46 protein-coding genes are annotated in these 57671 nt (G+C 63.7%); 24 read left to right on the top strand and 22 right to left on the bottom strand.

Going from position 1 to position 57671, the window contains the following annotated elements; genetic code table 11:
* Positions 1-92 precede the first annotated feature (92 nt).
* Positions 93-2033: an acyltransferase family protein gene (locus L0V05_RS20140; RefSeq protein WP_234873292.1), complete on the bottom strand. Its 1941-nt coding sequence runs from the start codon at positions 2031-2033 to the stop codon at positions 93-95.
* 379 nt (positions 2034-2412) lie between these two features.
* Here L0V05_RS20140 and L0V05_RS20135 point away from each other — a divergent pair, with 379 nt between their 5' ends.
* From L0V05_RS20135 to L0V05_RS20120, 4 genes are read left to right on the top strand one after another with little or no spacing between them, the layout of a single operon-like run.
* Positions 2413-3474 carry an NAD-dependent epimerase/dehydratase family protein gene (locus tag L0V05_RS20135; protein WP_234873291.1) on the top strand — a complete coding sequence of 354 codons (1062 nt, stop codon included), beginning with the start codon at positions 2413-2415 and terminating at the stop codon, positions 3472-3474.
* Between the two features lie 25 nt (positions 3475-3499).
* Positions 3500-3958 (top strand): GtrA family protein, encoded by a 459-nt coding sequence (locus L0V05_RS20130; RefSeq protein WP_234873290.1) that lies wholly within the window; start codon positions 3500-3502, stop codon positions 3956-3958.
* Complete coding sequence (locus tag L0V05_RS20715) at positions 3951-5510, top strand: glycosyltransferase (RefSeq protein ID WP_234873289.1); 1560 nt, start codon at positions 3951-3953, stop codon at positions 5508-5510. Before L0V05_RS20130 ends, L0V05_RS20715 begins: the two co-directional genes overlap by 8 nt.
* A complete protein-coding gene (locus L0V05_RS20120; protein WP_234873288.1) occupies positions 5507-6850 on the top strand; it encodes a hypothetical protein in 1344 nt (447 codons plus the stop codon). Before L0V05_RS20715 ends, L0V05_RS20120 begins: the two co-directional genes overlap by 4 nt.
* A 63-nt stretch (positions 6851-6913) precedes the next feature.
* On the opposite strand, the gene L0V05_RS20710 is transcribed toward L0V05_RS20120, so the two are convergent.
* From L0V05_RS20710 to L0V05_RS20095, 3 genes are all read right to left on the bottom strand, one after another.
* Positions 6914-8611: a Pnap_2097 family protein gene (locus L0V05_RS20710; protein ID WP_319937970.1), complete on the bottom strand. Its 1698-nt coding sequence runs from the start codon at positions 8609-8611 to the stop codon at positions 6914-6916.
* Between the two features lie 129 nt (positions 8612-8740).
* The gene (locus L0V05_RS20100) at positions 8741-10345 is read right to left on the bottom strand and encodes a TadE/TadG family type IV pilus assembly protein (protein ID WP_234873287.1); all 1605 of its coding nucleotides are present in this window, start codon (positions 10343-10345) and stop codon (positions 8741-8743) included.
* Complete coding sequence (locus tag L0V05_RS20095) at positions 10345-10761, bottom strand: TadE/TadG family type IV pilus assembly protein (protein ID WP_234873286.1); 417 nt, start codon at positions 10759-10761, stop codon at positions 10345-10347. Before L0V05_RS20095 ends, L0V05_RS20100 begins: the two co-directional genes overlap by 1 nt.
* Before the next feature lie 303 nt (positions 10762-11064).
* On the opposite strand from L0V05_RS20095, the gene L0V05_RS20090 reads away from it, so the two are divergent.
* The 4 genes from L0V05_RS20090 (at position 11065) to xrtD (ending at position 16399) form a co-directional block, all read left to right on the top strand.
* Positions 11065-11658 (top strand): polysaccharide biosynthesis/export family protein, encoded by a 594-nt coding sequence (locus L0V05_RS20090; RefSeq protein ID WP_234873285.1) that lies wholly within the window; start codon positions 11065-11067, stop codon positions 11656-11658.
* A gap of 39 nt (positions 11659-11697) precedes the next feature.
* Positions 11698-13095 (top strand): hypothetical protein, encoded by a 1398-nt coding sequence (locus L0V05_RS20085; RefSeq protein WP_234873284.1) that lies wholly within the window; start codon positions 11698-11700, stop codon positions 13093-13095.
* Between the two features lie 27 nt (positions 13096-13122).
* Positions 13123-14622, top strand: coding sequence for an asparagine synthetase B family protein (locus L0V05_RS20080; RefSeq protein WP_234873283.1), 1500 nt, complete (start codon positions 13123-13125; stop codon positions 14620-14622).
* A gap of 169 nt (positions 14623-14791) precedes the next feature.
* On the top strand, positions 14792-16399 hold the full coding sequence (gene xrtD, locus L0V05_RS20075) for a VPLPA-CTERM-specific exosortase XrtD (protein WP_234873282.1): 1608 nt from the start codon (positions 14792-14794) through the stop codon (positions 16397-16399).
* A gap of 31 nt (positions 16400-16430) precedes the next feature.
* Here the strand turns inward: xrtD and L0V05_RS20070 are convergent, their stop codons facing one another.
* Both L0V05_RS20070 and L0V05_RS20705 read right to left on the bottom strand, forming a co-directional pair.
* Positions 16431-17150, bottom strand: coding sequence for an SGNH/GDSL hydrolase family protein (locus L0V05_RS20070; RefSeq protein ID WP_234873281.1), 720 nt, complete (start codon positions 17148-17150; stop codon positions 16431-16433).
* A gap of 4 nt (positions 17151-17154) precedes the next feature.
* A complete protein-coding gene (locus L0V05_RS20705; RefSeq protein ID WP_319937969.1) occupies positions 17155-17622 on the bottom strand; it encodes an acyltransferase in 468 nt (155 codons plus the stop codon).
* Between the two features lie 140 nt (positions 17623-17762).
* Here L0V05_RS20705 and L0V05_RS20060 point away from each other — a divergent pair, with 140 nt between their 5' ends.
* Positions 17763-18431 carry a rhomboid family intramembrane serine protease gene (locus L0V05_RS20060; RefSeq protein WP_234873280.1) on the top strand — a complete coding sequence of 223 codons (669 nt, stop codon included), beginning with the start codon at positions 17763-17765 and terminating at the stop codon, positions 18429-18431.
* Positions 18432-18439: 8 nt separating this feature from the next.
* Here L0V05_RS20060 and L0V05_RS20055 read toward each other — a convergent pair whose 3' ends face one another.
* The 5 genes from L0V05_RS20055 to L0V05_RS20035 all read right to left on the bottom strand — a co-directional run bounded on the left by L0V05_RS20055 (position 18440) and on the right by L0V05_RS20035 (position 25157).
* Positions 18440-19894, bottom strand: coding sequence for a right-handed parallel beta-helix repeat-containing protein (locus L0V05_RS20055; protein WP_234873279.1), 1455 nt, complete (start codon positions 19892-19894; stop codon positions 18440-18442).
* Between the two features lie 286 nt (positions 19895-20180).
* Positions 20181-21260, bottom strand: a complete 1080-nt coding sequence (locus L0V05_RS20050; RefSeq protein ID WP_234873278.1) for an ATP-grasp domain-containing protein — start codon at positions 21258-21260, stop codon at positions 20181-20183.
* Between the two features lie 38 nt (positions 21261-21298).
* Positions 21299-22522 (bottom strand): glycosyltransferase family 4 protein, encoded by a 1224-nt coding sequence (locus L0V05_RS20045; protein WP_234873277.1) that lies wholly within the window; start codon positions 22520-22522, stop codon positions 21299-21301.
* A gap of 174 nt (positions 22523-22696) precedes the next feature.
* Positions 22697-23710, bottom strand: coding sequence for a ParB N-terminal domain-containing protein (locus L0V05_RS20040; protein ID WP_234873276.1), 1014 nt, complete (start codon positions 23708-23710; stop codon positions 22697-22699).
* Between the two features lie 58 nt (positions 23711-23768).
* A complete protein-coding gene (locus L0V05_RS20035) occupies positions 23769-25157 on the bottom strand; it encodes an AAA family ATPase (RefSeq protein WP_234873275.1) in 1389 nt (462 codons plus the stop codon).
* Positions 25158-25672: 515 nt separating this feature from the next.
* Between L0V05_RS20035 and L0V05_RS20030 the strand changes: the two genes are divergently transcribed.
* On the top strand, positions 25673-26695 hold the full coding sequence (locus tag L0V05_RS20030; protein WP_234873274.1) for a replication initiator protein A: 1023 nt from the start codon (positions 25673-25675) through the stop codon (positions 26693-26695).
* A gap of 22 nt (positions 26696-26717) precedes the next feature.
* Here L0V05_RS20030 and L0V05_RS20025 read toward each other — a convergent pair whose 3' ends face one another.
* The 4 genes from L0V05_RS20025 to L0V05_RS20010 form a co-directional block, all read right to left on the bottom strand.
* Positions 26718-27653: a glycosyltransferase family 2 protein gene (locus tag L0V05_RS20025; protein WP_234873273.1), complete on the bottom strand. Its 936-nt coding sequence runs from the start codon at positions 27651-27653 to the stop codon at positions 26718-26720.
* Positions 27654-27670: 17 nt separating this feature from the next.
* Positions 27671-28621, bottom strand: coding sequence for a glycosyltransferase family 2 protein (locus L0V05_RS20020; protein WP_234873272.1), 951 nt, complete (start codon positions 28619-28621; stop codon positions 27671-27673).
* 147 nt (positions 28622-28768) lie between these two features.
* A complete protein-coding gene (locus tag L0V05_RS20015) occupies positions 28769-28909 on the bottom strand; it encodes a hypothetical protein (RefSeq protein ID WP_234873271.1) in 141 nt (46 codons plus the stop codon).
* Between the two features lie 117 nt (positions 28910-29026).
* Positions 29027-29893, bottom strand: a complete 867-nt coding sequence (locus tag L0V05_RS20010) for a sulfotransferase family protein (RefSeq protein ID WP_234873270.1) — start codon at positions 29891-29893, stop codon at positions 29027-29029.
* Between the two features lie 156 nt (positions 29894-30049).
* On the opposite strand from L0V05_RS20010, the gene L0V05_RS20005 reads away from it, so the two are divergent.
* The 6 genes from L0V05_RS20005 (at position 30050) to L0V05_RS19980 (ending at position 37589) form a co-directional block, all read left to right on the top strand.
* The gene (locus tag L0V05_RS20005) at positions 30050-30949 is read left to right on the top strand and encodes a hypothetical protein (RefSeq protein WP_234873269.1); all 900 of its coding nucleotides are present in this window, start codon (positions 30050-30052) and stop codon (positions 30947-30949) included.
* A gap of 159 nt (positions 30950-31108) precedes the next feature.
* Complete coding sequence (locus tag L0V05_RS20000; RefSeq protein ID WP_234873268.1) at positions 31109-32575, top strand: O-antigen ligase family protein; 1467 nt, start codon at positions 31109-31111, stop codon at positions 32573-32575.
* 145 nt (positions 32576-32720) lie between these two features.
* Complete coding sequence (locus L0V05_RS19995) at positions 32721-34520, top strand: ABC transporter ATP-binding protein (protein ID WP_234873267.1); 1800 nt, start codon at positions 32721-32723, stop codon at positions 34518-34520.
* A 14-nt stretch (positions 34521-34534) separates the two neighbouring features.
* Positions 34535-35458 (top strand): glycosyltransferase family 2 protein, encoded by a 924-nt coding sequence (locus L0V05_RS19990; RefSeq protein WP_234873266.1) that lies wholly within the window; start codon positions 34535-34537, stop codon positions 35456-35458.
* A complete protein-coding gene (locus tag L0V05_RS19985; protein WP_234873265.1) occupies positions 35455-36630 on the top strand; it encodes a glycosyltransferase family 4 protein in 1176 nt (391 codons plus the stop codon). The genes L0V05_RS19990 and L0V05_RS19985 overlap by 4 nt, the downstream gene beginning before the upstream one ends.
* Entirely contained in the window at positions 36627-37589 is a 963-nt protein-coding gene (locus L0V05_RS19980) for a glycosyltransferase family 2 protein (RefSeq protein ID WP_234873264.1), read from the top strand. Before L0V05_RS19985 ends, L0V05_RS19980 begins: the two co-directional genes overlap by 4 nt.
* A gap of 12 nt (positions 37590-37601) precedes the next feature.
* Here L0V05_RS19980 and L0V05_RS19975 read toward each other — a convergent pair whose 3' ends face one another.
* Together L0V05_RS19975 and L0V05_RS19970 are read right to left on the bottom strand one after the other, a co-directional pair.
* The gene (locus L0V05_RS19975; RefSeq protein WP_234873263.1) at positions 37602-40067 is read right to left on the bottom strand and encodes a tetratricopeptide repeat protein; all 2466 of its coding nucleotides are present in this window, start codon (positions 40065-40067) and stop codon (positions 37602-37604) included.
* Positions 40068-40158: 91 nt separating this feature from the next.
* Positions 40159-40848, bottom strand: a complete 690-nt coding sequence (locus L0V05_RS19970; protein ID WP_234873262.1) for a sugar transferase — start codon at positions 40846-40848, stop codon at positions 40159-40161.
* A gap of 510 nt (positions 40849-41358) precedes the next feature.
* On the opposite strand from L0V05_RS19970, the gene L0V05_RS19965 reads away from it, so the two are divergent.
* From L0V05_RS19965 to L0V05_RS19950, 4 genes are all read left to right on the top strand, one after another.
* A complete protein-coding gene (locus tag L0V05_RS19965; protein WP_234873261.1) occupies positions 41359-42693 on the top strand; it encodes a right-handed parallel beta-helix repeat-containing protein in 1335 nt (444 codons plus the stop codon).
* Positions 42694-42862: 169 nt separating this feature from the next.
* Positions 42863-43759, top strand: coding sequence for an ExeA family protein (locus tag L0V05_RS19960; protein ID WP_234873260.1), 897 nt, complete (start codon positions 42863-42865; stop codon positions 43757-43759).
* Complete coding sequence (locus tag L0V05_RS19955) at positions 43756-45300, top strand: GumC family protein (protein WP_234873259.1); 1545 nt, start codon at positions 43756-43758, stop codon at positions 45298-45300. Before L0V05_RS19960 ends, L0V05_RS19955 begins: the two co-directional genes overlap by 4 nt.
* A gap of 15 nt (positions 45301-45315) precedes the next feature.
* Positions 45316-46164 (top strand): CpsD/CapB family tyrosine-protein kinase, encoded by an 849-nt coding sequence (locus tag L0V05_RS19950; protein ID WP_264757845.1) that lies wholly within the window; start codon positions 45316-45318, stop codon positions 46162-46164.
* Between the two features lie 104 nt (positions 46165-46268).
* On the opposite strand, the gene L0V05_RS19945 is transcribed toward L0V05_RS19950, so the two are convergent.
* Positions 46269-46922, bottom strand: a complete 654-nt coding sequence (locus L0V05_RS19945; RefSeq protein WP_234873258.1) for a VPLPA-CTERM sorting domain-containing protein — start codon at positions 46920-46922, stop codon at positions 46269-46271.
* Positions 46923-47411: 489 nt separating this feature from the next.
* Between L0V05_RS19945 and L0V05_RS19940 the strand changes: the two genes are divergently transcribed.
* Together L0V05_RS19940 and L0V05_RS19935 are read left to right on the top strand one after the other, a co-directional pair.
* Positions 47412-48404 (top strand): glycosyltransferase family 2 protein, encoded by a 993-nt coding sequence (locus L0V05_RS19940; RefSeq protein ID WP_234873257.1) that lies wholly within the window; start codon positions 47412-47414, stop codon positions 48402-48404.
* The gene (locus L0V05_RS19935) at positions 48397-49305 is read left to right on the top strand and encodes a glycosyltransferase family 2 protein (RefSeq protein WP_234873256.1); all 909 of its coding nucleotides are present in this window, start codon (positions 48397-48399) and stop codon (positions 49303-49305) included. Before L0V05_RS19940 ends, L0V05_RS19935 begins: the two co-directional genes overlap by 8 nt.
* Here L0V05_RS19935 and L0V05_RS19930 read toward each other — a convergent pair.
* On the bottom strand, positions 49227-50291 hold the full coding sequence (locus tag L0V05_RS19930; RefSeq protein WP_234873255.1) for a DUF6492 family protein: 1065 nt from the start codon (positions 50289-50291) through the stop codon (positions 49227-49229). The two genes, L0V05_RS19935 and L0V05_RS19930, sit on opposite strands and share 79 nt — an antisense overlap.
* Positions 50292-50431: 140 nt before the next feature.
* On the bottom strand, positions 50432-51343 hold the full coding sequence (locus tag L0V05_RS19925; RefSeq protein ID WP_234873254.1) for a glycosyltransferase family 2 protein: 912 nt from the start codon (positions 51341-51343) through the stop codon (positions 50432-50434).
* 23 nt (positions 51344-51366) lie between these two features.
* Between L0V05_RS19925 and L0V05_RS19920 the strand changes: the two genes are divergently transcribed.
* Positions 51367-52476 (top strand): acyltransferase family protein, encoded by a 1110-nt coding sequence (locus L0V05_RS19920; protein ID WP_234873293.1) that lies wholly within the window; start codon positions 51367-51369, stop codon positions 52474-52476.
* Between the two features lie 36 nt (positions 52477-52512).
* Here L0V05_RS19920 and L0V05_RS19915 read toward each other — a convergent pair whose 3' ends face one another.
* Positions 52513-55158, bottom strand: a complete 2646-nt coding sequence (locus tag L0V05_RS19915) for an AMP-binding protein (RefSeq protein WP_234873253.1) — start codon at positions 55156-55158, stop codon at positions 52513-52515.
* 301 nt (positions 55159-55459) lie between these two features.
* Here L0V05_RS19915 and L0V05_RS19910 point away from each other — a divergent pair, with 301 nt between their 5' ends.
* Entirely contained in the window at positions 55460-56530 is a 1071-nt protein-coding gene (locus tag L0V05_RS19910) for an acyltransferase family protein (protein ID WP_234873252.1), read from the top strand.
* 217 nt (positions 56531-56747) lie between these two features.
* Here L0V05_RS19910 and L0V05_RS19905 read toward each other — a convergent pair.
* Positions 56748-57671: SGNH hydrolase domain-containing protein (locus tag L0V05_RS19905; protein WP_264757844.1), on the bottom strand; the 924-nt coding region annotated here is incomplete at its 5' end.

Below are 57671 nucleotides of genomic sequence, written 5' to 3'. Positions count from 1 at the left end.
TTTGCCCCCCGGAAGACCCTACAGGACCCCAGGGGCCGAGTCTTCACGCAACGCCTTCGGTCCCCTTTTCCCCTGAGTCATCCCTGCCATCCTCACTGGCCCCGACCAGCCAGCAGGCTCGGCTTCAGGACCTCTGCCAGCTCAAGCGCCTGCCTGCGGGTCATGTGGGTCGCATCGACAAATCGCGGCATTCCATTCCGTGACAGAAAGCAGATGTCACCGTCGCAGAAGCTGGGTTCGAGATCGATGTAGGAGGTGAACTCGCCCCGGGCGGCGTCCAGCGTCTCGAGGAAGAAGGCCGGGTGCCAGACCGCCCGATCGATCCGGATATCGGACCTGTCGCCGTAGAGCAGGCCCTTGGCCACGGCATCCGGAAGCGAGAAGTCGGCGCGGGGAGGCGATCCGATGATATGGACATCCCCGACGGATTGGCTCAGCCCATGCAGGGTCGCGAAGACCTGCTTCCTGAGGAAGGCCTCAGCCTCCTCAGGATCCGCCCCGCAGGGCGCGCGGGAAAACGCGCACAGATTGGCAGGCCTCACCGCGCGCCAGGCACTGGCCAGATAGACGGTGCGCACGCCCTGTTCCCTCACGACCCCGATCATCCTGTCCTGAAGCTCTTCGCACCTGCCCGCGCGCGGCGGATAGGATCCGCCCAACCCGAGAAGGGCGGGACAGCCCTGGGTGGCCAGGAACAGCCCCCGGCGGTTGACCTGCTCCGCGGCACGGCCGAGCCCCGTCGCAATGGCCCCCGCCAGGGAATCTCCGATCAGGATGAAATCGGCCTTCGGCTGCGCGGCGTCCCCCAGCCCGCAATCCTCGAAGGCGAGCCCGTGCAGCCGGCCATCAAGGCAGGCCTGATAGATCCCCCTGTCCTCCTTCTCGGCAAGCACGGCAAAGGTCTCGGGCGGCAATCGCGAGGGCAGGCCATCGGTGCGCCAGAGACCGGTGCCGATCGCCGCGACGATCAGCGAGGCCAGCGCCATGGAGGCGAACAGCGGCCTCCGCCGCGGCAAGAGGGGGGCTCGGCCACGGAAGGGCTGCTCGACGAAGCGCCAGCTCAGCGCGGCGAGCAGGAAGGTGGCCAGGATCAGCGCGGCCATGAGTTCCGCCGGAACAGGGCCTATCGTGCGGATCCGCGCGAAGGCGAAGAGCGGCTGGTGCCAGAGATAGGCCGAGTAGCTGACGAGGCCGATCCCGACCATCGGCTTCAACCCGAGAAGCTTTCCAGTCCAGGTGCCGGAGGTTGCGAACAGGATGACCAGGGCCGTTCCGGCCACGGGGACGACCGCGTATCGGCCGGGGAAGGGCGTTTCGGCCGTATAGAGAAAGATCGGCACGACCAGCATCGCCAACCCGAGCGCCGCCAGCCCCTGATGGCCGCGGAGCGGATGGCGGAAATGCCAGAGGGCGCAGAGCGAACCGGCGAGGAGTTCCCAGGCCCGGCTCGGCAGCAGGTAGAAATTGGCGGTCGGCGCATGGCGCGAGGCCCAGTCGCTGACGGCAAGGCTCACCAGCGCCGTCGCCCAGACGAGGAGGGTAAAGCGCCTGGCCCCGAACCGCCAGAGCAGGGCCACCACCAGGGGGAAGAAGACGTAGAACTGCTCCTCGACCGCCAGGCTCCAGGTGTGGAGCATCGGCTTCTCCTCGGCCGCCGGGGCGAAATAGTCGCTCTGACGCCAGAAGAGGATGTTCGAGGCGAAGACCATGACCGCGACCAGGCTCTTGCCGTAATCGCGCAACTGCTCCGGCAGCATCCAGGCCCAGGCGAAGGGCAGGGTGGCGAGGATCACGGTGAGGAGCGCCGGCAGGATCCGCCGGACCCGCCGTTCGTAGAAGCGGACGATGGAGACATGCCCCGCTTCGGCCTCGGACACCAGGATCGTGGTGATGAGATAGCCCGAGATCACGAAGAAGATGTCGACGCCGATATAGCCGCCCCCCACTTGGGCAAGACCGGCGTGATAGAGAATGACCGAGGTAACGGCGATCGCGCGCAGGCCGTCAATCTCTCGACGATAGGACAAGGACATAGCATCTCCCCGATGCTGTCTGCCCCCCAAGACCTCTTTAGGCGAACATGGGCCTCAAGTCATCATCCAACACCCCTCATCCCGCTCTTCGTCGGGTCAGTCGGTGACAGGTGATGAATAGGCATCACAGCAGGCCGCCAGGACGGCGACCTCCTGGGACAGATCGCGGGATGGGCATGGCGCTAAGCGCCTAGCTGCGCGGGTCGGAAATGACGGCAGGCGCCTGCCGCGAGCACGCCTCGTCCCATGATAGGTCATCTCTGCGAAACCAACGCCGCCATCGCGGATGCAGTGTTGAGCAGGGACGAACAGCTGCCGAGTTTTCGTGACATGATACCGGACATGACTTACGCTAAAATCCGGGATTTGAGGTCAAGATATGTCACTGATCATTGTTACCGGCAGCGGTGGACTTGTCGGTTCGGAGTCGGCTCGTTTTTTTCATGAAAAGGGTTGGGATGTCGTCGGCATTGACAACGATATGCGCAGCCAATTCTTCGGCGCGGATGCAAGCACAAGCTCCAATCGGCAAAAGCTGGAACGTGATCTGAAGAGATATACCCATGTTTCCGTCGATATTCGGGATGGGGCTGCGATAGAGGCGCTGTTTGCGCGGTATGGGACCTTTGTCGATGCCGTCATCCATGCGGCCGCACAGCCGTCTCACGATTGGGCGGCCCGCGACCCCCAGGTCGATTTCGGCGTAAACGCCGTCGGAACGCTGAACATGCTGGAGGCCGCGCGCAGGCACTGCCCGAATGCCCCCTTCGTCTTCACCAGCACGAACAAGGTCTACGGCGACACCCCGAACCGGCTGCCTCTCGTTGAAAACGAAACGCGATGGGTCGTCGATCCTTCGCACCCATACTCGGCCTTGGGCATAGATGAATCGATGAGTGTGGATCAGACCCTGCACAGCGTATTCGGAGCGTCCAAGACTGCGGCCGATATCATGGTCCAGGAATATGGCCGCTATTTCGGCATGCCGACGGCCGCATTTCGCGGAGGCTGCCTGACCGGCCCTGCCCATGCCGGGGCGGAACTTCACGGCTTTCTCGCCTATCTCGTCCGCGCGGTGGTCGACGGTTTGCCCTACCGGATCTTCGGCCACAAGGCGAAGCAGGTCCGCGACAATCTTCACGCCCACGATCTGGTCGAGGCCTTCTGGGAGTTTGTCCAGGCCCCACGCTCTGGCGAAGTCTACAATATCGGCGGGGGAATCTGGTCCAACTGTTCCATGATCGAAGCAATTGGCTTCGCGGAATCCTACGTCGGCAAAAAGCTCGACTGGACCTACCTCGATGAGGCTCGCATTGGCGATCATATCTTCTGGATCAGCGATGTCTCAAAGTTCAGGGCACATTTTCCTGCCTGGAGCGTGAAGCACGACGTCCCAGCCATTATTCGCGAGATTGCCGATGCATGTCTCGCGCGGCGGTAATTCTGCGACGCGATTTGGCAGTCCGATGCTGTCTTCACGCCATGGGGCGCTTCTCCAGTTCGTTCTCTACCTTTTTGTCGGCGGCATATCCTTCCTCGTTGATCTTGCCGTCTTCATCGCGCTGCTTCCGCATGGCTACGTGCTGGCTCTGATCCCGGGCTTCCTGGCCGGGACGATCACGAATTATATCCTGTCCCGACTGGTGGCCTTCCGGGGGGGGCGGCGCCGGTTCGTGACCGAATTCGCGATGTTGGCCACGGTGGCGGCGACCGGTGCGGGAATGACCATACTCCTGGTCCTTGGCATGGTGCATTTGGGCCTGTCCCCCTTGGTGGCAAAGATCGTCGCAACACCGCTCATCCTGGCGTGGAATTTCTTGCTGCGCCGGCATTTTGTCTTTTCACCGCAGTTGCCGAGGAAGGTGCAGAACTTCATCGGCGACGAAGAGGGATCGGTGCCCAGGGGAGATGGAGCCAGTGTCTGAATCGTTCCGGGCCCGGATGCCAGTGCGCATCACGTCCAATGACACGCTTGCGGGTCGAGAGGAGTTCAGGGATCGGTATCGGGTCGAGCGGGATCCGATCGGGGAAGAGCGCCTGCTTTGGCGGGCACAGGCCGTGCGCCATCTCGTTCACCTCACGCCTGGCCAGAAGATCCTTCATTTCGGATGCGGCGATCTGGCATTCACGCGGAAGCTCGCGGCTGTAACACGTGGCGAAAACCCGATCGTGGCCCTGTCGTTCCGGGACAACCCACCCCATGGGGACGAGGCGCCGCTCCCGGACTCCGTCGATATCCTTCGCGTCGCAGGGGATGGCATCGATATCGATGGCGGAGAATTCGACTGCGCCGTCGGGCTCGACATGCTGGACGCCAAGGATGTCGCCGCCACTCTGGACCTTGTTCACAGGTTGCTCGTGCCCGGCGGCCAGGTGGTGTTCTTCGAGAGCAATCCGTGGAATCCCTGGCTGAAACTCCGGCGGCTGACCAGCCGGATCTTCGGGAAGCGGGACAGCCGCGAATTGCTGAGCCGGACTGTCCTCTACGAACTGTTTTCCGAAGTCGGTTTCATCCGGGTGTTCTCGGTCTTTACCGACTTCGTCTATGCCCCTCTCACCCCTTGGATGATCCGCGCCCTGCGCAACATATCGATCATCGCCGAGAATACCCCGGTGGTGCAACTGTTCGCCGGGACGATCCTGCTTCATGCCCAGAAGCCGCCGCGGCGTCAGATGGTGGCGAGCCCGATGCTTTGCGACCATGCGGCACTCAAGGGCAAGGTTTCGATCGTGGTTCCGTGCCACAACGAGGAAATGAATATCGGTCCGCTGATCGACCGGCTGCTCGAGCTTTACGGAGACTACATCCACGAGATCATCCCCGTGGATGACAATAGCCGCGACAGGACGGCAGAGGTCATTGCTGGCTACGCGGCTCGGGATCCCCGTATTCGTCCGGTCTATCGAAGCCCGCCGAACGGTGTGGGACGCGCGATCACGGACGGGATGAATGCCGCAACCGGGGACTGGATCCTGTCCATGGACTGCGACTTCCAGCACCTTCTGCCAGAGGTGCGCGACCTGTTTGACGCCGCGGCGTCGGGGGCCGATGTCGCGGTCGGAAGCCGCTTCTCGCGTCACAGCATCCTGCTCAACTACCCGATCATGAAGATCATTTCGAACCGCGGATTTCACCTGCTCGCGGCGATCCTGATGTGGCGTCAGTTCCGGGATGTCACGAACAACCTCAAGCTTTTCCGGCGTGACGTCGCCAAGCGCCTCGTGCTGACCTCGCCAGGGTTCTCGATCAACGCAGAGACCGGATTACAGCCGATCCTGATGGGATACTCCGTGGCCGAAGTGCCTATTTCCTGGATCAACCGGTCGTTCGACATGGGCTCTTCGACCTTCAAGCTCCTGAAGGTCGGCAAGGGATACGCCTCGGTGCTCGTGGACATATTGCGGGCCCGTTGGTTCGGGGCAGGGCCCTACGCACCGGTGCGGGATATCGCCCGCAGGTCAGAGGGCCGAAAGTGAAGCAGGAGGAAACGGCACAGCTCGCTGTCCATCTGGTCACAGGCATCCTGTTCGGCATGCTGATCATCAGCATGATCGCCTGGGTACCCAATATCGGCATGCACGAGGACTATTTCATGGTCCCGGCAATGACAGGGAACGAACCGGATCTCCTTTCATGGCTCTGGTCCCAGAACAATGAACATCGGCTGCCTGTCCAGAGGCTGATCTATATTTGCGCGCTCTGGCTGACCGGGGATTTCCGCTCGGGCATGGTGATCAGCCAGGGCCTCATGGTGTGGCTTTCCCTTCTCCTCGTTCAGGCAATGGTCAAGGCAAGGGGTGGCATCCGGTTGTCTGATGTCATCTTCCCTCTCGCCCTGCTCAACCTCGGCCATTGGGAAAACCTGCTCTGGGGCTGGCAGATCCAGTTCGTCTGGTCGATTTTCCTGACGGGACTTCTGCTCTTCGTGATCCTGCGCCAAGGACCGACACTGGCATTTCGCGACAGCCTGATTGCAGCGGTCAGTCTTTGCCTGCTGCCGCTTTCCGGGGCGAATGGAATAGTCACGGCCTGTTCCATGGTTCCCTGGGCAATCCTGACGGGCATTTACGAGGTCAGGAACAACGGCCCGAAAGCCCGCCGGACCGGTCGCGTCATGTTCGCGGGCGCGCTGCTTGCCGTGCTTTCGTCTGCCCTATACTTCGTCGGCTATGTCAAACCGTCGTGGTCCCCGCCACTGGCCAACTGGCCGCAGTTTGTTCATGCCGCGAATGCCTACTTTGCCATGGCGTTCGGTGCAGGATCGATCTTTTTCCAGCGTCCCCTCGCCGTCCTGGCCGTCCTGGTCTGCCTTGGCGGCGGGGCGGCATCGCTGGTCGCGTTCCTGCGCAACTGGCGGGCAACGGGCGGGCGCGCATTCGGACTCGCCTCATTCATCGCGGCCGGTCTGGCCTTGGGCGTGCTGATCGCGGCAGCGCGCGGCACCTATCCCTACCGGATGCCGGACCGCTACGCGATCTTTTCAGTGATGCCTCTCCTCGCGGCGTTTTGTGCCTTGGAACTCTTCGGTCCCGTGCCGATGCGACGCTTCATGATGAATACTGCCGCGATCTTCTTTCTCGTCTTTCTGCCCTGGAACATACAGGCCGGGTTCGCGTGGCGCGACTGGTGGGTGCAGGGCATGACCAGGGTCGAAGCGGATATCGCGGCAAACATGACCATCGAGGAGGTGGCGCACAGGAACTTTCCGTTCCTGCTGCACGGCCAGGAAGAAACCCTGAGGAACGCGATCACCCAGCTTCAAAGAGCCGGCATCGGGCCATTTGCGCTGTTGAGGCCTGCAGAGCAGGGTGGTTGATCGGTCCTGCTTGCTGTCCCTATGCCCCGCTAAAGTATGATAAGCAATATTATGTAAAAATCGTTAGACCAGCGGCCGCTTCAGACTGGTGATTTCGCTCATGCGCTTGCCGTCGCTCTTGCGCGACAGCGAGGCTGTGTGGAGCAAAAGACCGTCCTCCATCTCGCGGGCGTGCAGACGGAAAACCAGGGTCTCGGTCGGCTCGGAATTGGCGAAATAGAGGATGTCCTTGCTGACCGTGCTGTGTCCAAGCAGGAAGCCCTTGCCCTCGAACCGCTCGAAGCAGAGGTCAAAGACCGTCGGATAGGCGGCGAAATACAAAAGCCCCACGCCGTTGATGTCATGCGGCGGCAGGATCTCGTAATCGCATTCGAAGATCGCCGGACCCGGATCGGCGGCGCGACGGGTGCGGTATTCGGCGCCGAACTCCGGCAGTGTGTCCAGCGAGGGCAGCGCCTCGGGGTTGGGGATCAGCGGCGTGCCCTTGATGAGCGAGGTATTCTCGCCCCGCTCGCCATATTTGGCGAAGGTCGACATGGTCCGCGCCCGGCAGGTGGCCTGGGGTCCGTTGACGTGATGAAGCCCGAAGAACATCCCCGCGCCATAGCGTTCGAGCGAGGAGGAAATGTCGAACAGGTCATTCTCGCGGAAGCCGCGCAGGCTGGGCGTCGCCTCGAGCAGGATCCGGGTGAAGGTGGCATAGAGACGATCCCCGGTCTCGTCGGCGATCCCGCTTGAGGGGCTTTGCAGGAAGGCGGTGATCATTGCCCAGTGGATGTCGCCCAATTCCTTGAACAGCCAGGATTCGCCCAGGCCCGACAGCGCCATCTGCGGCATGTTCAGCATGTAATGCCGCTGCGCCTTGCCCGAGGCCACCTGGGCCGGGGCCAGCCGGACCTGTGCGGACGGGACCGCCTCCGCCGCGCGGACAGGGGCCGCGGCCTTGGCGCCGCCCGCCAGGCTCGGCAGGCGCGCAATGTCGGAAACAGAGCCTATTCCGGCCCATTCGCGGTCTGGAATGCCGACGCCAAGCCGCGCCTCGATCGCCATGCGCAGCGAGATCAGGTCGAAACTGTCGATACCGGCCTCGTCCAGCGGCAGGTCAAGGCGCGCCGGATCTATCTTCACCTCATCCGCGATCAGCCGCAGCAGATCCCGGTCGGCCACCGCGCCCTGGGCGATGACATGCACGTCGCCCGTGCGGATCGTCCGCTGGCCGATGACGCGGGCCGGGTTGCCCGCCACGATCGCCCCGGCGGGAATGCTGTCGCGCACGACCGCCCCCGCCCCCACGATCGCCCCGTCGCCGATCGACGCACCGGCCAGAACCACTGCGCCATAGCCCAGCCAGACATCGCGGCCGATGGTGATATCGGCCTCGTCCATCGCCTGGTCATTGATCGGGCTGCCGTCGTTGAAGCGGTAATTCGCCGCCGTCAGCATCACGCCCGGCGCAATCAGCGCGTCGTCGCCCAGGATGATCCGTCCGCGCCCGGGGCCGGCCCAGACGAAGGAGCCCGCGCCGATATGGACGCGGTTGCCGATCTCGATGTTGCGGCCATTGGCGAAGCTCGCCGTCGGGCTGATATGGAGCCCGGATCCCCGCCGCGCCTGCCGCAGTTCGGTGACATGGGTGGTGTTGTAGAAGTTCACGATCTTGGCCATGTGACCGATCGCCCGCGGATCGAAGATCGACCCCAGAAGCCGCAGGAAGCGCTGACCGCGGGTCAGGCGCGGCTTATGGGCCTTGGGGGTGGTCATGCGCACTCTCCGGGTCGGGTCTTGTTGTGTCGGATCACGGGACGGCTGGGGCCGCTGCCGCCATGCTTCACCAAAGCCGACGCCAAGGGCAAGCCTTGCAATGCTGCACGTGCATTCATCCGCAGGGCCCTATTGCGAAACGAAGGTCTGGGTCGGAATGACATACTTGATGACATCCAGCGTCGGCAGCAGTGTCGCCGAGCCCGATCCGCAGGAGTCAAAGGAATGGGCGCCGGCAAACTGCACCTCTGCGCCGGAATGGATGGCCAGCCCCCGGTGCAGGGCCGGCTGCCCCTCCGGCAGGCCTCCGATCCGCACCGACCCCGCGACCACGAAACTGGCGTTCGAGGCGGTGAAGCCGGCCGGAACCGTCATCGAGCCAAGCGCCATGATCACCGACTGGCGGCTGGCACGGCAGGCCAGCGCCTCGTCGCCGGCCACCGCGCCCTCCGCGGCGGTCAGCACCGCATCAAGCCCGGTCCGGGTCGAGATCAGCAGGGCGTCGCGAATCTCGGCCGTGGGCGTGAAATGGAAGGCGCAATTCGACAGAAGCACCGATCCTGCGATCACGACGCGGTCGGTGCCCTCCGGCGCCCTGTCCGCAGCCGTCTCGGCCACGGTCTTGGCAAGGGTGCCATCGACCCCCTCCTCGCCCACCATGGCCATCTCTTCGGCGCTCATGCTGTCGGGGGCCATCAGCGCCGCCTCCTCCTCTTCGGCCGAAAGGCCGATGCGCAGCACCGCGCCCTCCTCGGTTCCGCAGGTGACATTGTAGACCAGCCCGGCCGGCAGGCTGCGGGCGCGCTGGAACAGCGTGGCCGAAAGCGGCACGACATCGCCGGTCTTCAGCTTGGTCGTGTCGACCCCCAGTTCGTCGAGCGCCGCAAGATCGCCGGCCAGCGGATGGGCGGCGAAGAACTCCGTCTCGGCGGCGGACTGCTTCTTGGGGTCGCCCAAACTATCGGCAAGTTCCTGAATGAACGCCGCCGTCTCGGGCATGACCAGATTCACCGAGGCTGCGGCCGCATCGTAGCCCGGGCTCGAGGAATCATCGCAGAAGCCGACACATCTGCCCATGTCGGGCATGCTCAGCCCCGCATCGGCGGCAAAGGAGGAGGGCTGCTGCAGCGCCACGAACTTCTGACTGTGCAGGCAGACCTCCTTGCCGACCATCGACTTGCCCGACAACGTCACCTGCCCATGGGCAAAGACCCCCTCGCTGCTCTGGCAGCGCTCGGTCGGCACCACGGCCGAGACGCTTTCTACCGCGATGTTCCAGTCATCCTGCCCGATCAGGCGCAGGAGGAAGGTCGGCACGGGGTTGCGGACCCGCTCATTGCGCTCCAGCCGGACGGAAATCGCGTTGATCGGGCCGCTCAGCATCTCGCGGTTCGAGGCAAGGTCGTAATGGAAGGGCCGGATATCCTCGATGGCGTCGTAAAGGACGCGGCCGTATTTTTCCTTCGGCGTGTTCAGCTCGATCGCGGTGTTCGCCGCGACCATGGCCCCGGCCGCCGTGCCGCCGCGGGCCAGGATCCCTGCCCCGGCATGGGCCGCGACATCGGCGGACAGGCGCAATATCTCGCGCTGGCGCCAGGCATTGCTGTAATCGACGGCCATTCCCGCCAGCATCAGGCAGATGGTGATGCCGAACAGGGCAAAGACCGTGCCCGCCCCGGCCTCTTCGCGACCGAACCGGCGCGCGGCCCCGAGGCTGGCCTTCGGGCCAGCCATCAGATGGGCTCGAGCGTCTGCGTCACCTGGGCGGAAACCGTGCTGCCAAGCGCCAGCCCCAGCACACCGAAGGGCGCAAGCTTCTGGGCATCGCCGGTGATCGTGACGGTGACGGTCGAGGCGATCTTGTCGACCCGGACCGAGACATCGGGCGTGTAATCGCCGAAGCGGGCCTGGCGCCGTGCATAGCGCTCGGCCTCACCGGTATCGAGCCCGTGGCGCGAGACGATGCGCGCGGTATCGCGCGAGACCGTCCAGAAGTTCGACTGCCGGGTAAAGGCCAGAGAGGCATCCGCGGTGACCAGGATCAGCGCCAGGAACAGTGGCAGCCACAGCACGAATTCAACCGTGACACTGCCTTCGCTGCCATTCAGGAACCGGCCCAGCCAGCCCCGTTTCCGATCGGTTTTCCCCATCCTTCAGCCCGCCTTCCAGCCTGTATCTGCCCCCGATTCCAGCACATGTCCGGGATCGCATGAGACAAGCGGTAGACATTTCCAATGGCGGAAATTGGGCGCAAATCCGGCGGATTATCCTTGTTTTGTCGCATTATCCCCCAATAGGGAGCATTCTGTTGCAAGGCCGTTACGATTCCCCACCGACTTGTAATTATCGAACCGTGAGGGCTTCTTTTGCGATCCAAACCGGCTAGTAAGAAGATGGGGGATCGGACGGCGGGGCTTTTCTGCCCCCACCGTCATGTCCGAAGGAGCTGGACCATGAAATACGTGATCGCCCTTCTGGGCTTCCTGATGGCCGTCACCTCGGCCTCGGCCCAGACCGGCTATACGCTGAAGCCCGGTGATGTGCTGCGCATCGAGGTGCTCGAGGATCCGTCGCTGAACCGCGAGACGCTCGTGCTGCCCGACGGCACCATCGCGCTGCCGCTGGTGGGCCTTGTCCAGGCGGGGGGGCGCGGACTCGATGCCGTGCAGGCCGAGATCACCCAGAAACTGACCCCGAACTTCGCCGCGGCGCCGACCGTCTATGTGGGCATCGCCGAACTCGCGGCCCCGAAAGCCGCGGGTGGTCCGGCCGCCGAGGCGCCCGGCGTGAACATCTTCCTGATGGGCGAATTCTCCAATCCCGGAAAGCTCAAGGTCGAGCCGGGCACGACGCTCCTTCAGGTTCTGGCGCAATCGGGGGGCATGACGAATTTCGCCGCCAAGAAGCGCATCCAGCTTCGGCGCGGGACATCCGTCTACAATTTCGATTATACTCAGGTCGAGAAGGCCGGGACGGCAGCAGGTTTCGATACCGTCGTCACAGAGGGAGACGTGATCGTTATTCCGACACGACGACTGTTCGAATAGAATCAAGTCCAAGAATAAAAACAATAAATCGAGGTGCAGGTGGGTAAGAAGTCAGCAACGCGCGTCCTTCTTCTGGGCGCTCTTTCCTTGCCGGTGATCGCACAGGCACAGGATCAGATCGATGCGTTGCGGATGCGGCTCGGGATTTCGGAACGCCTGGAGACGGGCCGCAACCTGCAGCTCGACTATCCCGAACTCGGATCGAGCACCATCTCGACCACGACGCTGTCCTTCGGCATCACCAAGGACAGCGAGATCGAGAAGCTGAATTTCGGCGTGTCGGGCGCGCTGCAGATTCAGAACACCCCCGATACCAACGGAACCGAATGGGATTTCGCCGATCCGCGCTTCAACCTCACCTATAGCCGCAACGGCGAAAATGCCGACCTGTCGGTCTTCGCCAACTACGTCCAGAGCAGTATCGACACGCTGACGCTGCAGGATTTCATCGACGAAAACGGTGACATCCTTCTGCCCGAGGACTTCCAGAACCTGCAGGGCAACGGCACGCGCACGAGCTACGGGGCGGGCATCGTGCTCCAGACCAACGAAGGCGATCCGCTGCGCTTCAACCTGTCGGCCGGCACCAGCGGCATCGACTATTCAGGGCAGGTCGATCCCGATCTCTACAACTACAACCGGGCCTATGCCGGCGTGAAAGCCTTCCTGCGCCTGTCCGACGTGGCCCGCGCCACCGCCTCGCTGCGCTATTCGACCTATGATGCACAGGATTCGGTCGAGACCTATCGCACGACCACCCTCGGCACGGTCGGCTTCGAATACGATGTCTCGGCCCGGGCCACGGTCAACGGCTCGATCGGTCTGACCCATATCAACACCGAAGAAATCGGCTCGCCCGACGACACGGTGGACAAGCCCGTCGGCAATCTCGGCTACACGCTCGACATGCCGAACGGCGCGATCACCGCCGATCTTGCCTTCCTGACCGATGCCGAGGGCGCGCAGCGGACGGATCTGGTCTTCGGCCGCTCGCTGGAGCTGCCCGATGGCAGCCTGTCCTTCACGTTCGGCCTCACCGACCCCGAATTCGGCAATGTCGAGCCGATCGGCAGCCTGAACTGGCGGCGCAAACTGCCGACCGGCACGCTGTCGGCGCAGTTGGCGCGCAAGGTCACGACCTGGAACACCGACGAAACCAGCCTCTCCTCGCTGGTGGCGCTGAACTACCGGCAGAGCATCAACCAGGTCTCGGGCTTCGGCCTGACCGCCACCTATGCCCAGGCGGACGGCACGCAATCCTCGGATGCGAGCTGGCGCAGCGGCCTGACGGCGAGCTACTACTACCAGTTGACGCCCGACTGGAACCTCGACACCGGCGTCAGCTACCGCACCTACAAGGAAGACGGCATGGGCGGCACCGCCACCTCGCCGCTGTTCTACATCACCATCGCCCGGAGCTTCGACTTTACCCCCTGAGCCGGGCCGCCACTGCCGAAGCTGGCCATGGATGGAGTTGTCGTGCCGCCCGAATTGCGCTTTCGCCGGCAGTTCCTGCTGACCGATGCCCCGCTTCCGGCCCCGCCTGCTCCCCTGCAGCAGGCGAGCTTGGGCGCTTGGCATCTCTACCGCCATCCCAACCTGCCGCTGACTGTCCTCGAAGGCGAAACCGGTCCGCAACTGGCCCTTCTGGGCTTTGTCCTCGATCCCGACCGCCCCGAAGCGAGCGACCGCGACATCCTGTCCGATCTCGCGGCAGGCGGCCTCGACCCTGCGGCCCTCGCTCGCGGGCTGCACCGCCTGTCCGGCCGCTTCGTGCTCCTGGTCTTCGGTGCGGACGGGCTCTCGGTCTTCCACGATCCCTGCGGCTTGCGCACGGTCTATTACCGCCAGAACAAGGGACATCTGGCGATCGGATCGTCCCCGCCGATCCTCGGGCTGGTGGCGCCGCTCACCCCCGGGGCGCGTGCCCGCGACTACTGGGCCTCGGATTACGTGCGCAACAAGCGCGAGCACTGGCTGCCCTGCGGCACCGGCCTTTACGAGGATGTCCATCAGCTGGTGCCGAACCACTATCTGCGCACCGCCGATCTGGCACAGATCCGCTACTGGCCCTTTGCGACCCTGCAGCCGCGCACCCTACCCGAGGCGGCCGACAGGATCGCCCGGATCCTGAGCCAGTCGATCGCCGGCATGGCCCGCCGCGGCCCCCTCGCCTTCCCGCTCACCGCCGGTCTCGATTCCCGCACGCTGCTGGCCGCCACGAAGGGCGAGGCGGCGGGGATGTATTTCTACACGCTGCGCTACCGCAAGCTCGACGAGCAATCGGCCGATATCCAGGTTCCGCGCCGCCTGCTCGGCAAGCTCGGCCTCACCCACCACCTGATCGACTGCCGCGCCGAAGCCCCCGCCGATTTCGCCTCCATCTACGAGAGCAACACCGCCCCGAGCCACATGGACGACTGGGGCCAGATCGCCCATGGCATGCTGAAGGGCCTGCCGCAGGACCGGGTCGCGATCAAGGGCAACTGTTCCGAGATCGGGCGCTGCTATTACTATCCCTCCGGCGTGCCCGAAGCTGACGCTGACACGGATTTCTTCCTGCGCCGCTATTCCGGCTGGGACAGGCTGCCCTTCCTGCGCGAGGCGGTGGAAAACTGGCTGGCGAAGGCGGTGCAGGCGGCCGAAACGTCGGGCATCAACCTGTTCGACCTCTTCTACTGGGAGAACCGACTGGGCGGCTGGCAGGCACAGAGCCAACTCGAATGGGACATTGCGCAGGAGGTCTTCACCCCCTTCAACAACCGGGAGGCACTGGAGGCAATGCTGGCCACCGATCCCCGTCACCGGATCGGCCTCGACCACGAGATCTATCGCGAGATAGCCCTGCGCCTCTGGCCCGAGGTGCTGTCCGAACCGATCAATCCAAAGCCACCCGAACCTGCCGGTCTCTCGTTCAAGCGGCTGGTGCGGGCTCTGAAGCGCCGGGTCCGGGGCAGTTTCTGACGACGCCGCTGCGTCGACAAGCTGTTTCCTGGCGCCCCATGCCTCGAAATTTCACGCAGAGATGATTAATTTAGGCCGCAATTCCGTGTAGTTTCCTCCCGAGCCATCCGGGGGGAGGCGGCGACCATATTTTCACGCGCCTTTGTCTTGCGCATTCACAGGGTAACGCATGTCCGTCTCCGCCCCCTCGTCGAAGACCCTCGGCCTTGCCTCGCGCGTTGCGCTGAACCCGGCCGGCCTGTTCTGGCTGGCGCTGTTGATCGTCTCGGCCCTGCCTGTCTACTGGATCGGCTTCATCTCGCTCGGCAAGGCCTGGGCGACGCCGGAATACAGCCATGGGCCGCTGATCCCGCTGATCTCGCTCTACCTGTTCCTGCGCGAACTGCGGATGACGCCCCCTGCCCCGCCCGGCACGCCGGCGGATCGCCGGCCGGGGATCCTGCTCATCCTCTTCGCGCTGGTCTTCGGCATCTTCGGCAACCTTGTCCAGATCCCCGACATCGTCACCTATGCCCTGATCCTCTGGGTCGGCGGCGTGATGCTGACCGGATTCGGCTGGGCGCAGGGCAAGCGGCATTTCCTGCCGGTCGTGCATCTCGTCTTCATGCTGCCCCTGCCCCAGTTCGTCTACTGGAAGCTCTCGATCTTCCTGCAAGGCATCTCGTCGGAGCTCGGCGTCTGGTTCGTGCAGCTGGCAGGCGTTCCGGTCTTCCTCGAAGGAAATGTCATCGACCTGGGCATCTACAAGCTGCAGGTGGCCGAGGCCTGTTCGGGGCTGCGCTACCTCTTCCCGATCCTGAGTTTCTCCTACCTGTTCTCGATCCTCTATCGCGGTCCGATGTGGCACAAGGCGGTGCTGCTTCTGTCGGCCGCGCCCCTGACCGTGCTGATGAACTCGGTCCGGATCGGCGTGATCGGGATTCTGGTCAACAGCTATGGCATCGAACAGGCCGAGGGCTTCCTGCACTTCTTCGAAGGCTGGGTGATCTTCCTTCTCTGCGTCGCGATCCTGTTCGTCATGGCAATGGGCCTGCAGCGGCTGACCCCCAACCCGAAATCGCTGGCCGACACGATCGACCTCGACTTCCAGGGCTTTGGCCCCCAGGCGGCGCGCGTCCTCGGCATCACCGCCTCGAAGGGGCTGATTGCCGCCGCCGTGCTCTCGACCGCCGTCGCCGCCGCCTATGTGCTGGTGCCGCGCCCCGAGCGGGTGGAGCCGACGCGCGAGGCCTTCATGCTGTTCCCGCGCGACCTTGGCCCCTGGTCGGGTGCCTCGAGCGAGCTTGCCCCGGACGTGGCCCGGGTCCTGGCGGCGGATGACTACATCAACGCCTCCTATGCCGCGCCGGGTGAGACCGGCTATGTCAACTTCTTCGTCGCCTATTACGACAAGCTGACCGAGGGCCAGGGCATCCACTCGCCCGAGGTCTGCCTGCCCATGGGCGGATGGGAGGTCTTCTCGATCGAGCCCTACAAGGTCGACATCCCCGGCACCGCCTATGGCAGCTTCGACGTCAACCGCGCGGTGATCCAGAAGGGCCTGTCCAAGCAGATCGTCTATTACTGGTTCGAACAGCGCGGCAAGCGCATGACCAACGACTACAAGGCCAAGGCTTCGGTCGTCTGGGACAGCCTGACCATGGGCCGCGCCGACGGCGCGCTGGTGCGTTTCGTCACGCCCCTTGGCCAGGGCGAAACCGAGGCCGATGCCGATGCCCGCATGCAGCGCTTCATGGAACTGGCGCTGAAGAAACTGCCGGATTACGTGCCGAACTGAGAACCGCGCACGGCGTTTCGCGCGCGAAACCTCACGAACAACCGGGCAGGAGCCGGCCGATCTGGGCGACCATGACCGGCAGCGCGATCTCCGCCACGGCCGCGTCGGTCGGATGCAGGCCGTCGGGCAGAAGCTCTGCCCCCCGCCCCGCGGCCAGGGCGGCCGCCCAGAGCGGCGCCAGGTCGATCAGACCTAGTCCCTGCCCTGCCGCCAGATCGCGATACTGGGCATGATACGCCCCAAGCCAGGGCCGCATGAGCCCGCGCAAACCTTCCGCGCGGCTCATGGTCATCAGCATCAAGGGAAGGGCCGGCCGCCCGTCCTCAAGCGCGCCGATCAGCGCCAGATGGCTATCGCGCGCCCGGACCAGCGACACGCCGTCGCGCAGATCGGCATCGTTGATGGCAAACTCGATCAGGACAAGGTCGGGCGCCAGCGCAAGCACCGCCGCCGCCTGCTCCCGCCCCCAATTCGACCCTGCACCTGCCTTTGCGACCCGCTCGACCGTCACCGGCCGCCCCGCACAGTCTGACAGCGCCTGTGCCAGCTGGTCGGGCCAGTCGCCCCGCGCCGTCAGGCTGGTGCCAAGCGCCACGATGCGGAAGGGCCCCTCGCCGGGAACGGCAGCCTGATCGGGTATCCGATGCGCCGGCGCGGACGGCTCGCCAGCATAAAGCCCCGCAGCGCGGCCTGCGGCCCAAAGCACGCCTGCGAGGAGAACCAGAAGCAGAAGAAGCAGGACCGCCCGCAAAGGCCTACTCGGCCGCCCGGACCAGGACGGCATCCTTGCGCGGCTTGTTGGCCGGGTCGATCCGGCCATAGGTCAGAAGTTCGACCCCGCTGTAGATCACCTTGGCCGGATTGCCGGCGACGATGGTGTTGGACGGCACCGATTTCGTGACCACCGAGCCCGCGCCGACGATGCAGCTGTCGCCGATCGTGACCCCCGGCAGGATCAGCGACCGCCCGCCGATGAAGCAGTTCTTCCCGATCCGCGTATGGCGGCGGATGTTGCGGGTCATGTCATGGGTCAGGATGCGCGCCTCGAAGGCGATATAGGTATGGGCGCCGACATGGATGCCCTTGGGATGGGTCAGGTCGAACTTCGCCGACAGCGACATGTCGACGGTCGGGTCGATGTCGAGCTTCCAGACCTTGCGCAGCCAGGTCCGCTTCGCCCAGACCAGAACCTTGCGCAACCTGGTGAAATCCTTGAGACGCATTGCGACCCGGTTCCTTTTTCCTTTCCGGCGAACATGATCGCCCGCCCCTGCCCCATTTGCAACCGCATCACCAGAATTTGCCGTAGCGCCGCGGAATCACGCCGCTGTATCCTGCCGGGGCTTTAAGGCAGGAGAACGGCGTGCGGGCAGGCAAGGAGGAGCAGCATCGGGGATGGCGGGCACCCCCGGTCCTGATCTGGCTTGCGGTTCTTCTCGCCTTGCCCGAACTCGTTCTGCAGGCCGCCGATCTGGGGCTGTTCGGCTCGGCGCGCTGGCGTCCGCTCGCCTACCAGAACTTCGCCTTCTGGGTGGGGCTTCTCCATGACTGGCGCCCCAACTACGCGATCCAGCCCTATTCGATGTTCGTGACCTATTCGGTCCTGCACGGCGGATTCGGCCATCTGATCGGCAACCTGGCGGCCCTGTTCGTGCTGGGCCCGATCGTGATCGACCAGGCGGGCGCACGCGGGTTCCTGGCCGTCTGGCTCCTGTCGGTCCTCGGCGGGGCCGTGGCCTTCGGCCTGCTGTCATCGAGCGCCCAACCCATGGTCGGCGCCTCGGGGGCGCTCTTCGGGCTGGCGGGCGCCTGGCTCGCCTGGGACGGGCAGGAGGCGCGGCGCGCCCGCACCTCCCTCTGGCCAGTAGCGAACCGGGTGGCGGGGCTTGTCCTGCTCAACCTCGCGCTCTGGGTGCTGCAGGGGGGCCGTCTCGCCTGGGAGACCCATCTCGGCGGATTTGTCACGGGATGGATCTGGGCGATGTGGATCGCCCCGTCATCCCGCAAAACCTTGTCAAATCTGCCTGAATAGAGCCTTTTTTACGCGGTCCGGTTCCGGCGCAGGCCAAGGAGCAAAGCCAGCGAGCCCGCCATCAGCCAGAGCCCCGCGGGAAGCGGCACCGCCACGGCTTCGGCCTGGCTCAAGGCGGCCCCCTGCCCGCCGCTCTGCTCCAACGCAACCGCTGTGGCAAAGGCCGGGGCCGCCGTTCGCGCCAGGATCGCCTCGGTAGCATTTCCGATGGCATTTTGGGGGGCCATCATGACCGCCGTCTCCGGGACCAGCAGTTGGCTCGGCGTGGCGGCGGTCTTGATGACGGCCACCGCGGTTCCCGATGCCACGGCCGAGAGGATGGGCTTCAGGGTCGCAGAAGGATTGGCGATCACCCCGTTCCCGCTTGAGACCACCTTGTTGGCCCTGTCAGGGAGACCGAGATATTTCATCGCCGTGTTGCCGCTGACGGTCACATTGCTGGACGGCGGGCCCTTCTTCTTGTCGAAAATCCCGATCCAGGGGTAACCCACCTTGTTGCCCTTGGCATTGACCACCGTATTGCCGGTGATCTGCACGTTCCGACCGCCATAGACGGCGATGCCATGATAGGCGGTGACCGCGACATCGTTGCCGGTGATCTTGAGGTTCTCATACCAGCCGTCAAACAGGCCGATTCCCTGCAACTGGGCGCGATAGGGACTTTTCTTCGCCGACGACCATTCGACGATCGTGTTGTCGGCGATGACCAGTCCCTTCACCGGCTTGCCGTTCTGCGCCCAGGACTGAATGGCATCGGGATGGTTCTTGTTGATCCGCACCGCATCAGTGATGAGGTTGCCGCGCACGGTGCTGTTGTTGCCGAGGACCCGGATCCCGTCCATCGAGAAACCGCGCACCGCGTTGCCGGCGACCGTGGCGCCGTTGCCCAGCATGACGACGCCGAAACCCAGACCGGTAAAGGTGCTGTTCTTCAGCGTTACCCCCGCGCCGCGGGCCTGGAAGCCCTTGAGCGCATGTCCCTCCCATTGCGCCTTGGTCCAGCCGGCATAGCCCGCCGCAGTCGAGGCGCTGCGCACGTCAAGCCCATCGAAGGTGACATTGGTCGCAAAACCGGCATCGACCCGCGTCGCCCCGGCCTTGGCGGGATTGGACGGCCAGACACTAAGATTGCGGAAAACCATGTTTCCGGAGGTGCCGGTGATCGCGATGCGCTCGAGATGGGCCTTGCGCGGGTTCTCGGCCTGGATGGTGACCGCCCTGGCAAACTTGCGGTCCTTGATCGCCAGCGTGCCGTGATCGCCGTCGAGAAGCACGATCGTGTCCCCCGGCTTGGCCTTGGCCAGCGCTGCAGCGGGGCTTTTCCAGGGGCGCGCCCTGCTGCCGTCAGCGACGGCCTTGGCGGCGACGGCGCCTTTGGGGGCGACATAGAGGGTGGCCGCTCCTCCTGGCAAAGCGAGCAGGAACGACAGCCCTGCGGCGAGCAGGGTTGGGGACAGACGCATGGGAACTCCTTGGGCGCGGGACACGTGACGGGGTAAGCCGTCACCAGTGGTCCGTCGCCTATGCGACATCCCGATGGGTGCAGACCACCCTCCAGCCGCAATTTCGCAACAGATTGTGGTCCTGGTCCCGATTTGCGCGAGGGCTTGCCGATGCAGGGCGGCGATTCTCGGGGGTTGTCAGCGAAACCCCGCGCAGGGCGGCCCCGACTCCGCCCGAGTTTTCAGCATTGGCAGGTTCCCGCCCACCCTTCCCGGCCAAGATGGATTCGGGGCCGGAGACAGGGGCTCAGGCGGCCCCGAACAGGCGCTTCAACCGACGCCGGAGACGCGCGGCAAGCCCCTTCGGCCGTCTCGGGCGGTAGAGGACGCCGCGATCGGCGCGGGTAACCATGCAGTCCAGCACGGCCCGCGCCGGGTTCCGGGCAATGCCATGGGCCGGGTAGTAATGCAGGTCGAAGTTGCAGGAGGTGTTCAGTTCGATGACCTTCGCGACGCCAGAGTCGAAATCGGCAATCAGGTCAACGCCCGAGACACCCAGGCCGGGGATGGCGAGGGCCGCCTGCTCGGCGATGCGCCGGATCGAGTCCGGCAGCCTGTCCGTCACATCCACCGCCTCGCCGCCCTGATGGATATTCGCCCGCCCGGACAGGAACCAGACCTGCCCTGCGGCCAGGACGACCTCGCCCTGCGCCGAAACCTGCAACGGATGGGCTCGGTGCGAGGGAATCTTCCGCCGTGCTTCGTTCTTTCGGTCTGCAAGCTCCGTCACCGTGCTCTGCCCGTCGCCGACGACATGGGCGTGCACCCGGGTCACGGCGCAGACGAACCGCCCCTCGACAACGATCGCCCGCACGTCGAGCCCGTCGACCCGCTCTTCCAGGATGATCGGCAGCGAGGGGTCGGACAGGTTTGCGCGCGCCTGATCCCAGGCCTGCCGGAAGGCGTCGGCATCGGCGACGCCGACGGTGATCCCCTCGCCGCCATAGCTGTCGCTCGGCTTGACGACGAGGCGGTCGCCCTGCCCTTCCGACCAGTGGCGCAAGGCCGCGTCATAGCCTGTATCAGGCGGGAAATACTGCGAGCGCGGGGTCGGCACGCCCGCGGCCTTCAGCAGGTCGAGCGCGCGCGTCTTGTCCTTGCAGATCGCCACCGCCGCGTCGCTGGTCAGGTCCGGGACCATGCCCCGCATCTCGCCGATCAGCCGCCCGCCCCGATAGAAGCCGGCCTCCTTCGGATCGGGGCGCCGCATCTCGAGCCCGAGGTCCCGGCAGGCGCGGGCATAGCCGTCGAAATGGCTGCCCCGTTCGATCGCATAGGCATTCGGCGGATCGCGGGAAACCTCTGCGGCAAATTCCTCGAGCGTCACGATGCTCTCCCACTGGCAACGAACAATGTGCCGCCAGATTACCCGGAACGGGCGATCCGGCCAAATATCCGGTCATAGGCCGCCAGCAGATGCGGCACCGAGCTGTCCCAGGACAGGCTCTGCAACACGCGTTTGCGCCCCTCCTGCCCCATCCGGCGGCCCTCCTCGGGGTGGTCGATCAGCCAGGCGAGTTTCGCCGCGAAATCCTTCGGGTCATTGGCCCTGGCATAGACCGAGGCATCGCCGGCCGAGGTGCGGCCTTCCTTGAGATCAAACTGCACCGAGGGCTTCTCGAGCGTCATGTATTCCATGATCTTGTTCATGGTGGAGATGTCGTTCATCGCGTTCTTCGGATCCGGCGCGACGCCGATATCGGCGGTGTTGAGCACGCGCAGCAGATCCTCGCCGTAAAGCGGACCGGTGAAGGTGAAGAAGTCGCCCAGACCGCGGTTCGCCACATCCTTTTCCACCTCGGGCAGGTGGGGGCCGAAGCCGACGATGGCGAAATGCACGTCCCTGTAGCCCATCTGGCGGATCAGGTGGTCGGCGGCCTCGACCAGAAGGTCCATCCCCTCCTGCTGGCCGATGACGCCGACATAGCCGATCAGGGTCTTTGTCCCCTTCTTCAGCTCGGGCACCGGCGGGCGCAGCTCGAACTTCTCGATCCGCGGGGCGGAACGGACGACAAAGACATCCTCCGGCGCCATATGGCCGCGGCGGATGGCGATGTCGCGGAAGCTTTCATTGGTGGCGATCGAAACCGAAGCCGTGGCGAAGGTCATCCGCTCCCAAAGCAGCATGACGCGGTAGAGGAGGCCCTTCTTGCCGAACTTGGCCTCGAACAGCTCGGGGCTCACGTCGTGATGGTCGAAGAGGTAGCGCACGCCCGACAGGCGATAGCGCAGGCCGAGAAGGAAGATCAGGTCGGGCGGGTTGCAGCCGTGGATGACGTCGAAACCCTGCTCGCGCCGCACCTTCTTCGCCAGCCGGAACATGTGCCACAGGGCCGAACTGTATTCCCGCGCATAGGCCACCGCACCGGAATGCGCCTCGGGCGGCTCGGGATAGCGGTAGATATGGACGCCCTCGATCTCCTCATAGAGCTTGTCCCAGCCGCGCCCCGTCGGACAGATCACGCTCACATGGTAGCCATGCGCGGTCAGGGTCGTCGCTTCCAGCCAGACCCGGCGATCAAGCGGCACGGGCAGGTTTTCCACCACGATCAGGACGCGGCGCGCAGGTAGGGCAGGGGAGGCAGGCATCAGGACTCTCAGGCTTCGGCGGCAATTCGGCTGGTCAAATCGGACGGGGCGAATTGACCAGCCGACTGCGGCGAAGAAAAGGCGAAAAGCCCGACAAACCGGTGACAGGAGCGATCCGGCACGCGCTTTGCCCGAAGCTGTGGCAGGGACACGCCTGTTTCGCGCGCGAAACGCTCAGCCTTGCGACTTCAGCCAGTCCTCCAGCCGGGCCTGCAGGGCCTCGTCGAGCTTCGGACCCGAAAGCGTCAGCCTGCGGTTCCTGGGCGAGCCGGCAAGCTGCAGCCAGAGGCCGGGGGCGATCTGGCGCGGACCAGTTTCCGAAGGCGGCGCATCGGGGCGCAGGGCGCGGGTGAGAAGGCCCTGCTCTTCGGCGGGGGTCGTGGCCTCGGCCTGCGTCAGAAGGGCCTGAATCCGCGATGTTAGGGTCTCATCCGCCTCGATCGCCTGCGCAAGCGCCAGCCCCAGCCGCTCGGGGATCGCGGCAGGGAAGCGCAGCACCGGGTCCAAGGCCCGGTAGAGGGTAACGAAGCTGCCGATCTTCGACCGCTTGGCGCGGCTCGCCGACTGGAAGAGATGGCGGAGTGCCGTCTGCACGTCCGGATAGACCCCCATCTCGGCGGCACGGGCGGCGATGCGGGCGCGTTCGTAATGGCCGAGATTGGCGCGGATCTCGTTTTCCTCGACCATCGCCAGATAGGCCTCGGAGGAGCTTTCGGGGCGGCGGAGCAGGGCCTGGACGGTGGCGAAGCGCGCCTCGCCGGTTTCCGCCCGGAGGTGGCGCAGCGCCGCCAGCCGCCGCCAGCCCGAGATCAGGCCATAGCGGCCGGCGCCCAGATCGACGACCTCGATCGGCACCTGCTGGCCGCGGGCGCGGAGCGACTCGATCAGCGCCGCCATGTCCTCGTCATCCTGCACCAGCCGGTCGCGGACGAGGTGATCGGACTCGATGGCCCCGAGCGGCAGGCTCAGCACCATCCGCCCTTCGGCGCGGGCGGCCTCCAGCTCGTCGGCAATCTCGCGCGCGGCGTTCAGCGCTGCCGCCTCGGCGGCGACATGGGCGATCGGCGCGGCCGAGAGGGGCGGGCTGGGCGAGAGCCGCATCGAGAAGGGCGAGCCCATCGCTTTCGTCTCTAATCCGGCGGAAAGGTAGGTTTCCTGCGGTGGGGTCAGGCGTTTGCGCTTGGCCATGGGGACCTCCCGGTGCGGAATGGGGAAAAGGGCTGCATCAGAGACTGTTTTACGGCACTCACAGGAGCTTTCCTTCCGCCTTCAGCTCGTCGCGCCGCCAGCAGCCGAGCAGCAGCTTCTTGAAGGCGGCATAGGTCTCGTCGAAGGTTTCGCGGCCGCGCATGTAGGTCTCCCGGTTGAAGTCGCGGTAGTCGGCTTCATAGATGCCCGAGATCCTTTCGCCCGCCTGACCGATGAGCGCGGTGAAATCCTGTCGGAACGGGGTCAGCGCCCGGCCGAGATAGGCCTGCATCAGCCCCGCCAGTTCCGCCTGCTGGCCCGCGTCATAGCGAGTGATGACCGCGCGCACCGCATCCCATTCGAAGGCCAGCTCCTCGCGCCCCAAGGCCCGGGCGGCCAGGTTTTCGCCCTCCTCGATCGAGGAGAAGGTGGCGTGGAGCATGTCGAAGAAGCGGCCCGTCGAGTCGAACTCGAGGAAGGAGGCGCCGACCGGGACCAGAAGGATGTCCGAGGCCGCGAGGCCGTTGATCGTGAGATAGCCGAGCGCCGGGGGCGTATCGAGAAAGACGATGTCGTAGCTCTCCAGGAGCCCGTCATCGGCGAGGATGTCCGACAGCGCATCCCAGAGCTTCCAGCCACGCGCCGCCATCCTCCAGACCGGGATCTGGAACTCGGCCCAGTAGAGGTTCAGCTGCGCCCCGATCAGGTCAATGTTCGGCCAGTGGGTCTTCTGGATGAGGCTGTCCGCCTTGACCTTCAGCGCCTCGCTCAGCGTGTCGTCGAGGGGCAGGGGGGTCTCGTTGCGGTCAAGCCGCCGCTGGTTCTCGGCGCGCAGATGCGTGGCGTAGTGGCGGGCGATCAGCGGAAAGACCGTGCCCCATTCATCGGCGACCTTGCCGCCGAAGATCGAGGTCATCGAGCCCTGGCTGTCGAGATCGATCACCAGCACCCTGTAGCCGTCGAGCGCCGCCGACATGGCCAGATGCGCGCAGGTCGAGGTCTTGCCGACACCGCCCTTGAAGTTCGCGACCGCCACGATCTTGGCCGGCAGGTCCTTCGGCCGCCAGGGCAGGTATTCCTTGGCGCGCGAGCCTTCGGCGGCGAAATGTGCGCGCAGCCGCAGCACCTCGTCCAGGGTGAACCACTTCGCCCCGCTTTCGGTTTCGCTGCGGCCCTGCGGCAGGTCAGGGTTCTGCTTCAGCACCCGGCGGAAATGGGCGGGGGCGACCGGGATCAGGTAGCGGGTGATTTCCCAGGTCGAGAACTGGCGCAGCGTTTTTCGCCCTTCCTCGCCAAGGCCGCGGCTGGCAAGATCGGCGCGACCGCGGGCACAGGCATCGGCCAGCGCCGCAAAGTCCGATGTCGCCGTCGGCGCCCCGAGTTCGGAGAGCGCCGCTTCGGGCGAGATGTTGAAATAGGGCGGCTGCTCTTCCGCGTCCCTTGCCATGAAAATTGCCTCATGTGCGTTGTTTTTGGCAATCTACCACAAAACATGTCACATGGAAGAAAAGCCTGCACAAAACCCTTATTTTCTCAGCAATTCCTGTGGTTTCCACCGGGTTGGCCGGTGGTCATCCGGGACGTCGCGCATTTTTTTGTCTGTTATTGATGGGTTATTGAATCTGTTAAAGCCTGGTCTCTTTCGGGTAACACCTTGGAACTCTTCGGGCATTTCTGCTCTCGTGAAGTCTGGGTGACTCTGAACCCACGATAGGGCGACTCTGAACCCCCGCTCCAGTGACTCCGATCCCCCGAAAGCTATGCTGGACCGGGGCTGTGGATAACCTTACCGTGGGTGTCATCGAAACCACGAAACGAATCCCGCCGGTTTGGCCTTGGGCAAACACGAGAACGGGACGGTCGCGGGATCGGGCAGTGAACCGCAGGCGCCCGTCAGAGGTGCCGCAAAGAACAGGCAAGGCGATGACGACAGCTGTGGCAGGCGGGGGCGGTGGCCCCCTGATGCGTCTATCCGGGCTGTTGCCCGACCGTCATCCGACGGGCGATTTCTTCGTCTGCGACATTCTCGATGCGCTGCCGAAGGACGATATGGCGACGATGGAACACCCCGTCTTCTCGCTCGCCACAAGGCCTGACCTGCGGGTGCTGGCCTATGCCCATAACGGGGTCGAGATCACGGTGACGCCCTCGGTCAAGGGGCTGGCCACGATCCATGACAAGGACATCCTGATCTATTGCATCAGCCAGCTGATGGCGGCGCTGAACGCGGGCCGTCAGGTCAGCCGGACGGTGACGCTGCGCGCCCATGACCTGCTTGTGGCCACCAACCGCGAGACCAGCGGCGATGCCTACCGGCGCCTGCGCGAAAGCTTCGAGCGGTTGGCGGGCACGCGCATCACCACGAATCTTGCCACCGGCGGCGTCGAGGTCACCCGCGGCTTCGGCCTGATCGAGGCCTGGGAGATCGTGCGCAAGACCCGCGGCGGGCGGATGATCTCGGTCGCGGTGACGCTCTCGGACTGGCTCTTCCGCGCGGTGCTGTCGAGCTCGGTCCTGACGCTGAGCAGAGACTATTTCCGCCTCAGAAAGCCTCTGGAGCGGCGGATCTATGAGCTCGCCCGCAAGCATTGCGGGCGGCAGGAGAGTTGGCGCGTCTCGGTCGATACGCTGCTGAAGAAATCCGGCTCGGCCAGCCCCCGCCGGGTGTTCCGCGCCATGCTGCGCGAGATGATCGCCGAGGATCATCTGCCGGACTATGCGATCGCCGAAGAGCCGGGCGACATGATCCGCTTTACCAATCGCGCGGTGGTGGTGGAAGGGCCGGAGGCCGGCCCGCAACTGCCGCCGCTCTCGGTCGAGGCGTTGGACGAGGCCCGCCGCCTGGCGCCGGGCTGGGATGTCTACGCGCTCGAGGCCGACTGGCGCGGCTACTGGGTGGCGACGGGGCGGCCCAGGTTGCGCGCGGCCGAGAAGGCCTTCCTCGGCTATGTCTCGGCCAGGGCAGGGGGCAAGGACGCGCCCTGACGTTTCGCGCGCGAAACGCGGGTCAGTTTCCCCAGAGCCTGACCTTGGCCTCGAGCCCGATGAGGCTTGACAGGAGACTGTGGCTGCGGGTGCCGGGATGCTTGCGGTAGCCATAGGCGGCCATCACCTTGACCCCCTTCCGGCCAAGCTCGGTCTGCTTCATCTGGAAGGCAGCGCGGGTGACACCATAGAGCCGCTGCAGCATCAGCGGCATCAGCGGCTCGAAGGAGGTGCCTTTCATCTTCTCAAGGAGGCGGCTGATGACGCGGATCCGCGCCTCGGTCGACTTGGGCGAGACATTGCGCGAGACCGAGCCGGGATTGACCATGTTGTAGATCGCGGCGCCGCGGTCGTTCATCATGATGACCGGGCGCTCGAACATCATCCGCAGGAACAGGTCGGTATCCTGCGCGCGGCTCAGGCTTTCGTCCCATCCGCCCATCTTCTCGACGAAGTCGATGCGCAGAAGAACCGCGACCGGGGCGAAATGCTTGCCCGTCATCCAGCCTTCGAAGAAGTCCTCGGGCGTGACCTGGCCGGAATAGACCCTGCGTTCCAGCCGGCGGCCATCGTCGAACTGGATGTGGTTGTGCGACAGGATGATGTCGGCCCCGGTGCGGCCTGCGACCTCGGCCGCGCCGGCGAGCGCGTCGCCTTCGAGGTAATCGTCGGCATCGAGGAACAGCACATGGGTTGCGCCCTTCGCCTTGGCGATCTCCATGCCGGCATTGCGGGCATGGCAGGCGCCGCGGTTGGGACCAGAGAGCAGGATCACCCGGTCGCCGAAGGCGCGCACCGCTTCGGCCGAGCCATCGGTGGAGCCATCGTCGGACACGACCAGGATGAGATCGTCGCAGCCGGCATCAAGCGCGGACTGGATGGCGCGACCGATCCAGTCCTGCGAGTTGTAGCAGGGGATCACGACCGAAAGGCGGGTCTTGCTGGCGTCTTTGTTCATATTCATCCGGAGAGAGTTCAGCGCCCGAACAGGCGCACCTTGGCCTCGAGGCCGACGAGTTTCGAGATCGCCCTGTGCCAGAACGGCCCCGGATTGCCGGTGAAGCCGATGGCGATCAGTTCGCGCTTGCCCATGCGGCCCAGTTCGAACTGCTTCAGCCGGTAGGCTTCCCAGGTCAGCTTGTAAAGCCGGATCGCCAGAAGCCGCCTCTGCGATTCCAGTGGCGTGCCGGGCAGGCGGTGGATCAGCTGGATCAGCACCCGCATCCGGCTTTCCGTGGCCTTGGGCGAGGCGCTGCGCGACACCGAGTTGGGGTTCACCCGTGCATGGATGGCGGCGCCGTGGTCGTTCTTCATGATGAGCGGGTTCTCGAACATGGCGCGCAGCGAGATGTCCTCGTCCTGGGCCCGGGCGAGCGTCTCGTCCCAGCCGCCGATCCGGTCGACGAAGGGCAGGCTCCACAGGATGGCCGAAGGGTTGAAATACTTGCCGCGCAGCCAGTCCTCGAAGAAGACGACAGGCTCGACCCGGCCGGAATAGAGAAAGCGTTCGTCGCGGCGGCCGTCATACTGGATCAGGTGCATGTCCGACAGCACGATGTCGGCACCGGTTTCCGCGGCTGTCCGGGCCGCGCCCAGCAGCATCGGCCCTTCCAGCCAGTCATCGGCATCGAGATAGAGGATATGGCTCGCCCCTCGCGCCCTGGCGATGTCGGTGCCGCGGTTGCGGGCATGGCAGGCGCCGCGGTTGGGGCCGGTCTGCAGGATCACCCGCTCGCCGAAGCCGCGCACGACCTCGGCCGAGCCATCGGTCGAGCCGTCATCGGCGACGATCAGGACGAGGTCGGGATAGTCCTGGTCGAGGACGGAGGAGATCGTCCGCCCGATCCAGTCGGCGGAATTGTAGCAGGGGATCACGACCGCAAGGCGCGGCAGGTCCTGACGTCCAAGGGCGGGCCTGTCGATCATCGAATGTGGAAAACCCTGAATAACTTCAATGCCTGCGGATCAGAATACATCGCGAGCTGGACCTGACAATCTCCGGGGGCGGCAACAGAGCCTTCTTGTGCCTCCGTGCGGCTGCACATGCGGCAGTCTGCCCTCCTCCTGTGCGATCTAGGGATGCCTGGCCTGTCCGAGCATGACCAGCACCGTTGTCATCGACCCTCCTGCCGTCAGGATCAGGGCGGCGACGAGGGGGGGCAGGCCAAGCATAAGAGCGGTGCCGGCACCGAGATAGCCGGCCAGACTTCCCAATATGACGGCTCCGAGAAACATCGCGATATACGTAACCCAAGACAATATGGGCCGAGTAGAGCATCGCATTCGGGCGGATTTGCGGCAGCCTGTCCCGGGGGGCCGCTCTGGGGGCGCTCATGCCTTCAGGCGGCGCAGGACCGACTTGGGTATCCTGCGCAGGCGCCGGCCGATCTTGCGCAGGGCCGCGCCTGTCTGCCAGTCGGATTGCAGCCAGTGAGAGAGGTCGCGGCCGGTCAGCTCCTGCAGGAGCAGGATCTCGTCGCGGTAATAGTCCCGCAGGGCGGCCCGGGTCGCCAGGTCAAGCTCGGGGGGAACCGCCATGGTGCGGGTCTTGCGTTCGCGGTTGTTGCGGCGGAAGTTGATCGTGCGCCGGTCGAGATCGTTTTCGAGGCCCAGGAAGTCCATCACCGACCGGACGAAGCGCAGGTTGTCGGCCTCGAGATCGTCGTAGAAGAACACGCCAAGGTCGGGGAAGACCGATTTCCAGTGCTTCAGGATGCTGCCGTAATGGCCGAGCTCCAGCATCTGGTAGTCGTTGCTCAGGGTGGTAATGGTCTTCACATAGGGCACGCGGCCCTTGTCGAGATGGTGGATATAGGCCGATTCATAGCGGTCCACCGGGTTGCGGAAGATCACGATTAGCTTCGGATTGCCCAGGGTGCTGCGGATGCTGGCCGCCATGTCATACCCGTTCGAGGGCAGCTGGAAATAGCCGGGCGTGCTTTCCATGACGAAGCGGGCGTCGGGGCGGTCAGGGAAATGCGTCAGATATTCCGCAAGGTCGCGCTGCGCTTCCGGCTTGAGGAAGAAGTTCAGCTCCTTCGGAGAGGAGCAGGCGAAATGGCGCGATTTCGCCAGGGCCGCGTGAAGCCAGGTCGTGCCGGCCTTCTGGCAGCCGATCACCAGCAGGTTGGGGTGGCGCAGGCCGCCCGAGACGGCATGAAATTGCGTATCCTTGAGGGACAGTGATGAAATTTGCACGCTCAGGCCCTATGGATGTCAAAATCTCCCGCGAGAGATGGTCTGTAAATCTGCGGTGCGACGTTACCAGTAGAATGCTTTTCTCCAAAGGTGCTTCTGTGAAACTGTTTGATGCCGCATCGTCGATGCTCATCCTTCGCGGAGTCGGGGCCGGTCGTGACGAGACCTGACCGGACCTTCATGCCGCTCTCCTCTCCCGTTGTGGAGAGCCGGCCGGGTCTGCCTGCGGCGGTCGTGGCTGCGGGTCGGGCTGACAGCCGCGCGCGGCCTGGCCTGGCCATCTGCTTTTTCGGGATCACCCGCTCGTTGCGCTACACGCTGCCCTCCATCACCGCCAATGTGCTGGAGCCGCTCCGCCGGCTTGGCGATGTCCGGGTCTATGCGCATTTCTACGAGCAGGCCGAAATCGACAACCCGCGATCGGGTGAGAAGGGCGCGCTCGATCCGACGGAATACCGGCTGCTCCGGGCCGACCGGCTGATGCTGGAGCGCCCCGATACCCTTCAACCCGGCTGGTTCGAGACGATCGCAGCCCATGGCGACTTCTGGCAGGATGGCAACCGCTCGCTGCGCAATCTTCTGCACCAGCTGCATTCCCTCGACATGGTGACCGGCATGGCGCTGGAGGACGGCATGAAGATCTGCGTCTTCTGTCGGCCGGACCTGCGGTATCACGACAGTCTCGCACCGGCGGTGAGGCGGGCGATCGCCGCCCCCGATGCGCTGGTCCAGCTGCCCAGCTGGCAATCCTGGTTCGCCATGAACGACCGTTTCGCGGTGGCCAAGGGCGCCCGGGCGATCGCCGCCTATGGCCAGCGGGGCCGGCTGGCGGTCGAGCTTTGCCAGACCCGCAACGAAGCGCTCCATGCCGAGAGCCTGGTGAAATATGCGATGATCCGGGCGGGCATAAGGGTCCGCCAGATCCCGGCCCGCGCCAGCCGGGTGCGCTTCGACGGCACCGAGGTCGAGGAGGATTTCCGCCACCCCCGCGCCATCCGCTTCCAGGAGCGCTTCGGAATCGACGTGGATCCGGTCCTGAGATGGCTGAGGCGATGAGTTTGCAGGCAGAACGCGGTCGTGACCGGGCCCTGGTCCTTCCGGGGCTGCATCGGGACGGCCGGTCATGCTAAGACAGGCCGGACGAGGACAGAATTTTTCCATGTGTGACCGTCCGGAGATCAGAGAGACGGCATTCCGAAGGCAGACGGGCATCTGATGACGACGACGCGAGTGATCTCCTCGCCCCGACGCGCCGGGGCAGAGCCAGCCGCTGCGCCGGGCCTCGCCGGACGCATCGAGGCCGCGACCGCGCCGGCGCTGGTCACGCTGTTCCTGGCGACCGTCATTATTCCTGTCTTCCTGTACGTTGGAGGGCTGACACTTACTCTGTCGCGCTTATTGCTTCTGGTGCTTGCAGTCCCGCTTTTCGTGCGGTTGGTCTCCGGAAAAGCAGGACGGCTGCTTATGGCAGACTACTTCTTCATGCTTTATGCATTCTGGATTTTGGTCAGCCTGACCTACAATCATGGCACTTCCCGTATCGCGCTCTCGGGCATCACCATCATTGAGCATTTTGGCGCCTATCTTCTCGGGCGCACCTTGATCCGCAACGTTACGGATTTTCGACATTACCTAAGGGTATTGTTCATCACGATGCTGATCCTGTTTCCCGCTGCCGTGATTGAACTGAACACCAACATTAACCTTTGGACTGATCTATGGGGTACGGTTTTTGACGTCGCTCGAAAGGGCGGATCCGCCTATGGGCGCATGGGACTCGAGCGCGTGCAGTCGGGATTCGAACACCCGATCCATTTCGGCATGTATTGCGCGCTTGGCGTCGCGAACTTCTTCTACCTCTACCGCAACCAGCTGGCCAAAGCCCTGCCGATGATGGGCTTTTCCACCTTCATGAGCTTCATGTCGCTGTCCTCGGGTCCGCTCCTGGCGATTGCGCTACAGGTGATCCTGATCCTCTGGGACCAGATTACCCGTGGGAAGTGGAAGCTTTTCGTCATCCTCTGCGTCATCGGCTACGTAACGATCGACGCTCTATCCAACCGGACGCCCGTCACCATCCTGATCTCGACCCTGACCTTCAACTCGGGTTCGGCCTGGACCAGGATTGGTATCTGGGAATTCGGGATGATAAATGTATGGCGCAGCCCTATCTTCGGCATAGGTTTGAATGACTGGATACGACCATTCTGGTTAACCAGTTCAGTAGACAACTTCTGGCTGCTCACCATGATGCGTCATGGTATCGTGGCGCTGGTCTTCCTGGGATGCGGGATCGTGCTGGGCCTGCGGGATATCGTCCGCACCAAGGGGCTCGACGAGGAGCAGACCCTCATCCGCACCGGCTATGTGATCTCGGTGGCAGCACTACTCTTCTCGCTCAGCACCGTGCATATCTGGGGCGCCGCCGGCTCGTATGTGATGTTCTATTTTGGCGCGGGGCTTTGGCTGTGCAGCGCAGGGAAAGAGGGCGCGCCGGAAAGCAATCCCGAAGCCGAAACTGGACAAGATATGCCACGCCGTGCGCACATGTCGGGACGGGCCATTCCTGCCGCACCTGATCCGGGCTTTCCACGCCCGGCACCGACGCCTCGAGAGGCCGGGAGGGAGCTCCCTCAGAGCCGTTTTGCCCATGTGCATCGCCGCGAGGACCGGAAAGGGTGACATTCCTGCGCCACATCCCACTCTCGGCATCGTCATCATGGGCTTGCCTTGACTATGCCAAGATACGTTTCGAGAAGGGATCCCGTCCCTGCATCGGCGGCCATGCCGCCCGTTCACGTCCAGAAGTTCCGCGCCAAGAAGCCAGATGCTAGCCACTTACCGAAAACTGTTCGACCTCTTGAACGCCCATGAGCGGCGCCGCTTCTACCTGCTTCTGGGGCTCATCATCCTCATGGCGCTGGTGGACACGATCGGCGTGGCCTCGATCATGCCGTTCCTGGCGGTGGTCGCCAATCCCGAGATGATCGAGAAGAACGCCCGGATCGCGGCGCTCTATCACTGGCTGGGCATGACGGATGTGAAGCAGTTCCTGATCGTGCTTGGCTGCCTTGTCTTCGGGATGCTGCTTTTCAGCTTGGTAGTGAAGGCTACGACACTGATCGCCACCTCGCGCTTTGCACAGATGCGCAACTATTCGATCAGCGGCCGGCTGCTGGCCGGCTATCTGCGCCAGCCCTATGCCTGGTTCCTGTCGAGGCACAGCGCGCAGCTGTCCCGCTCGATCCTGAGCGAGGTCAACACGGTTGTCTCCGGGTCGCTGATCCCGGCCATGCGCATCATCGCGCAGGCGATCACCCTGGTCTTCCTCGCGACTCTTCTCTTCTTGGTCAATCCGCTGGTGGCCGGTAGCGCGATCCTGATCTGCCTCGGTTCCTATGCCCTGATCTTCTTCGGCTTCCGCCGCCGGCTGCTGCGGCTCGGCCAGGTGCGGCTCGCGGCCAACAAGGCAAAATACAAGATCGCGCACGAGATCTTCGGGGCGACCAAGGACATCAAGCTTCTCGGTCTTGAGGAGCGCTCGCTGGTGCGCTTCCAGAAGCCGTCCTACGAGATCGCCCGCATCGGCAGCGTCACCAACGTGATCGGCGAGATGCCGCGTTACCTGCTCGAGACGATCGCCTTCGGCAGCATCCTGCTGCTGATCCTGATCCTTCTGGTCACCGGGGACGGTTCGCTCTCCAGCATCCTGCCGACGCTTGGCGTCTTTGCCTTCGCGGCGCTCAGGATGTTCCCGGCGGCGCAGCTTCTCTACTACTCGCTGACCGGGATGCGTTCGGGGGCCCCCACGCTTGACTCGGTGCATCGTGAATACATGCAGGTCATGGCGCTTGGCGCGCCGACGGCCGCCGAGACGAAGGGCCCGCGGATCCACCTCCACGACCGGCTGGAACTGCGCGATGTCCGGTTCAGCTATCCGGCGACGGACCGGGTGACGCTGGACGGGCTGTCGCTGGCCATCGAGGCCAACACGACCGTCGGCATCGTCGGTGGCACCGGGGCGGGCAAGACCACGGCGGTCGACATCATGCTGGGCCTGCTGACGCCGCAATCGGGCGAGGTCGTGGTCGATGGCACGGTGCTGACGGCGCAGAACATGCGGCGCTGGCAGGATGTGCTCGGCTATGTCCCGCAGCAGATCTTCCTTGTCGATGACAGCGTCGCGGCCAACATCGCCTTCGGCGAGCCGGACGCGAAATGGGACCGGGCCGCGATCGAGCAGGCGGCGCGGATCGCCAACCTGCACGACTTCATCATGAATGACCTGCCGCAGGGCTATGACACCCATGTCGGCGAGCGCGGCGTGCGCCTGTCGGGTGGGCAGCGCCAGCGCATCGGCATTGCCCGGGCGCTTTACCGCAATCCGGATGTGCTGATCCTCGACGAGGCGACCTCGGCGCTCGACAACCTGACGGAGCAGGCGGTGATGGAGGCGGTGCACAACCTGCGCCACGCCAAGACCGTCATCATGATCGCGCACCGCCTGACCACGGTGAAGAATTGCGACGTGATCTTCCTGCTCGAACACGGCCGCCTCGTGGCGCAGGGCACCTATGAGGAGCTCCGCGCCGGCAACGAGACCTTCCGCCGGATGACCGGAACCTGAGACGGAGGCCGGCCATGGACAGGGACAGCCAGAACCGGGTCGCGGTCGTCATCCCCTGCTACAATGCCGAGGCGACGCTGCCGCGCACGATTGACAGCGTGCTGGCCCAGCCCGGCCTCACGGCCGAGGTCATCGTCGTCGATGACGGCTCGTCCGATGGCAGCGTCGCTGCCGCGCAAGCCTTCGGCGATCGTATCACTGTCCTGACCGGCCAGAACGGCGGGGCCTGCCTTGCCCGCAACCGCGGCATGCGCGTAAGCTCGGCCGAGTTCGTGCTGTTCCTCGATGCTGATGACGAGATCGCGGGCGACCATCTGGCCGCAGGCGCAGGTATCGCCGAGGCGACAGGGGCGGACATCGTCTTTACCGCGATGATCCAGCGCAACGCGACCCGCATCCTCGAGGTGCGGGATTCATTGGCCGAACATCTGGATTGTGAATATTTATTCGCCAATTGGTTGCTCGGGATCCAGGTCAACCCCTCGGCCATCCTGTGGCGGCGCAGTTTTGTCGAGCGGATCGGGGGCTGGGACGAACGGGTGAAGCTGCAGCAGGACGGCGATCTGGTCATGCGCGCCTTCCTGAACCGGGCGCGGCTGGCCCATAACCCGCGCGGCTATGGCATCTATTACGTGCAGAACAATGACAGCCTCTCCTGGTCGAAGTCGGAGGCGAAGGAGCGCAACTATGTCGAGACGCTGGCCCGCCTTGTGGCGATGACCGAGGGCACGCCCTTTGCCGCGCATCGCCAAAGCCTGGAGCATGCGCTGTATCGCACCGCGCGGATGGCCTTTGCCCGCGGCTGGCAGGAGACCGGGCAGGCGGCGCTCGACGTGCTGGCGCGGATGGGTCCGATCCGGCATCGCGGCACGCTCAGGCACCGGGCTCTGGCCTCGGTCCTGGGTCTTGAACGCAAGGTGCGGCTGTGGGGGGCATGAAGGCTCCCCGTATCGTTGGCCCCCGTGTCGCGGTGATCGCGCCGGTCCTCGGGATACCGTCGGAGGTCTGGATCGCCCGGCAGGTGCAAGCTTTCCGCCAGATCACGCCGGTGCTGATGGGCTGGCGCACGGAAGCCGGGTGGCAGGCCCCGCCGGGGGTTGAGACGCGGATGATCCCCGGCCAGCCGGGGTCGGAAAAAAGCCTTTCCCAACGGATCATGCGGAAACTCGGCCTGGCCCGCGCCGAACGCCCGTCTGCGGCGCAGATCACCATGACGAGGGGCGCGATCGAGGCGGCGGGGGTGCAGGCGGTGCTCTGCCATTTCGCCTGGACGGCGATTGCCGTGGCCCCGGCCCTGCCGCCGGGGATGCCGCTGATCCTGCATGTCCATGGGCGGGATGTCTCGGCGCTGATGGCCTCGCCCGCCTATCGAAAGGCCCTGGCGCAGGTGCTGGCCCGGTCGCAGGCGCTGATCGCGGTCGGACAGCACCAGGTCGACCGGCTGCGCCCGCTCGGGCTTCCGGCGCGGACCCGCGTCATTCCCTGCGGCGCGCCGCTGGAGCTTTTCGCCGCCGGACCGATGCCGGTGCAGGCGACGGGAGGGCCCTTGCGCTTCATCTCGGTCGGGCGGATGTCGGCCGAGAAGGGGATGCGCGAAAGCCTTGCCGCCTTCGAGACGATCGCCGGGGAATTCCCGCAGGCGGAACTGGTGCTGATCGGCTTCGGGCCGGAGTATGACTCTATTGCCGCTGCGGCCGCCGCCAGCCCCCATGCGGATCGCATCCGCCTGACCGGACGGCTGGATCCGGAAGCGATCGCCAGGGAACTTTCCGCCGCGCAGGTCTATCTCCAGCACTCGCGCGAGGTGGGGGGCTGGGTCGAGGGGTTCGGCGTCACGCTGACCGAAGCCGGGGCGGCGGGCCTGCCGCTGCTCGCCAGCGCCTCGGGCGGGCTCGTCGACCAGATCGAGGAGGGGGTGAACGGGTTCCTCTTTCCGCAAGGCGATGTCGCGACGCAGGCGGCGCTGATGCGGCGGCTCGCGACCGATCCGGCCGAGCGGGCGCGTCTGGGCGAGGGGGCCCGGCGGCTGGCCGCGCGCTTCGACACGGCCCGGATGGCGGCGGAGCTGGAGGCGGAGATCCTCGCGGTGATCGGAAAGGCTGTGGCATGACGGAGCGCCCGCAGGTTTCAGTCGTGATCGCCGCCTGGAATGCTGCGCCTTTCCTGGCGCGTGCCGTGGAGTCGGCGCTGGCGGGGCAGGGGGTTGGTGCGGTCGAGGTCCTGATCGTCGACGATTGCTCGACCGATAACACGGTGGCGGTGGCCGAGGGGCTGGCGCGAGTGCATCCGCAGGTCCGTGTGCTGCGCAACGCGCGCAATTCAGGGCCGGCGCGGTCGCGCAATGCCGGGATCGCCGCGGCGCAAGGCGCGTGGATCGCGGTGCTCGATGCCGACGATGCCTTCGCCCCCGGCCGGCTTGCCCGGATGATCGCGGTGGCGGAGGCCGAGGGGTTCGAGGCCGTGGCCGACCTGCCGGTGCTTTACGATCTGGCGGCGGATCAGGCGGCGCCCGAGCAGCTTCCGGCCTCGGGCAGCCTGTCGCGCCTGACTTTGAGCGACCTTTTGCGTCCCGATCCCGAGACGGGTCTCGACCTCGGGCTGATGAAACCGGTCTATCACCGCTCGCTCGCCGAGCGCGGGCTGCTGCGCTATCCCGAAGGCATCCGTCATGGTGAGGATCACCGGCTTTACGTCGAGCTTCTGCGCCGGGGCGTGGGTTTCGGCCTGCTGCGCGAGGCGCATTACATCTTCTCGACCCGCATCGGCGCGATCAGCGGCGCCTATTCGCCGGGCAGCGTTACCAATGTCGATTACCGGGCGATTGCCCGGCAAAACGCGGGACTGGCCGAAGAGTTGCGGGCGACCGGGGAACTGACACCCGAGATCGAAGGCCTGCTGGCCGCGCGCCAGTCGCAGGCGCTGCGGCAGAACCGCATCTATGGCTGGACCACACTGCGCAAGCGCGACTGGCCGCGGCTCAAACGGTGGCTCGGGCAGGAGGGCAATGCCCGCGACCTGGGCTGGGTGATCCTGAAGAAACTCGCCGGGCAGCGTGGGCTGCCCGACTGACGGGTATGGCCGTCAGGGGCTGGTCGACCCCGACCCGCCCTGGATCGCCGCGCCCGAGGAGAGCTTTTCCAACTGGGCCTTGGCATCGGCGAATTGCGGCTGCGGGCTGTTGCCGGCGAGCTGGAGCGCCAGCTCGAATTGCCGTTTCGCATCCTCGGGCCGCTTCAGCGCAAGATAGGCCATGCCGAGATGATACTGGGTCAGCGCGTCCTGCGGCAGGCCCTTGGCGGCGGGCTCGAGACTGCTGAGCGCTTCTTCGTAATTGCCGCGGCGGTATTCGATCCAGCCATAGGTGTCCTGGAAGGCCGGAACCTGCAGACCGCGCAGACGCCGGGCGATGGCATAGGCACGCTCGAGGCTTTGCGGATCGTCATTGTAGGAGGCGATCAGGCTGGCAAGGTTGTTGGCCAGCACCGTGTTGCTGGAATCCTTGGCATAGAGCGCCTCGTAGATCGCGATCGCGCCGGGGATGTCATTGGCCTTTTCCAGCTCTCCGGCCTTCATCACCTGAAGCGTGGCCGAGTCCGGGTTGGCGGCAAGGGCGCTGTCGAGCGCGGCCGAAGCCTCGTCGGTCTTGCCCTGCCACATCAGGAGCGCATAGAGCCCGCGCACCGGCTGATCGGCTTGCGGAAATTTCGCGATCAGCGCCTGATAGGCGGCAATGGCATCGTCGGGCTTGTTCTCGAGCACGTAGAGCCCGGCATTCAGAAGCTGGAGCTGCGCATCGTCCGGCGTTTTGGCAAGCTGCTGGTCGAGATAGTCGCGCGCCGCCTGAAGATCGCCGCCGCGCACCTTGGTCTGGACGATGGTCGCCACGGCGGCGTTGTCGGCCTTGCCGCTGTCGATCAACCCCTGAAGGAAGCCGATCGTCTCGTCGGTCTTTTCCTGGCGCAGCATCAGGCCGGCCTCGAGATTGTCGGCGGCCTTGTTCGCCTCGGGCGTGCCGATCGCGCGAAGCTGGCCGATCAGGGTCGAGGCGCGGGGCCAGTCGCTCTGGCGCATGCGGATATCGGCCAGAAGCACCAGAAGGCCGACATTGCCCGGATTGATCCGGAGTGAGTCCTCGAGCGTGGCCGCGGCCGGATCGAGCCGGTTGTCGGCGATGAGGAAATTGGCATAGCGCAGGCTTTCCTGCACGCCGCCGCCCGACACCTCGACCGCGAGCGCATAGCGTTCGCCGGCCAGTTCGCGGCTGCCGTCGCGTTCATGGGCCTGGCCCATCAGCGTCAGGATCTCGGGGTCGCGCGGGCTCTGGTCAAGTGCGGTGCGGAGCGTCAGGATCGCATCGCCCGGCTTGTCATCCTCGATGAGCCAGACGGCGCGCATCTTCAGCGCCTCGACATTGGTGGGATCGTCGGTCAGCACCTCTTCCACGCGCGCGCGCGCGCCCACGGTATTTCCGGTGGTGACCAGCATCTGGGCGAGCGCCAGCTTCATGTTGCGGGTCTGGTCGGAGGAGGGCGCATCCTTCAGCAGCGTCTCCATCTCGGCGATGGCGGCGGCCTGATCGCCGCCCGCCTCGAAATCGAGCGTGGCGAGGCTCGCGCGGTAGAGGCGCTGGTTGGGGTCGTTGAGCGCGATCAGGCGGTTCAGCTCGGCCTTGGCCGCATCGGTGCCGCCGGTCTGGCGCAGGAACTGGACAAGCGTGATCCAGCCAGCCGTATCCTCGGGCTTCTTCTCGGCCTGCTGGCGCAGGATCGCTTCTGCCCCGGCATTGTCGCCCTGCTGGATATACCAGGCGATCAGCAGCTTGCGGACATCCTCGTTGTCGGGAAAGTCCTCATACATCGATTTCAGCTGTGCCCCGATGCCGTCCTGATCCTGGGCCAGGGCCAGGAGCCGGAGCTTCTGCATGTTGAGATCAAGCCGGTCGGGCGTGATCGCCAGCGCTGCGTCGATCTGGGCCAGGGCGCCGGCATCGTCCTGATGGTTGGTCAGGTAGTCGATCACCACCCGCCGCGCGATCAGGTCATTGGGGTTCTCGGCCAGCACCGCCTGGGCCTGTTCCTCGGCCGCCTTGGCATCGGCATCGTTCTTGTCGAGCAGCGCCTTGCGGTAGTTGAGGGCGGCGACGACGCCGCGCGTCTCGATATTGGCGGGATCGAGTTTTTCCGCCGCACGGCCATGACGTTCGGCCTCGTCCCACTGGCCATTCTCGACCGCCATCTCGGCCAAGGCGAGCCGGGCCTCGAGGGTGTCGGGATATTGTTCGATCAGCCGCAGATACTGGCTGTAGGAATCCTGCAGCTGCCCACGCTCGCGCTGGATGCGGGCATAGGCCAGCCGCGCCTCCTTGTGCTGGCCGTTCAACTTGAAGACGTTGCGGAATTCGACGAGGGCGCGGTCGACATCGCCGGCCTCGAGCAGCGCCATCCCTGACTGGTAGTATTTCTCGGCACGCTCCTCGGCGCTGTCGCAGGCCGAAAGGGCAAGAAGGGAGGCGAGAAGAAGCGGCTTGATGAAGGGCAGGGGACGCAAAGGGGAATACTCTTCCTTGAGGAGGTCGCTCTTATCATGCGCATGCTCAGCCGCCGGAGCAACAGCTCCGTCCCCTGCGGCCGATCACGCGTTAGTGGCCGGTTCCGCGCAGCACCACCCGGACGGTGGCGAAGAGGAGGCCAAGATCGGTTCCGAGCGACAGCTTGCGGTCATAGGTCGCATCGAAACGCGCCCGGTCCGCGAAGGAAGACTCGTTGCGTGCCGAAACCTGCCAGATGCCGGTGATGCCCGGACGCAGGGCGTAATAGGCCTGTCCCGGATAGAGCGGCGCCTGTTCCGGCAGCATCGGACGCGGGCCGACAAGGCTCATGTCGCCCTTCAGCACGTTCCAGAGCTGCGGCAGCTCGTCGGCCGAGCATTTGCGCATGATCCGGCCAATCCGGGTGATGCGCGGGTCCTTCTTGAGCTTCTGGCTGTGATCCCATTCGGCGCGGGCCGCAGGATCGGCAGCCAGATGCGCCTCGAGCTTGGCATCGGCGCCGGGAACCATGCTGCGCAGCTTCCACATGGTGAAGACGCGCCCGCCCTGGCCCACGCGCTTTTGCGCGTAGAAGGGCGAATGGCCATCCAGCGCAACGCAGATGGCCATCAGAAGGATCAGGGGGAGGGTGATGAAAGAGGTGGCGAGCACCGCGAGGACATCAAAGCCGCGCTTGAGACCACCGCGATAAATCCCCCGCCGTGTGCCGGGATGCGTCGTAAGGCCCGGAACACGGACCGACTGCACCTGCTCGACAAGGTCAGGATAATGAGCCGTCATTCAACTGTCTCGCACTCGTTCGAGAAAATTCTTGTGTAATCAGAAGTTTGCAAGCGATGCAGCGTTGAGGAATTGCGTTCGTCCTGGATGTTGAAAGGGCGCAGCATCAGATTTCGACTTAACACTTCTTTAGCCGGAATCGCAATGAAAATCCCGTAAACATTCCGGGTCGCGACAGGGACTCGCGGCCAAAACAAGCAATGGCTGACCGCAAATCACGAATGATTGTTTCCAGTTTCGCGGTAATTATGAAGCCAGGGTTTTTTTGTCCGCAACGGTGGGATGATCTTAATCAACCTGCTGTTAAGACTGCCGAGTTCGGGTGTCGGCGGGCTCGAATCGATGCTAGATTGGCGACAGCTTTTGCCCGAGACGGAAACTGGTTCACACAAGAGGCCATGGCCCCCGAAATGTCGCAAACCTGCCACGCGCTAGCCTTGCGGGATTGATGTCTTGAAGCGGAAACAATCCCGCGGCTCTCGCGGGTCCCGCTGTCCTAGGAGTTTCTTGATGCGCCTTCGTCCCTACCTGCTTGCGACCGGGCTGATCCTGTCGGCCGGTGCGCCCTCTCTCGCCGCTACCTACTATGTTGCCCCCCGCGATGCGACGCCTTGCGCTTCGCCGACCGGAGCGAAGAGCTGCCCGTTCTCCACTCCGGACGCGGCCATGTCCAAGGCCCAGGCCGGGGATACGATCCTGCTAATGGACGGGGATTACGACGGCTGGGAAATCTCAGCCGAGGCCCCCGCCACGCCGATCACCATCCGCTCGCAGAACGGCAAGAAGGCCCGGCTTGAGTGGATCCGTGTCACGAACGGGAGCCAGAACCTCATCCTCCAGAACCTGAGCCTGTGGCCGAGCAATCCCGATACGGCCGGAGCGACCAGGATCAGCGTGAGCGAGTCATCCCAGATCATCATTGACGGCATGGATGTCAGAAGCGCCGAGGATGCCGCAGACTATCCCACCTGGGATTCCGATACTTGGGCCAACCGGAACATCAAGGGTGTCCAGACCCGCTTCGGCTCCAATGTCACGATCCGCAACTCGTCCTTCATGGGCCTGGGATTTGCGGCCGTGCTGCTGCAAGACGGCGATGTCTTCGAGAACAACCAGATCCGCGGTTTCTCGATGGATGGCCTGCGTGTCCTGGGCGACGACACTGTCGTGCGCGGCAACCTTATCACCGACTGCGTCCGGATCAACGCCAACCATCCGGACGGGATGCAATCCTGGTCGCAGGGTGGCAAGCCTGTGAAGAACTTGGTGATCGAGGGCAACGCTATCATCGAATGGTCGAACCCGGTCGAGAGCGCCAATAGATGCCGCCTGCAGGGTATCGGTTTCTTCGACGGCTGGTATGACAACATTAGCATCGTTAACAACGTGATCTCATCGACAGCCTATCATGGCATCGCTATCGTTGGCGGCCGCGGCGTGACTATTGTCAACAACACGGTCGTCAACACTGACGGTGCAAAGGTAGGCTATCCATGGATCAGGGTTGCCCATAGGAAAGATGGGGCACTTTCGCGCGATGTGACGATAGTTAACAATATCGCGATGAAGGTTTCGACCGTCACCGGCATTGTCAACAAGGTTGTCTCAGACAACTCTGTCATCGTCTCTCCGTCAAAAGTGCTGACAGATATTACAAAGTTCGATTACCGCCCCAAACCTGACAGTGGCTTCATCGATACGGGGAATGAGAGTTTTGCCCCGCCGGTTGACCTGCGCAACTACAAGCGCCCTGCCGGAGATGGCCCGGATCGCGGAGCCTACGAGACGGGCAGCGCCCAGGTCTCGGGCAGCGAAGCAACGGCCGCGATGGCGCTGACCAACTGACAATCGCCGCCTCCCGATCCTGTCGGGAGGCGGTTCCTTTTCCCCGTTCGGGGGCCTGGACGCCGGCTTGAAGAATTTGGAGGGTGCCTTCCCTCGCAAAAAGACGATATTGCAACCTGCATTGCCCTGCCCTGAACCACTTTCGGACATGATAGATCGGTAGAAGTTCATGGCAGGCAAAGAAGGCAGGCTTGGCGCGCGCGAGATGGGCAGTTCCCTCGATATCTACAATGAGCATTTCGGGCTCAGGGAACGGCCGTTTTCGCTTCAGCCCGATCCTGACTTCATGTTCTGGTCGCCCATGCATCGCTGGACCTACACGATGCTGGAATATGGGCTTCTGACCAAGGCACCGATCACCCTCATCACCGGCGAGGTCGGTGCGGGCAAGACCACGCTCCTGCAATACCTGCTGCGCTCGCTCGGCGAGGATATCAAGGTGGGCCTCGTCTCGAACGCCCAGGGCGACCGGGGTGAGCTTCTGCGGTGGGTGCTGATGGCGCTCGGCTGGCCCGCCGATCCGAACACCTCCTATGTCGATCTCTTCGCGCAGTTCCAGGCGCGGCTGATCGAGGAATATGCCCAAGGGCGCAGGGTGCTCCTGATCTTCGACGAGGCGCAGAACCTCAACCGCTCGGCGCTCGAAGAACTACGGATGTTCACCAACATCAACACCAACAAGGATGAGCTCCTGCAGCTTCTGCTCGTCGGTCAGCCGGAATTGCGCGACATCGTGCTCCGGCCCGACATGACGCAGTTCGCTCAGCGGGTTTCGGCCCATTTCCACCTCAACGCGATGGACGAGGCGACGGTGCGCCATTACATCGCCCACCGTCTGAAGGTGGCCGGCGCCAAGACGGCGCTCTTCTCTATGGCGGCGAGCGAGCTGATTTATCAGGCAACGGGCGGGGTTCCGCGACTTGTGAACCAGCTCTGCGATCTTGCGCTGGTCTACGCCTTTACCGGCAATAACAAGCGTGTCATGCGAGTAACGGTCCAGCGGGTGCTGGACGACGGGGTCTTCTTCGGGGGAGGGGCCCGGCGAATAGAGAGACAGGCGGAATGAATTTCGATCTCAAGTTCTACTTCTCGCGCTTCCTCCGGCGCATCCATTATTTCGCGATCATCGCGGTAGCGGTTTCGGCCATCGGCATCACGCTGGCCTATATCCTGCCACCCTCCTACGAGGCGCAGGCGACGCTTCTGGTCGAAAGCCCGCAGATCCCCGGCGAACTGGCGGCCTCCACCGTTTCGGCGAAGGTAAGCGAGACGCTCAAGATCGTGCAGCAACAGCTCTCGACCCGAGCCAACCTGCTCGACATGGCGCGCCGGCTCAACATCTACAAGAACATGCCCGGCATGACCCCCGACCAGATCGTGACGGACATGCGCAACCGCATCCTGGTCAAGCGGTCGGGCAGTTTCGTGACGATCTCCTTCTCGGCGGCCTCGGCGCAGATGTCGGCGGAGGTGACGAATGACATCGTCACCCAGATCCTGCAGGCCAGCGTGGCGATGCGCAGCCAGGCCTCGGGCCAGACACTGGAATTCTTCGACCAGGAGGTCGCCCGGCTGAACGAGGACATGGCCCGGCAGAGCCAGAAGATCCTCGAGTTCAAGCTCGCCAACAAGGACGCGCTGCCCGACAGCCTGTCCTACCGCCGTGCCCGCCAGGATTCCCAGCAGGAGCGGCTGACGCAGCTTGACCGCGACCTGACCGACCTGAACGAACGGCGCTCAAAGCTGATCGATCTTTTCAACCGGACTGGCCAGGTCGGCGAGGTGAGCAACGAGCCGCGGAGCCCCGAGGAGAAGAAGCTGCAGGATCTTCAGCGCCAGCTCGCCACCGCGCTTCTGGTCTATGCGCCGGCGAACCCCAAGATCAAGGTGCTGCAGGCACAGATCACCCAGCTTGAAGGCGTGGTCGCCCAGCAGATGGGGGCGACGCAGGGCGAGGGGCAACCCTCGGCTTTCGATATCCAGCTCTCGGACCTCGACACGCAGATTGCCGCGAAGGTCGAGCAGAAGAAGCAGATCGAGGCCGAACTCGAACAGCTCAAGACCTCGATCGACGCGACGCCGGCCAATGCCATCGCGCTTGACGTGCTTGACCGCGACTACAAGTCGATCCAGCTGCAATACAGCCAGGCGCTCGAACGCCAGGCAACGGCCGCGACCGGCGACCGGATCGAGGCCATGTCGAAAGGCCAGCGGATCACCGTGATCGAACAGGCGACCGTGCCGGGAGCCCCGACCAGTCCGAACCGGCCGCTGATCGCCGCGGCCTCTGTCGGCGCGGGCATGGGCCTCGGCCTGGCGGTCGTGCTGCTGCTCGAACTGCTCAACCGCTCGATCCAGCGACCGAGCGACCTGTCTTCGCGTCTCGGCATCCAGCCCTTCGGCGCCGTGCCCTATATCCGCACCGCGCGCGAGACGACGGTCCGGCGCACGGTCATCTCGCTCGGATTGCTGCTGGGGCTCATCGGCATTCCCGCAACGCTTTATGCGATCCATGTCTTCTATCTGCCGCTCGATCTGCTGATCGCGAGACTGATGGACAAGTCCGGCATGGCGGGCTTTGTGGCCACGCTCGGCTCGGCAACCTGAGGAAGGAGACAGAAGATGGAACGCATCCAGTCCGCCATCAGCAAGGCCCGCGCCGCCCGCGAGGGCAAGGTTCCCGGAACCGCCGCCGCGCCGCAAGCCGCGACCCAGCCCGGCAGCCCATCTCCCGCAGCCGCGACCGGGACGGCCCCTGCCGCCTGGGACGCCCTCTCGGAAGTAGTGATCCCGTCCAAGGTGCTGGCCAAGCACCGGATCGTGACCAACATTCCCGGCCCGGCCGCGACGGCCTTCGACGTCATCCGCACGCGGGTGCTTCAGCAGATGCGCGCCCAGGGGTGGAAACGCCTGGCGATCACCTCACCCGACCCGGCCTGCGGCAAGACGATGATGTGCCTCAACCTGGCCTTCAGCCTGGCCCGCCAGCCGGAACTGCGCACCGTGGTGGTCGAGCTTGACCTGCGCCGCCCGTCGATGGAGCGGACGCTCGAGCTGCAGACCCGCCACCAGTTCTCCAAGACGCTCGACGGCGGGGCGGATGTGGCAGATCATCTGGCCCGGGTGCGCGGCCTCAACCTGGCGATCGCCACCAACCATGCCGCGGTGCGGAACTCGGCCGAACTCTTGCACGCGCCGACGGCTGAAACCACTTTGGCCGAGATCGAGCGGCGCTATGCCCCCGACCTGCTGATCGTCGATCTGCCGCCGACACAGGTGGGCGATGACGTGATGGCTTTTGCCCGGCGGGTGGATTGCGTGCTGATCGTTGCGGCAGCAGGGGCGACATCGATCGCCGAGGTCGATCATTGCGAGCGCGAACTGGCGGCGCAGACCAATGTCCTGGGCGTGGTGCTGAACAAGTGCCGCTATCTCGACAAGCACCAGAGCTACGACGCCTATTCCTACTGACCACCGACAGGCTGCGGGAGAGACCCTCTCGCATCGCCGGAGGGCAGAAAAGCAAAAGGGCCGGGAAAATCCCGGCCCTTCGCTTTTGTCGAGATCCGGAAGGATCAGGCCTTGCGACGACGCACGGCAGCCAGACCGCCCAGACCAGCGAGCAGCATCAGGCCAGCGGCCGGAACCGGAACCGCGGCGATGTTGCCGAATTCGAAGGCGTTGCGATCGAAGGGATCGACCTGCGAGGAGAACTGCACGCCGTCGAACTTCACGCCGGTGATCGAGATCCACGAGGTCGGGCCTTCGGTGGTGACCGAACCGCTCGCGGTGCCGCCAAGCGTGCTGCCGTTGATGCGCAGCACTTCGACACCGCCCAGGGTCAGAACGAGGTCGTTATAGACGTCCGGCGAACCCCAGAGCATGCTGAAGGCGGTGCGGATCGACTTGAACGCCAGGATGGCCGGCGAGTTGACCGGATAGTCCTCGTCGTTCTCACGGCCTTCGACGAACCAGTAGCCGGTCGTGTCATCGCCATAGGGCGACTTTGCAACCGAGCCGCCGACCTTCGGGTCGGAGTCCGACTTGATGACGCCGTAGCCCAGATAGGGCGCCGAGACGACGGAGGTGCCGCCCGGCAGGCTGAGCGAGCCAGATTTGAGGCTGGCGATGTCCGGCGAGCTATCGATGGTGACGGTCGCAGCCTGGGCGCCAAGCGCCGCAACTGCACTGATGCCCGCGGCAAGAGCGATCGATTTAATCATTCCCATGTTGTTCACACTGTTCCAAATGGTTGCGTTGGCCTGGTTATCCCGAAGCTCGGGTCCCGCCTCATTCTTAACATATTGTCGCCATCAGTCCTAACAGAAAACGGCATTTCGAAGGCGCATTCTGCAGCACAGCAAAGATGTGCCTCCAGCCCCGCGCACCACCACCACAGGTTGTGTCTGTAGCCGTGGACGAATTATCGCGCTCCCCCAGCAGATTTTGTCGCGGCTGCGTAAACAATGCGGCAGAAATGCGGCAGAAATTTTCTGACGTTTTTTCGAGACCTTCCATGACGGGCGAGAAGGACCACTTCCCTTTTCCCGCCAGGGGCACGCCGTTTCTCGCCGATCACGACCTGTTGATTCGGCGCCCGGCGCGGGGGGGGCCACCTGCCGCCAGAAGCGTGGTGACTTGATCTGAAAGTCGCTTTCCCGTAAGGAGATTAAGGGGGATGCGAGAGGTTTTGCTGCGTTGCGGCAACTCGATCTGGAATGCACGCGATGCCACAGCCCGACCCCATCCCGATGCCGGTTTCCCCGCCTGTCCGCCCGGTCGTTTCGATCCTCGTCATCAGCTACAACACCCGCGAGATGACGCTGGACTGCCTGCGCTCGGTCAGGGAACAGACCTCGGTTCCCCATGAACTGATCGTCCTCGACAACGCCTCTTCCGATGGCTCTGCCGCCGCGATCGCCGCCGAATTTCCCGATGTCATGCTTCTGGCAGAGCAGGTGAACCACGGTTTTGCCAAGGCCAACAACATCGCCGCGACACACGCGAAGGGCGAATATCTGCTGCTCCTGAACCCCGACACCGTGGTGCTGGACGGGGCGCTGGACAAGCTCCTCGCCTTCGCGCGAAAGACCCCGGAGGCCCGCATCTGGGGCGGGCGCACCGTCTTTGCCGATGGCAGCCTCAACGCCGCCTCCTGTTGGCGGCGGATGACACTCTGGTCGGTGATCTGCGGCACGACCGGGCTGAGCGCCGTGTTCCGCAACACGCCCTTCTTCAACCCCGAAGGCTATGGCGGCTGGGACCGCTCGACCGAGCGGCAGGTCGATATCGTGACGGGCTGCCTCTTCCTGATCTCGCGCGCCGACTGGGACGCGCTTGGCGGCTTCGATCCGGTCTTCTTCATGTATGGGGAAGAGGCCGACCTCTGCCTGCGGGCCGAGGCGCAGATCGGCGCCAAGCCCCGCGTCACGCCCGAGGCGGTCATCATCCATTACAACGGCGCCTCGCAGCAGGTCCGCAGCGACAAGATGGTGCGGCTCCTGCGCGCCAAGCATGACCTGATCCAGCGCCACTTCCCGGCCTGGCAACGCCCGATCGCCTCGGCGCTCTTCGCGCTGCAGCCCGCGGTGCGCAGCCGCGCCTTCGCGCTGATGTCGCGGCTCGGCCTGCGCAAGGGGGCAGGGGAACAGGCCCGGGTCTGGGGCGAGATCTGGGACCGGCGCGCCGAATGGCGAATGGGGCATGTCTGAACCCATGCGGATCTCGGTCGTCATCCCGCATCTGAACCAGCCCGCCGCGCTGGAGCGCTGCCTGCGCTCGGTCTGGGAGGGGACACGCCGCCCCGACGAGGTGACCGTCGTCGATAACGGGTCCGGCGAGATGCCCGAGGCGGTCTGCGCCGCCTTTCCGGGCACGAAGCTACTTCAGGAGCGCACGCCCGGCCCGGGGCCGGCGCGCAACCTTGGCGCTGCGGTCAGCAGCGGCGATGTCATCGCCTTCATCGATGCCGATTGCGTCGCCGATCGTGGTTGGGTCGCCGCCGTGGCCGAGACCTTTTACGATCCCACGGTGCAGATCGCCGGCGGCGACGTGCGGGTCGGTGTGGCCGACCCCGCGCATATGACCGAGGTCGAGGCCTATGAAAGCATCTTCGGCTACCAGATCGAGCGCTACATTCGCGACATGGGATTCACCGTGACCTGCAACCTGGCGCTGCGCCCGCCCGTGCTGCAGGCGGTCGGCCCCTTTGCCGGCATCAAGATCGCCGAGGATCGCGACTGGGGCCAGCGGGCCACCGCCCTTGGCTATCGCATCCGCTATGTGCCCGAAATGCGCATCTTCCACCCGGCGCGCAGCGACTTCGCCCAGCTGACCAAGAAATGGGACCGGCATATGGGCCATGACTTCGCCGAGGCCCGCGAACAGCCGCGCGGCAGATTGCGTTTCCTGATCAAGACTTTGGCCATGGCGCCCTCGATCCTAGCGGAACTGCCGAAGGTGCTGGCCTCGGATAGGGTCTCGGGCGCCGGCAACCGCTGGCGCGCCTTCCTCGGCCTGGCCCGGATCCGGCTTTACCGGGCGGGCAGGATGGCCTGGCTGGTGATGGGCGGCGACCCTGCAAGGCTTTCGGGGGCCTGGAACCGCTCCTGATCCTCGGGCGCGGGATCCGGCACCGGGAAGATATCGCGGAACCTCTCGCCGGGCTTCAACAGCCCCGCCTTGTGCCATACCGCCTCGAGCCGGGCGGCCTGCCCGGGGGGCAACCCGCGGATGCGGGCACGATGAACGCCGAGCATCGTCTCTTCCCCCGCCTCGGCCCGGGCCAGCAGGCGGTCGACCTCTGCGGCCGGGGTCGAACGGAAAATCGTGCCCGAGGCGAAGAGCCCTTCGGCGAAAAGTGCCTCTCTCGGCGCGATGAAATGCTCGGCCGCGGCGTGGATCAGGAAGAATTCGGTCGCAGCGCTGCGCCGCTTGAGGAAGAACAGCTCGACCGGCCCGACCCGTGCCTCGATCGCGGCCAGCACCTGGCGGAACATGTCCGCCGGCAGCACGCAGGGCGTGACCGTCGGGGGCAGGAGTGTTCCCTGCACTGGCGGCGTCAGACCAAGCGCGGCGTAAGAAGCGCGGATCCAGCGCCAGCGCTCCTCACCCTCGTGCCGCTGCAGCCGCGACCGCGGGCGACCATCGGCCGCGACCAGATCCGCCACGACGACCGGTTTGAGGAAATGGTTCTTGGCATCGAGGATCAGCACCATGGGTGCCGTGACGGCCCGCGCCGCCGCCAGCTTCAGCGCCTGCTGCACGACCCAGCCGCGATTGCCTTTCCACCCGCCCTCCCGCCGTCGCCCCGGCAGGCGCAAGGCGATCTGGTGCAGACGGTCGATCCCGCGCGCCCGGGTGGTGAGCAGATCGGCCGGGCGCAGGAGGCAAAGCCTGTCGGCATGAGGGCCGTATTCGGGGCGCAGCGCCTCGATTGCCCGCAAGCAGGCCGCCTCATCCGCATCGTTCACCACGACAAGGATGCGGTTGACCAGATCCGGCGGGAAGAAGGCGGCAAGCGACCGGGCCTGCAGGCGCAACAGGTCGATTTCACCCGAGAAGCAGATCGTGAGAATGTCGAAGGACGGCTTCTGCATCTGACAACCCGGAACCAGTCACGACAGGGGTCGGTTCGACCTCCTCAAGACTTCGCACGGTGTTGCTTAATAGGAAGTTAATAGCTTCCGTCAGATTTGATTATCCCGACAATGTCGCCAATATAGGCAGTTTCCTAGGATCATGCCGTCCGTGCGAACAATCCCTGTCCCGCCAGCCAGGCCGACAGCAGCCAGAGCCTGGCATCGAAGGGAGAGAGCTTCCGCGCCTCGGCCAGCGCCGCCCGCGCGCCCGTAATGTCGCCCAGCCGGCGCCGCTCGCCGGCGATCGAGCGGTAATGTCGGGACAGCAGGGCAGGCCGCTCCTTCAGCAGGTCGAGGTTCTTGGCCACCACCCGCTCGCGGGCGAAGGCGCGCTTCTGCCGCGACTTCGTGATGCTGTTGTCCGAGAAATACTGCCGCACCAGCGGCTCGTCGACGAAGGCGAAGGGACCAAGCCGGGCCAGCCGCAGTACGCAGTCCCAGTCGACCAGCGCCGGCAGGCTTTCGTCGAAGCCGCCCACCTGTTCCAGCAGGTCGCGCCGGGCCACCAGCGTCTGGGTGCTGATGAGGCTCTCGCCCAGAAGCGTATCGAGGATATCGCCCTCGCGCGGACCGACTTCCGGCCCCGGATGGTAGCGTTCCGACCCGCCCGCGCTGCCCGCCTCGGCAGTTCCGACGATGACCATGCCGCAATAGGCGCCGACGCAATCCGGCCCCGCGGCGGCAATGCGCGCCATCTGCTTTTCCAGCTTCTCGGGCAGCCATTCGTCGTCGCTGTCCTGAAAGGCGACCCATCTGCCCCGGGCCTCGCGGATGCCGGTGTTGCGGGCGGCGCTGACCCCGCGGTTCTGCGGATGGACAACCAGCCGGAAGCGCGGATCGGTGATCCCCGCCAGCGCCTCGGCCGTGCCGTCCGAAGACCCGTCATCCACGACGATCAGCTCGAAATCGCGGAAGGTCTGCCCCAGCACGCTTTCCACCGCCGCGCGGATCGAGGGCGCCCGGTTGAAGGCGGGAATGACAGCAGTGACGAAAGCGGCAGGATAGATCATCGAGGTTCGAAGCCTTGACCATTGTGGACATAAGACAAATCATGCTCTGTCAAGACCAAACCAAAATTATCCGCATCGAGACAACTTCTATCGTCACATCCAAGACCATGCTCGGAACAAAAATGCAACGAATTACATGGATAGACAACGCAAAGGCCATACTGATTTTCTTGGTTGTTCTTGGCCATTTTCATTACGTCTATGGTCCAATCTACGGCAAGAGCATTATCTATGCATTTCATGTTCCAGCTTTTCTCTTCATTACGGGTTTCCTTCTGCCAAATGATTTCCGCTTTATCGGCATTCAGGGCCTCCTCAGACGCTGGATTGGACCATACCTGCGCGCCTACGTATTTTTTAGCTTAATAGCTATTACGATTTGGTGGGTTGGCTCTATCGTGGCCCATCGTAGCCTGATATCTCCCTTGCCAGCGGTTTGGGGCTCATTTTATGGGGTGGCAGGACAGAAGAATGGACTTGTGCATCAGAACCAACCACTGTGGTATTTCCCTTACCTAGTATCTTCAATGATAGGAACTTGGTTAGCGGTCTACATATCGTCACGCTTAGGAACTATCTTTGGCTGGGTAGTAATCCTTGCTTACGCTTCCGTGGCTTTTCTCTATCACGGACCTAGGTTACCTTGGGACATCGAGATCGCCGGCACAGGAAGCGCCATGATATTTTTTGGATATCAGTTTCGCCAGCACTACGAATCGCTAGCGTCCTTTGTTGAAGCGCCGCGCGCAGCTATAGCAACCTCCATCGTAACCATTTTACTTCTTGTCGGAATCTCCATCCTAAATGGCCCTACAAACATAAATGGAGCGGAATTTGGCAAGAATGGTCTACTCTTTCTTCTCGCAGCGCTCTCTGGATCGGTTGCAACCATGTCTCTTGCTGCGCAGATTCCGGCCACCCGCCTAGCGCGGAGCATTTCGTTCAATACGTTGACTATCTTTGCCTTGCACATCTACTTGGTGCGCGTTGCTTCTGCTCTGCCTCAACCTTCAGATGAAATCGCCAAACAGATAGCGATCTGGTTCTCAGCTGCCGCTATCGTCCTGTTATGTCTGCCAATCGCATTACTGCTGCAGCCAGTGCTTCGACGTTGGGTCTTCTTTCATTCCTGACCTCACCTTTGGAACGCACTGCTTGCAGCCAGGACTTCACCTCATACCCGAGAACCGGCTGTCTGACCGGAGACTGCGCCGTCCTAGCACTCCTGTAACAAGCCTCGTCGCACCGCGGTCAACACACTCGAAGATCTTTTTAGAGGCAAGCGCAGCAATGAATGATAATATAATTGCAAAAATCATTCTTATAGGCTGCGGCATTTTCAGTCCATCGAGGCTATATATAACTACTTCGTGCAAGAGATAGACGAAAAGCGTTACTCCTGCAAGCTGCTGAATTTTTCGAGACCAACCTATTGGAATCTCTACTGTTGGATTTATTGCTAACAGTATTACTGTTAAGGTTAGAAATAATGCAGGGGCAGTTCCATCTGAGATTTTTGTAAAGATAAGCAAAGTTGTTATGGCTAAAATGCATGTGATTGCTGTTTGCAGATTTCCTTTCGCCTTTTGTATCATCCAACCAATGACGAAGATTGGCAGACATTCCACCAGGCCGCGAGTTGGGTAATGCAACAATGGGAAAATCGCAATATTATCTTTGTCAATCATGCCAGGTAGCAAGGTGAGAGCGGATGTGAGAGCAAGAAGCGGTAGCATTGCAAGCATAGCCATTCGCCATGGTGACCTCCCCAATTCCCTTCGAATAGGCCCTATTAGGGAGGTTAGCATTAGTATTGCAACAATCTGAACATAAAGGCTTACAAACCAGTAGACAGTCAGTAATGATCCTTTTGGCCAAAGTTCATAGTTTCCATATAGTAGGATGCTGCTGTTCGGCACCTCTTTGCGAAACATTCCATAGGCCAGTAGCAACATGAAGTATAACGGAACGATGGGGTATAGCATCCTCCATGCAAGACGCAGTGCTTTGCCCTCTATGATCAAGTGAAATTGGAAGCGAGCTGCGGAATAGCCCATTATAGCGATTAGCATCCATACTCCACCGTAAAGCGGATAGTCTGTTGCATGCTGGCCAACCACCAGACAGATTGCGAGAAGCCTTAGCACAACATCGATGCCGATGGGTGTCCGCTGCGCTGACGAAGGGCTGATGGGATCAAGAGCCTCAAGTTGTTCAAGACTCATGGTCTCCCAGCCGTTCGGTGCGTGGCCAAGCCGATGCTCTAGCGCCATCTGCATCTGCAGATAACTGAGCGAGTCACCACCGAGGGTCGCGAAGCTGTCCTTTGGGGTGACTGCCGGGCTGCGTGTTGCTGCCCTTAGCGCCTCGGCAATGGTTTCACCTTTCTGCGCTTGCTTTTGATTTCCAGCTTCAGCCAATACCTCTGATGCGATTAGTCGGAGTGTCTTGTGGTCGGTTTTTCCCGATGTGAGTAAAGGTGGCTCCTTCAGGTATCCTGTATGGATCACAGCTAGCGGCAGTTCGTATTTGGCGGCCACAGCTTCTCGAGCTGCCGTGCCTTGTCCATTTTTCTCGTGTAGAATCACAAGGTTGTCGTCGACAGTAACTGCATGCGCAGGGATACCACTGTCACACAAGAAGGCTTCGATTTGGTCTAGGCTAAGTCTCAGTCCGAATAACTTCACGAAGCGTTTGAGCCGTCCAACAATGCGAAAAAGGCCAGCATTTGTGAGCTCTGCGATGTCGCCAGTTCGGAGCTGATCAACTTCCGGATTGCGAGCAAGATCCTCTCGTGTTTCGGCATAGCCCATCATCACGTTGGGCCCTTCATAGATGAGTTCGCCGGGAATGCCGGGGCGGGTGATTTCTACCCCGGCCTCATCTTCCAGCCTCAGGTGACCTCCCGGGATAGCACGCCCAATTGTGTCGGCGGCGCCGGGCAGCGCTTCTGGTGGAACATAGGAAATGCGGGGGGCGGCTTCGGTCTGACCATACATCAGAACAAGGTCCCAGCCCGCCTTGATGCCCATCGCGTGAAAGCGGCGCACAGTCTCGGTCGGAAGCTTTCCGCCAGCTTGTGTAATATAGCGCAGCTTAGGCAAATCTCTCTCTGAGAAGCCATTGCGATCAAGGAGATCAAACTGGTGTGGCACCAGAGCTAGGCTTGTAGCATCGTGGTGGCTGAACTCCCTCCAGAAGGCCGGATCAACCACAGATCGCTCGGTAAGGATCAGAGCCGCCCCTGACGCTAGATAGGAATTCAGAACGGAAAGGCCGTAGGAATAGAACATGGGCAATGTCGTCATTGCCCGATCAGTTACGGTTATAGCTAGATACTCGGCAATCGATCGCGCATTGCTGTCGATGTTCCGCGCCGAAAGTCTGACGAGCTTCGGATCACCCGTGCTGCCAGAGGTAGACAGGAGAAGGCGTAAGTCTGGGTGCGGATCAGCCGCCACAGCGGGCGCGGCGTTTTCGCTGGCGACCAGCGTTCCTAGGTGCTCGGCTATACGTATTTCTGGCTGCCAGCGATGCTGAAGTGCAGAACTGGTAGCCAGTTGCCCCGGCTCAAGGGCGAGCACCGGCAACTCCGCTTGCAATGCCCCCAGATAGGCGGCAACTGCTTCTACCCTCGTTGAGAATTCGAGTGCCACTATTGGCCGCCGACCGGCAGCCATTTCCAAAAGTTGTTTCTTCCAGTCTTCTGCCAATGTCGCCAGCATTCCATAGCTGACGGCTGGATGTCCCGGGACGATGAGCGCAGGTGCTTCCCTCGGGACATTCTGAAGATCCCAGAACACATTCATCGACATATGATCGTCCAGTCAGTTCGTCGCAAATTGTCGTCAGAGTGTTATTGCCTTACACCCCAAGTCGATGGGCAGGCTCATGCCGCGCCGCAGAATGACACGCCAATACCAAGGGGGCAACGTCCGTCTGATAGCCTGACATGACGATGCTTGCGCTCCTCTCTGCGCGGCATATACACACCCTCTTGGACAAATTTTTGGCACCACCACCGATCATACTAGGCTTACAGATATAGTCTTTCTGCTGCTTCAGCAGTCCGTGCTTGAAGTGGGATTGAACGCGCAGGACAGGAGCAGGACCACCTTGCTGGCAGCAGTGCGTAACCCGAAACTGGCCGAGGTGGCCCGCGGGCGTGACAACAACCTCAACCTCATCCGGGCGCTCGCCGCGACGGCGGTGCTGGTGTCGCATGCCTATCCGCTCAGCCTCGGACCGGGAGCAGCCGAGCCGCTGGAGGGGTTCTTCGGCAAGTCGCTCGGCTCGCTGGCGGTCGACGTCTTCTTCGTGATCTCGGGCTACCTGATCGCAGCGAGCTTCGCCCGGTCGGAAAGCCTTGCGCAATTCGTCGCCGCCCGTGGCCTGCGCCTGTTTCCGGGCCTTCTGGTCTCGCTCCTGCTCGTCGCGCTGGTGATGGGGCCGGCCGTCACCTCGCTGCCGCTGGCAGAGTATTTCCGCGACCGGGAGTTCCTGGAATTCGTGCCGAAGAACATGCTTCTCGTCTCGCCGGCCTACGAGCTTCCCGGCGTGTTCGAGACCAATCCCTATCCGGCGGTCGAAGGCTCGATCTGGACCCTGTTCTATGAAGTGGCCTGCTATGGGGGCATCTTCCTGATCGGCATCGCCGGGGCCTTCCGCGACCGGCGGCGGCTGTTCGTCTTCCTTGCGGGCTTCTACCTCGCCTGGGCAGCCTATCACTTCGCGGGCCTCGACCTTCATCCGAAACTCGACAGCCTGCACCGCCTCTCGCTGCCCTTCGCGATCGGGACGACCTTCTATGCCATCCGCGACCGCATGCCCCTGTCGCTGCCGATCCTGGCGGCTCTGGCGCTCCTGACCTGGCTTGCCCATGGCACGACCGCCTTCCCGCCGGTCCTGGCTCTGGCGATCGGTTACGGCACCTTCTGGCTGGCCTTCATCCCGCGCGGCGCGATCCTCGGCTACAACCGCATCGGCGATTACAGCTACGGGATCTATGTCTATGCCTTCCCGCTACAGGGCCTGGTCATCTGGCTCTGGGGGCCGATGGGCCCGGGGCTGAACATCGCCCTCGCCCTGCCGCTGACCCTGATCTGCGCCGTCCTGTCCTGGCATCTCATCGAAGCGCCAGCGCTCGAGATGCGGCGGCGGTTCGGGGCGGCTCGGGCGAGGGGATAAGGGTCATGTATCAGGGTGGCCGCCCTTAAGGGGGGGCCAGTTCCCGCCGGTCAGACTCGATGCAACAATTCACAACCTTTTATGGAGCCAGTAGATATCAATTACAAAATGATTTCCGAGATTTGCACCCTATCATCCCATCATTGGCATATCCTGATCTTCGAGGCTCCGTGACGCTCTTCCGTTCAGGCGCGAGCCCGCGAAGCGGAAGTTCCGGCTACCACTCATGCCCCGTCACAGCCTCCACTCCAAGCAGCGGCAAGATCGCTTTCGCCACGATCCCGGCCCCTGCGACGGACATATGGTGACTGTCGAAGTAGAACGACAACCCATCCTTTCCGGCGAAGCAGGTCGTGTCGTCACAGACAAGCGGCGTTGTGTCCAGAACCACATGCCTCGCCAGATTGGGTGCCATCACCTTGTCGAAGACCGCCCTGCGGGCCATCCATTCCTGCCGTGATCGGCCGGGAAGGATGGTGGCGTCGCCGGCACCCGAATAGGTGATGATCTTGTGAATGTCGCTTGGCAAGGTTGGCATCTGCGTGACGTAGATAACATGCTTGGCGCTCGCCAACCGATCGAGGATCGCACCGAGCGCATCCGTGATCGCCGCCTCCTCGACGGGGTGATCCCCCCCCACCCATGTTGCAACGCTATAGCTCACCACCACATGCGTGATGGCCGGGTCTGCCAGAATGGACGCAACCGCTTCTTCTGTCCAAGGCCGGCAATAGTCAGGGTCAGAGGGGGCCCCAAAGGCCGGGGGACAACCGGAAATCGTTTGCTGCTCGACCCCGATGCCAAGGGGGCGCAGCGCTTCGGCCAGGGCATAGGAGAGTTCGACCCCGTGGCTGTTTCCGAGGACGACGACCTTCGGTGGCAAGCCGAACAGATGGCAGGCTTCCCTGGGTGATCGATAGTCTGGTCCTGCGGTATGGCACGCCTCACGAAACGGACTGCTCGCCGCCGTCTCCAGATACTGCGCCTGCATCTGGCTCGGCGCGAAGCGTGCCGGAAAGCCATCCCGCACCACACCCATGCCGCCGATCGCCGCGACGATCAGCGAGGCCAGCGCCATGGAGGCGAACAGCGGCCTCCGCCGCGGCAAGAGGGGGGCTCGGCCACGGAAGGGCTGCTCGAC

Origin of the sequence: Alitabrizicola rongguiensis (genome assembly GCF_021491355.1) — a bacterium.
Lineage (GTDB): Bacteria > Pseudomonadota > Alphaproteobacteria > Rhodobacterales > Rhodobacteraceae > Aliitabrizicola > Aliitabrizicola rongguiensis.
The sequence above is the reverse complement of the archived record's forward strand: the minus strand, read 5'-3'. Positions and strand labels throughout refer to the sequence as shown.

What these genes read in the sequence shown, in the direction of transcription:
- L0V05_RS20140 (WP_234873292.1), bottom strand. Translation starts at nt 2,033, where the DNA reads ATGTCCTTGTCCTATCGTCGAGAGATTGACGGCCTGCGCGCGATCGCC.
- L0V05_RS20135 (WP_234873291.1), top strand. Translation starts at nt 2,413, where the DNA reads ATGTCACTGATCATTGTTACCGGCAGCGGTGGACTTGTCGGTTCGGAG.
- L0V05_RS20130 (WP_234873290.1), top strand. Translation starts at nt 3,500, where the DNA reads ATGCTGTCTTCACGCCATGGGGCGCTTCTCCAGTTCGTTCTCTACCTT.
- L0V05_RS20710 (WP_319937970.1), bottom strand. Translation starts at nt 8,611, where the DNA reads ATGACCACCCCCAAGGCCCATAAGCCGCGCCTGACCCGCGGTCAGCGC.
- L0V05_RS20100 (WP_234873287.1), bottom strand. Translation starts at nt 10,345, where the DNA reads ATGGCTGGCCCGAAGGCCAGCCTCGGGGCCGCGCGCCGGTTCGGTCGC.
- L0V05_RS20095 (WP_234873286.1), bottom strand. Translation starts at nt 10,761, where the DNA reads ATGGGGAAAACCGATCGGAAACGGGGCTGGCTGGGCCGGTTCCTGAAT.
- L0V05_RS20090 (WP_234873285.1), top strand. Translation starts at nt 11,065, where the DNA reads ATGAAATACGTGATCGCCCTTCTGGGCTTCCTGATGGCCGTCACCTCG.
- L0V05_RS20080 (WP_234873283.1), top strand. Translation starts at nt 13,123, where the DNA reads ATGGATGGAGTTGTCGTGCCGCCCGAATTGCGCTTTCGCCGGCAGTTC.
- xrtD (WP_234873282.1), top strand. Translation starts at nt 14,792, where the DNA reads ATGTCCGTCTCCGCCCCCTCGTCGAAGACCCTCGGCCTTGCCTCGCGC.
- L0V05_RS20705 (WP_319937969.1), bottom strand. Translation starts at nt 17,622, where the DNA reads ATGCGTCTCAAGGATTTCACCAGGTTGCGCAAGGTTCTGGTCTGGGCG.
- L0V05_RS20055 (WP_234873279.1), bottom strand. Translation starts at nt 19,894, where the DNA reads ATGCGTCTGTCCCCAACCCTGCTCGCCGCAGGGCTGTCGTTCCTGCTC.
- L0V05_RS20045 (WP_234873277.1), bottom strand. Translation starts at nt 22,522, where the DNA reads ATGCCTGCCTCCCCTGCCCTACCTGCGCGCCGCGTCCTGATCGTGGTG.
- L0V05_RS20040 (WP_234873276.1), bottom strand. Translation starts at nt 23,710, where the DNA reads ATGGCCAAGCGCAAACGCCTGACCCCACCGCAGGAAACCTACCTTTCC.
- L0V05_RS20035 (WP_234873275.1), bottom strand. Translation starts at nt 25,157, where the DNA reads ATGGCAAGGGACGCGGAAGAGCAGCCGCCCTATTTCAACATCTCGCCC.
- L0V05_RS20030 (WP_234873274.1), top strand. Translation starts at nt 25,673, where the DNA reads ATGCGTCTATCCGGGCTGTTGCCCGACCGTCATCCGACGGGCGATTTC.
- L0V05_RS20025 (WP_234873273.1), bottom strand. Translation starts at nt 27,653, where the DNA reads ATGAACAAAGACGCCAGCAAGACCCGCCTTTCGGTCGTGATCCCCTGC.
- L0V05_RS20020 (WP_234873272.1), bottom strand. Translation starts at nt 28,621, where the DNA reads ATGATCGACAGGCCCGCCCTTGGACGTCAGGACCTGCCGCGCCTTGCG.
- L0V05_RS20000 (WP_234873268.1), top strand. Translation starts at nt 31,109, where the DNA reads ATGACGACGACGCGAGTGATCTCCTCGCCCCGACGCGCCGGGGCAGAG.
- L0V05_RS19995 (WP_234873267.1), top strand. Translation starts at nt 32,721, where the DNA reads ATGCTAGCCACTTACCGAAAACTGTTCGACCTCTTGAACGCCCATGAG.
- L0V05_RS19990 (WP_234873266.1), top strand. Translation starts at nt 34,535, where the DNA reads ATGGACAGGGACAGCCAGAACCGGGTCGCGGTCGTCATCCCCTGCTAC.
- L0V05_RS19985 (WP_234873265.1), top strand. Translation starts at nt 35,455, where the DNA reads ATGAAGGCTCCCCGTATCGTTGGCCCCCGTGTCGCGGTGATCGCGCCG.
- L0V05_RS19980 (WP_234873264.1), top strand. Translation starts at nt 36,627, where the DNA reads ATGACGGAGCGCCCGCAGGTTTCAGTCGTGATCGCCGCCTGGAATGCT.
- L0V05_RS19970 (WP_234873262.1), bottom strand. Translation starts at nt 40,848, where the DNA reads ATGACGGCTCATTATCCTGACCTTGTCGAGCAGGTGCAGTCGGTCCGT.
- L0V05_RS19965 (WP_234873261.1), top strand. Translation starts at nt 41,359, where the DNA reads ATGCGCCTTCGTCCCTACCTGCTTGCGACCGGGCTGATCCTGTCGGCC.
- L0V05_RS19960 (WP_234873260.1), top strand. Translation starts at nt 42,863, where the DNA reads ATGGCAGGCAAAGAAGGCAGGCTTGGCGCGCGCGAGATGGGCAGTTCC.
- L0V05_RS19955 (WP_234873259.1), top strand. Translation starts at nt 43,756, where the DNA reads ATGAATTTCGATCTCAAGTTCTACTTCTCGCGCTTCCTCCGGCGCATC.
- L0V05_RS19950 (WP_264757845.1), top strand. Translation starts at nt 45,316, where the DNA reads ATGGAACGCATCCAGTCCGCCATCAGCAAGGCCCGCGCCGCCCGCGAG.
- L0V05_RS19945 (WP_234873258.1), bottom strand. Translation starts at nt 46,922, where the DNA reads ATGGGAATGATTAAATCGATCGCTCTTGCCGCGGGCATCAGTGCAGTT.
- L0V05_RS19940 (WP_234873257.1), top strand. Translation starts at nt 47,412, where the DNA reads ATGCACGCGATGCCACAGCCCGACCCCATCCCGATGCCGGTTTCCCCG.
- L0V05_RS19935 (WP_234873256.1), top strand. Translation starts at nt 48,397, where the DNA reads ATGTCTGAACCCATGCGGATCTCGGTCGTCATCCCGCATCTGAACCAG.
- L0V05_RS19930 (WP_234873255.1), bottom strand. Translation starts at nt 50,291, where the DNA reads ATGCAGAAGCCGTCCTTCGACATTCTCACGATCTGCTTCTCGGGTGAA.
- L0V05_RS19925 (WP_234873254.1), bottom strand. Translation starts at nt 51,343, where the DNA reads ATGATCTATCCTGCCGCTTTCGTCACTGCTGTCATTCCCGCCTTCAAC.
- L0V05_RS19915 (WP_234873253.1), bottom strand. Translation starts at nt 55,158, where the DNA reads ATGTCGATGAATGTGTTCTGGGATCTTCAGAATGTCCCGAGGGAAGCA.